Raw genomic sequence first — 57671 nt, forward strand, 5'->3', positions numbered from 1 at the left:
TCCATTTCCAAGGCCCCATTTCTCCTCATAACGAAACCGATCTTGTAGATTCAAGAAAGCTTTTGGGACAGCTTCGTTTTTATAATAAACGATTTTTGTAAAGCTCTGCGATGGCACGTGTAGATTGAGGGTTTTGGCCAGTAATGAAAAACCTATCCTCTACCACATGCTCTTCTTGAGGAGCTGCCGCTTCATAGCTGGCTCCAGCCTTTTCAAGCTCGTCCTCAAGTGAAAACGGTACGGTACCCATCATTCCCGAAGCCTTCTCTTCTTCATTAGAATAGCCTGTCACCTTTTTCCCTTTGATAATTGGAATGTGGTTTACGTCCTCCGCGCCTATAAACGCGGCAGCGCCATGACAAACTGCCCCGATGAGTTTCGAATGATGAGCAAAATGAGCAAGCAATGGCGAGATCTCCTTTGCATTCGGAAAATCTACCATAGCCCCGTGACCCCCGCAAAAAAAGATGCCATCATATTCTTCAGGGTTCACTTCAGAAAGTTTGATCGTGTCATGTATCGGCTCCATCACTCCGTCCCACACGCGGGGGAGCTCATTACTATAACTGTGAGGATCGATCGGGATCCTCCCCCCTTTAAGACTCGCCCCTGTCACTTCAATTCCTGCATGCTGGAATTCGGTGGCTGGTTCGACAAATTCCGAAAGCCATAAGCCTGTTTTTCGATCAGCAATCTGATCTACGTTTGTAGCAACCATAAGTATTTTTGGCATAAAAAATACCTCCCTTCTCTTGTCAGCTTATTCTCTCACAAGAACAGCTTTTTAAAACATAAGGGAGGTATTTGCTATTAATTTGTGCGATATCGATCGTTGTCGTTGTTGCGGCCCAACTGGCTCTTCAATAAAGCAGCCCGGCCTTCTATAAATGGCTGAGTAATGGTCCGGATAGTGCTGGTTGACAACAAATAAACAATTAAGCCTGAAAATACAACATAGAATGCAAAATCCGCTACATTATTGATTTGTACCCAGTCTTGCTGTCTGAACCACTGTACGATAAAACCATGAAGTAAATACACGTACAGCGTTTGTCCGCCTAAGGCAGTGAAGCTGTAATGGGTGTTCGGAATCCATGACATTACGCTTACTGTCATTAAAATACCAAGCAGATATACTCCAAATCGGTAAATTCCACCTAACTCAGGCTCACCTAACGTTTGATAGGATTTAGAACCAAGCAGCCAATCCGAATTGAATTCAGGAGCAAGCGCTATGACAACAGCCAGCGCGGTCATAAAGACTAAACTCGCAACTCGAACGCTCGGCATTCTCCATTTCTTGACCGTATCCTTCGTCAGCCAATAGCCGATTAGGAAAAACGGGAAAAATACAAAGGTACGAGACAAACTGAACGTTTGATCGATACTGTCCGCATACCCGACAACAATTCCAATCCCGACCGCCAGAGCTATTCCTACCATAGGAGGCATTTTTCGGAAGACAATCAAAAGAATATGCCAGCAGAATAAACTGAACAAGAACCATAGAGACCAGTGGGGATAGAACGGGGCATTCAACCATCCATCTTTACCGATGAATAGGAAATAGCCTGTATACACAAACTGGAAAATCAGGTAAGGAAGTATTAATTTTTTAGCTAAATTGATGATATAATCTTTGTTTCCTGCGCCTTTAGCGAAAAAGCCGGCAAGAAAAATAAATGCAGGCATGTGAAACGTATAAATCCACGTATAAACGGTGTACATTTCACGTGACTCATGTGTAGCCGGCTGAACCATGTGGCCGAATACAACGAGAAATATTAAGAATATCTTTGCGTTATCAAAAAGCGCGTCTCGTTTCTTCATATCGTTTCACCTCTAGATTCACTATAATACATTTATACACTCTTTTATTAGAATTAAAACCTATCTATACTTTTTTAACATACTTGGAAGGTTAATGAATTAATTTTCACAGGCTTTTAACCAAACTGTAATTATTTTGATAAGGCTGTAACAATTGATAGAGGCGTAGTATGGTCTGCTTTTACAAAAAAGCTATGTTAAAGACGGTCGTTTATTCAACAATATAGGAGATTCTCGAAATTGCCTCAATAAGCATTTTATCAACATTAAACTTCAGTGCTTTAGTTATAATATTTTAGTATTAAAACTCCCCGCACTTTTAGGTAGTTTCAAGCATCTTCGTCATACAAAAGTCTCGCTGGCTATTATTCAAAAGCCGTTATTTATTATATGAAGCAGCGCATATGATTTTTCCGTTATCCTTACAAAAGCAAGAAGGGCCGGGAAATTGCGAGACTCCTATGGGAGAACAGTACATGGTGAGATCCCGGAGGGCGCTAGCCCGAGGAAGCTCACCGTACACCCATGGAAAGCGAGTGATTTCCCGGACCTTCAAGCTCTATTTTTGTGAAGGAAACAGGCAGAATGTCTCGAAACTGAGTCTTCCACTATAGGAAGCTTGAGTGAATATCAACACAGAACTTTAACATAGAAAAAAAACGAGCTCAGAGGCTCGCTTTTTTCATCATGTCTTATTCAAAATCGATCGCCCATGATCCGTTACGGAATACAGGCTCGAATTCTCCTTCATGAGTTTCTCCATCAATATCAAGCTCTGAAGATCCCATCATGAAATCTTCATGTACAAGGCTGTCATTGACTCCCTGCTGGTCCATCTGTTCCTTCGTCATGGAGGAGCCTCCTTTGACATTCGTCGGATACGCTTTACCTAAAGCCAGGTGACAAGACGCATTCTCATCATAGAGCGTATTGAAGAAAATGTGACCGGATTGAGAGATAGGCGATTCATCAGGTACTAACGCCACTTCACCTAACCGCTTCGCTCCATCATCAGACTCTAACAAGTGCTTCAGCGTCTCTTTTCCTGACTCAGCAGTATAGTCGACCACTATTCCATTCTCAAATGTCAAGGTGAAGTTCTCGATCAAATTCCCGCCGTAGCTCAGAGGTTTCGTACTGCTTACGGTTCCCTGAACTCCGTTTTTATGAGGCATTGTGAACACTTCTTCGGTCGGCATGTTCGGATTGAACTCTACGCCTTTCTCTGACTCCGTTGAGCCGCCATGCCAAATGTGGTCCTTGACAAGGTCAATCGTCAAATCTGTGCCCGGACCTTTATAATGAAGTTTTTTGTATTGCTTTGTATTCAAGTATTCGCGTGCTTTTCTCAGCGTCTCATTATGCTCTTCCCATGCTTTAAGCGGATCGTGCTGATCGACACGAGTAATGGAAAAAATCTGTTCCCATAATTTCTTTTGAGCATTGGACGTTGTGTCGTCAGGAAACACCTTTTCAGCCCAGGAAGCCTGTGGGTAAGCAATGATTGACCACGTCACTTTATCATTCATAATGTAATCCCGATACGTCGTCAATGCTTCTCCACTCGCTTTATTGGCTTTTGCGATACGTTCAGAGTCTATACCCTTCAGCAAGTCAGGATTAGGACCGTAAACGGTCAATAAGGAATACCCGTCCTTCACCATTCCTTCTAACGCATCTACTTTCCATTTTGGAAAATTCTCCAGAATGCTCATAGGAGCGTTTTTCATTTTCATGTAGCTTATCATTTCGTCGCTCCATTCGATATGAACATTCTTCGCTCCTTTTCCATACGCTTTAGCTGTAATGATGCGAACAAGGTCAGCAGCCTCAATCGGAGCGTTGATGATCAACCCTTGTCCTGACTGAATGTTTACTCCTTTCTTCAGTGCTACTTCTGCATACTTTTCTAATTGTTTGCGATGTGTCGTCAATGTAATTACCTCCAGGTCATAGTATCAATTATAGTCTTTCACTTGTTTAAATCGGTCAATCGCCTTATTCCTCATTGTTTTATGATCCACGATCGGTTCAGGATAGTCTTTCCCGATTAGACAACCTGCCTTTTGTTGAATATCTTCCGGCATGGTACCAGGTGCATGAATGTACTTCTTTTCTACATTCTCTAATTCGGGCACCCATTCTTTAATAAACCGGCCGTGAGGGTCAAACCGCTCAGATTGACGAGTAGGATTGAACACCCGGAAATACGGGACGGGATCAGTGCCGGTCGAAGCCGCCCACTGCCAGCCTCCAATATTTGAAGCGGCATCGTAGTCGACCAAACGTTCCTGAAAATACTTTTCACCTAGTCGCCAGTCCATCAGTAGATCCTTTGTCAAAAATGAAGCCACCGCCATACGGAGACGGTTATGCATCCATCCTGTTTCATTCAGCTGGCGCATGGCAGCGTCAATGAGCGGAAAACCCGTTTCACCTTTTTTCCAGCGTTCTAAGTACTCTTCATCTACATTCCAATCGATCCCCTGATACTTCTCAACCATCTCAAGGTTGTGTGCCTCAGGATAAAAGTGATAAATCATATTATAAAAGTCGCGCCAGGCGATCTCCTGGATGTAGGTGTCAATTCCCTTCTGTCCTTTACGACCGTCTGTTTCTTCTCTGATTTTATGGTAAATCGTCCTCGGAGAAATCGCTCCCGTCTTCAAAAAGCGGGACATCAAGCTTGTCCCGTCCACTGCCGGGAAATCACGATGCTCCTCATAATCATAGATAGCCCCGTCCAAAAAGACATGAAGCCTCTCTAAAGCAGCTTTTTCACCTATATCATTTCCTTTATAGTCAAATTGCTTTTTTAAAGACTCCCATTTATTCCCGCCTTTTTTATAATGTTCCCGTTCATCCACTCCATACCGTTTAACTTTTTCCAAGTCAACGGTTTGAAGTTCCGGCTTATCAAGCTGCTGCCATTGTTTAAAATAAGGAGAGAACACTTTATAGAATCCGCCATCCTTTTTAGTAACTTCTCTTGCAGAATGAATGTGGTGATCGATTGAAGAATATACCGGAATCCCTTGTTCGTGAAACCATTCGATCATGTGGTCATCCCTTTGTTTACCAAAACCCACCTCATCATAATTGAAGTATACGCCGCTGATTTCACCAGCGTTGTTAATGAGCTGGCTGAATGCTTCTTCCTCTTTTCCATATAAGAAGTGGATCGGCGCCTTGTAAGCTTCACAATCTTTCACGAGCGCATCAACCGTCTGGAAAAAGTAATCGTGCCGCACCGTAAATTCCTCGATCAATTTAGGGTGGATGTGAAAAATGAAGAGAAGCTCATCCCCTTCCCCACTATCCTGCACAGCACGTGATAATGCCGTTTGGTCATTAAGTCTTAAGTCTCTGCGAAACCATACGATCCGCTTCCCCATACAAAACCCTCATTTCAAAAATCTCACTGCTTTAGATGTACCCTGTTATGTACAGAATTAATCGAATCCGAGCCCCTTATTGAAAAGTCCCCTGAACAGCAGTTCAAGGGACTTCACTCATTATACTTCGAATTGACGATTCAAATTAGCCATCTCTATAGCAGCTGTTGCTGCTTCCCAGCCTTTATTCCCTGCTTTCGTTCCAGCACGCTCAATAGCTTGTTCAATAGTATCTGTCGTGATGACACCAAAAATGACAGGGACTCCGCTTTGAATGGAGGCTTGAGAAACCCCTTTAGCCGCTTCTCCACACACGTAATCGAAGTGTGGAGTGGAGCCGCGAATGACTGCGCCAAGCGTAATAACAGCGTCATATTTTCCCGAATTAGCCATTTTGCCTGCTACCATCGGAATTTCATAAGCCCCCGGTACATACGCTGCTTCTACATCATCTAAATTTACTCCATGACGTTTAAGCGCATCTACCGCACCTTCATATAAACGTCCTGTAATGAAGTCATTGAAACGTCCAACTACAATTCCTACTTTCAAACCACTGCCTACTAAATTTCCTTCTAATACTTTTACCAATTGTCTCTCTCCTTTATTGTTGTTTTACTTGGTTTTGGTGACTCGCTTCACTTCGTTGTATTGCTTATGCGTACGGTCCTAGGCGCCCAGGATGGGGGTCAGGTCGACGTTGGCACAGGACGTGCCGGTTTTAGTCGATCTTCCTTTACCCCAGGCCGCTTCCGCTTTTCTTTCTGTCCAGCTGCAGGGGGCAGGCCTTCGCGTCATAAGCAATCTACCTCCATCAGGACAAAACACCTGATTGCGGCATCTTGCTTATGCGTTTCAGGCCTAATCGCCCCCCTGCGCTTTTCTTTCTAATAATGAAAGAGGTGGCCCATTTTGGATTGTTTGGTTTTAAGGTAGAGTTCGTTTTCTTTTCTGGATGGGGTTTCGATTGGAACTCTTTCTACGACTTCTAGGTCCCAGCCGCTTAATCCTGATATTTTCTTAGGGTTGTTTGTTAACAGCTTGATCTTGGATATTCCGAGTTCCCGTAATATTTGTGCTCCTACTCCGTAGTCACGGAGGTCGGGGCCGAAGCCTAATTTTTCGTTGGCTTCTACTGTATCTAACCCTTCCTCTTGCAGCTTATATGCAAACATTTTATTAACAAGACCGATACCTCGTCCTTCTTGTCTCATGTAAAGCAGAACTCCGCTGCCGTTCTCTGAGATTTGCCTTAATGCGTTATGAAGCTGCGGACCGCAGTCACAACGGTATGATCCGAACACATCTCCCGTTAAACATTCTGAGTGGACACGGACGAGTGTTGGTTCTCCAGGTTTGATGTCCCCTTTGATTAAAGCGATGTGGTCTTTATGATCAATGTCATTTGAATAGGCGACAGCTCGGAAATCTCCGTATTCTGTAGGAAGCTGAATCTCTACTTCACGTTTTACGTGATCTTCATGGCGGTGACGGTATTGGATCAAATCAGCAATTGTAATCATCGGGATATCAAATTCATCGGCCATTTTTCTTAAGTCAGGCACTCTTGCCATCGTGCCGTCATCTTTAATGATTTCACATATGACCCCCGCTGGTTTGGATCCTGCTAAAACGGCCAGGTCGACGGCTGCTTCGGTATGTCCAGCTCTGCGAAGGACGCCTCCATCTTTAGCCACAAGCGGGAAGATGTGTCCAGGTTTTTGAAAATCTTCCTGGCTCGACTCAGGATTCAACAACTCTCGAATTGTTAATGCCCGTTCATCCGCAGATATACCGGTGGTTGTGTTTTTATGATCGATACTTACGGTAAAAGCAGTTTGATTGGGGTCGGTATTCGTTCCTACCATAGGAATGAGTTCCAGCTGTTCAGCGATTTCTCCTGTTACCGGGGCACACACCAGACCACGGCCGTGAGTGATCATGAAATTGATCATCTCCGTCGATGCATGCTCGGCCAGACCTATCAAATCCCCTTCATTCTCACGATCTTCGTCATCACATACAATAACCATTTTACCTTGTTTTAAACGCTCTATAGCTATTTCAATTGAATCAAACATAGTGCTGCTCCTTCCGTTAAGCAAATCCGTTTTCACTTAAAAATTCTTTGGTCATCTGCGATTTTTCGTCCGGCTCATCTTTCCCTAAAAAATGCGCTACGTACTTGCCAATCATATCGCACTCGATATTCACTCGATCTCCCGCTCCTTTATTCCCTAACACAGTGTGTTCCATCGTGTGAGGAATCAGGGAGATGGTTACCTTGTTCTCCTTCACTCCAAAAACGGTCAAGCTCGTTCCATCTACTGCAATCGATCCTTTATAAACGAAATATTTTATAAGTTCATCCGGTAATTCAATTTCATAATAAACCGCATTGGATTCAGGCGTTTTATTGACGATCTGACCGGTTCCATCGATATGTCCGGAAACCAAATGACCACCGAACCTGCCTCCTGCTGCCATGGCTCGCTCTAAATTGACAGGACTCCCTTGCTTCAGCTCGTTAAGGTTCGTAGCTCTAAAGGTTTCCGGCATCACATCAAACTCAACACTTCGATCGGTATAGCTTGTGACTGTCAGACAAACGCCGTTAATGGATATGCTGTCTCCTAAATTCACATCGTCCAATATATCTTTCGCCTGAATGCTGATTTCTAGTGCTTCTGTTTTTGTTTTAATCCCTTTGACAGACCCTATCTCTTCAACGATTCCTGTAAACATATTTACCCCTCCTTTTTAACTGCTATGATTTTCAAGTCGTCACCGATTTTTTCGCTCGATACAAACTCAAACCGGTCTATATTTTTCAAACTGCTGATTCCCTCTCCAGCGACGGATGTGAGGGATTTCTCACCACCAATTACTTTCGGTGCCATATAGGTTATTACTTCATTTACGTGTCCTGATCTTACAAAAGCGTCAGCTACTGTGGCGCCCCCTTCAATTAACAGGGACGTGATTTTTTGTTCCCCTAAATAGTCTACGACCTCTTCTATATCGACCTTTTCTGATTGGAACTGGATGATATCTACATGAGAGAAATTTTGAAAAGGTGTGAGCTGCTCTTCTGTCACCCCAGCCCCTGTAAAAATCCAGGTTGGAGCTGATGGATCTTGAATGAGTTGGGCGGCAGGCGGAGTGCGTAAGTTCGTATCTAACACGATACGTACAGGGTTATCTCCTCCACCTTCCAGTCTGGTCGTCAATTTCGGATTATCCATCATCACCGTATTCACGCCAACGAGAATGGCAGCTGATTGATGGCGGTAGCGGTGTCCATCCAAACGTGCTTCTACTCCTGTAATCCACTGACTTTCACCAGTCGACGTAGCAATTTTTCCATCCATACTGATGGCTGACTTCAAGCGTACGTAAGGCCGTTTCGTCTGGATGAAGTGAAAAAAAGCACGGTTCAGCTGATCCGCTTTTTCTTTGAGAACAGCGGTTTTCACTTCAATGCCCGCTTCTTCCATCATTTGAATGCCGCGTCCGCTCACTTTCGGGTTGGGATCATGAGAAGCAATAATGGCTCGCTTTATGCCAGCGTCAATGACGGCTTGGGCGCACGGAGGCGTCTGTCCGTAATGACTGCACGGCTCAAGTGTCACATAAATCTCAGCACCTTCCGCCTTCTCTCCTGCCATCTTTAGCGCGTGGACTTCTGCATGCGGCTCTCCTGCTTTGACATGGACGCCGAGACCGACCACTTGATTGGCGCGGACGACCACGGCAGCCACCGATGGGTTCGGAGTTGTCTGCCCCACCGTTCCTTCCGCCATGGCAATCGCCATCTGCATATATTTTTCATCGCGGTCCATTTTATCCCTCCTCTTCATTTCCTTTTCCTATACAAAAAAACCCTGAAGAAGATAGACTTCCCCAGGGTTGGTTTTACATGTAAATCAGCATAAAGGTACGCCAAATAAAGGATACAGATTCAGAATTCCCCTGTACCTCAAGACGCGCTTCACTCCTTCTCCCATCCAGACTTTAACTGTCGGCTTTGGAATATACACCAAATCAGGGGGAAACGCATAACTGCTGCTTCCCCGTCGCGGGCTCGGAACACAAGGTTCATTACCGCCGGCTGGGATTTTCACCCGACCCCGAAGGACTTAATATTCTATTGTATTACTCTTAATATATATGAAATGTGAGGAAGTCGCAATCCTTTAGGTTTGCATACATATCGTTCCGCTGAAATTTGAAGTTTGTGTCGAAGCCGATCCTAAAGTCATCTCTCCAAATCATGTATTTGATTAGTCGAAATTATATATTGTATTAAAAATCATTAAGTATTCTCACGTGCATTTAAAGTCTGATTTTTTCTATCATTATTGATAGCTTTATCAAGCTTATCAACATAGAATAACCACATGATGTTCATGATAAAAGAGTAAATAGCAATAACGGATAAAGTGTCAGGTATCGAGGCGGCAACGGGGTTCCCTCTAAAAAATTGTATGGCTGTATATCCCAAAAAATAGAGCAATGGAGTTCCTAAATGAAAGTAGGCGTAGATCAATTTCTTAGGATCCTTCATTTTATTTTTTTCCTCCCTGTTCATTCACGGTATGATAAAATCTGCGGCATTCACTGTAACGTTATTGTTTCACAATAGTTTCACCTCTTAAAGCAATTTTCCAGTTGATTTCTAAGCTTTCGTTGACACTCTTCCTTAGAACTTTTATATGATGTTATATAATTACCATCCACTTTCCTGGTTTTAACGGTACACAGGACAAACATGAAGTTAAAAATCACCTTAAACTTCCTTTTAATTTTCATAAGAAAATGATTGAATAATACAGCAGGTATCTCGAAGGCTTGTTTTCAGGATAACCGGGGTTCCTATATAAACTTAATAATGGAACTTATTCTCACACAAAAATCTAACAAAGCCAGATTAAAAAACATTAAAAACGTCCAATCAACATATGTAAACACGCCATAGTATAGTACTAAAGAAACGAGGATTCAGTTTCTTTAATTATACTAAAAGGAGTGGTTATGAATGTCCTACGGATATGGCGGCGGCTTTGCCTTGCTCGTTGTGTTGTTCATTCTTTTGATCATTATTGGAGCTAGTTATGGTGGCTACGGTTATTAATTAACCCCCTATTAGATCACTGACTGTCCCCGAGGGATTTCCTTCGGGGACAGTTGTCTTTATTTTGAACTGCTTGCTTTTTTAATTGGACAACCCTCCGGCGTACAAATAACCCTCCAGACTAAACTGAAGGGTTATTAATCTAAGCAAAATGCCCACCGATTTTCTTGCTGCGTTCTGGCGTAATCCCTGCATCCGTAAAACTGCTCGCTCTCAAAATCGCGGTCGACCCGTACTTGTCGCGAATCTCATCCATTACAATCCCTACATCCTTTTTCTTCGGCCGATCATCGAATAATGTCAGCTGGGTAGCGATGTCTTCATCTAAATTCGTAAGGGTCACACTCGTTCTCCGTATTTTGCTTTCTCCATCATAAAACGTACGGAACAACCGCATGCATAAATGATACATATCCATTGTTATATTCGTCGGAAGATCCATGGACATCGATCGGCTGAACCCCCCTCCTCCTTCGCTTGAGTAGGAGACCGACAGATGAACAGTCCTTCCTGCTTGTTTGTCTCTTCTTGCGCGCCGACAGGCTTCTTCACATAAATCAAGGATGACCGTCGGCAACTCTTCGCCTGTGTAATCACGAAGAAGGGTGACGCCATGTCCGTAACCTTTCTGTTCGCTTTTAGTAAAATCTCCAAGGACAGGGCTTAAATCAACACCCCATGCGTGCCAGTGCAGCTGTTCACCAATGATTCCATAATGCTTTTTCATATATTTGAGCGGGTATTCGGCAAGCTGGCCGAGCCTTACAATTCCGAGTCTGTTCAAGTTGCGCATCATCCGCGAACCGATGCCCCAAATATCTTCAATCGGAGTAGGCCACAATAACTTCTGTACATCTTCATATCGACACTCAGCTATCCCATTGGCAGCCTTTTTTGCGTGGATATCCATAACGACTTTAGCTAAAAATTTGTTATCTCCGATGCCGATGACACACTCGATGCCGAATTGGTCCCGGATATTATCCTGAATCATCCGGGCGATGTCAGCCGGTGATCCATACAACTTTTCCAGGCCATCAATTGTCACCCACAACTCATCGACGGAATACACGTGAATCGCCTCAGGCGGTACATAGCTCATCATCATTTTGGTAATTTCTACAGACACCTCTAAATAATCACCCATATGTGCTTGAGCAATTACAATATCGGGGTCTTTCGGCAATTCAAAGAAACGGCTGACATTACTTATTCCATGCTTTTTCTTTAAAGCGGGAGATGCAGCCAGCACAATGCTTCCACTTCGATTCGGATCGCCGACCACTGCCAGTAAAGCCTTTGTCGGATCCAGCCCCCGTCTCGTGCATTCTACACTTGCGTAAAAGGAACGCATATCGATACACAGCACATCATGCCGAGGATAACTTGAATAATCCATTATCACCACTCCAAATTACGAACGTTTGTTCTTATTATACCCGGTAACCTCTCTTCTGAAAAGTGACGATTTTATCCAAGTAAGGAAAGACCATAAATTCCGCCGTACTTCCCTCAGTAGCGAAGGATTTTGTACAGATTCATTCCCCGCTAAAGAAAAAAATCTATTGCCAACCCTTATGTAATCATTTATGATATGAATCAACGAAAACGTTTGCACAAGTTAGTAATTTGATACGTAATCCCTTCACCATTAACTTGAAAGGCAAGCGATTTATGAACCTAAAGCGGACGTGGTAAATTAAGAAATCCAAAAAGCAGGGGCTAAACAAATGAGACTGTTAACGTTGAATGTGCACGCATGGCAGGAAGAAAAACAACTAGATAAAATCCTAGGTCTTGCTGAAGTCATCCACGAAAAACGATATGATGTCATTGCTCTTCAAGAGGTAAACCAGCATCAAGACAGTCCTTTGGTTTATAAGGACATCAAGCAGGATAATTACGGGCTTGTACTGCTTGAAAAGCTGAAGCATCTTGGCAGTGATGATTATGAACTTCACTGGGATATCTCCCACATAGGTTACGAAGTGTATGAAGAGGGTATTGCTTTGTTAACGCGTCACCCCGTTGATCAAGTGCATAAGTTTTATATTACGTCATCAAATCGTATCGAATTTTGGAAATCAAGAAAAATTGTCGGAGCTACTTTAACTATCGACGGCTCCTCTCTTTCTTTCTATTCTTGTCATTTAGGGTGGTGGGGCGATGCAGACGAACCTTACGAACGGCAAATCAACCAGTTAGTGCAAACGGTCTCCTCCCCTGCTTTTTTAATGGGAGATTTCAATGCTGCAGACAGCCAGAGGAACGAAGGATATGATTATTTGAAAAGCAAAGGATTTATGGATGCTCATGAAACAGCCCATAAAACTTTTGGTTCATGTACAATAGAAGGAAAGATTGCCGGATGGGACAAAAATTCATCCGATTTGAAGATCGACCATATTTTCACAAACGACCAGGTTGATGTCAGTCAATCTTCCGTCATTTTTAATGGAAAGTATGAGCCTGTCGTGTCGGACCATTATGGTTTAGAAATCGAATGCTATAAAAAGTGAGGTAATGATATTGGAAAAAGTTTGGTGGAAAGAAGCTGTCGGTTACCAGGTATATCCAAGAAGTTTCCAGGATTCTGATGGAGACGGGATTGGAGATTTACAAGGTATGATTGAACGTTTAGATTACTTAAAAGATCTCGGCATCGACTTTATCTGGATCTGTCCTATGTATAAGTCACCTAAAGATGATAACGGCTATGACATTTCAGATTATCAGGATATTTTAGAAGAATTCGGGACAATGGAAGATTTCGATCAGCTGTTAAAAGAAGTTCATAAGCGTGACATGAAACTGATCATAGATCTCGTGCTTAACCATACGAGTGACGAACACCCATGGTTCATCGAATCTCGTTCGTCTAAGGATAACCCTAAACGGGATTGGTACATTTGGCGGGATGGGAAAAACGGCAAAGAACCAAATAACTGGGAAAGTATTTTCGAAGGATCTGCCTGGCAATATGATAAGAAAACGGAGCAGTATTATCTCCACCTTTTTTCTAAAAAGCAGCCCGACTTGAACTGGGAAAATGAAGAGGTTCGCCAGGTCCTTTACGATACTGTCAATTGGTGGCTCGATAAAGGCATTGACGGCTTCCGAATCGACGCCATCAGCCACATTAAAAAACGCGCCGGGTTACCTGATCTTCCAAATCCTAATGACAAACCATATGTTACTTCCTTTCAAATGCATATGAACCAGGAAGGCATCCATGAATTTTTACAAGAGTTCAAGGACGAAACCTACGGCAAATACGATGCTTTAACGATCGGAGAAGCTAACGGTGTAAGTGCGGAAGAAGCGGACCAGTGGGTCGGGGATCAAGGAAAAATGGATATGGTCTTTCAATTTGAGCATCTGGACCTCTGGGATCAAGACGCGGAACAGCAACTCGATGTTGTAGGTTTGAAAAAAGCGCTCACCCGCTGGCAGAAAGCGCTCGAAGGCGACGGCTGGAATGCATTGTTCGTGGAGAACCATGATAAAGCACGCGTTGTTTCCACCTGGGGCGATGATGAAGATTATTGGTATGAGAGCGCCACTTCTTTAGCCACCATGTACTTTCTCATGCAGGGAACTCCTTTCATTTACCAGGGGCAGGAAATCGGCATGACGAACATTGAACTCCCATCCATCGAAGATTATGATGATGTAGCCGCAAAGAACCTTTATACTACAAAAAAAGCTGAAGGGCTGAGTCACGACGAAATCATGTCTATCCTATGGACGACGTCCCGCGATAATAGCCGGACCCCTATGCAGTGGAGTGATGAAGCACAGGCTGGATTCACTACCGGTCAACCGTGGATGAAGATCAATCCGAATTACAAGCAGGTCAATGTCGCTCGCCAGCAAAAAGAGAATGATTCCATTCTGGCCCATTACAAGCGATTAATCCAGTTGAAGAAAGACTATGAACTGTTCACGTATGGTCCTTACGATCTGCTGATGCCTGAGGATTTGCAAATTTATGCTTATACTCGTACGTACGAAGGAAAAACCGCTCTTATCATTACGAATTTAACAGACGTAGAAGCTACTTTTACGAGCGATTACACGCTGAAACAAGATCAGCTTCTATTAGCTAACAAAAAGCTTTCAGACGAAAAAGATACGAAGACCCTTCACCTTGCACCATATGAAGCCCGCGTCTATCTTTTTTAATATAATGAAGCTGGCCCAAAAGTCTAGGAGATTAGACTTTTGGGCCAGCTCTTTTTTCTATACAAGGTCTATAAAACCTTCCTAACTTGGAAGGTCAGTTTCAGTATTTTTATTTGGAAAAATGGGGTCTTGGAAATGGCTCGCTTTCCGCGGGGATGACGGCAAGCCTCCTCGAGCTAAAAGCTCTCCGGGGTCTTGCCAGTCTATCCATTCCCGCAGGAGTCTCCCCATTTCCAAGACCCCATTTCCATAATATCAGGAACGAAAACATTACTTACCAAAGCCAAAGAAAGGCTCTACCATAGCGTTTGATCTCTTTCGCAGAGTGATGAATGGTTCTTGCTTGGTCCCTCTTCATGAAAGTCATAGTTCTTTCAGATCAATTATAAGAACACAAACTGTACTACGTGAATGATGTGTGAGTTTAAATTGTTCCGTCCATTAATTATAAAGGGGTGGTTTTTGGAATGGGCGAGACTCCTGTGGGAAGAGAGTGATTGGTGAGATCCCGGAAGGCGAAGCCTGAGGAAGCTCACCGCACTACCACGGAAAGCGAGTCCATTCCTAAAACCACCTTTCACTCACCACAAGACGGAACAAATCCTCCTTACTGGATACCGGTTTCCGCTTGCAATTCCAGTTCTACGTTACCGGCGATTGCTTTTGAAATCATACAGCTGGACTCCGCTTGTTTCACTAATTTATCGAGACGCTGAAGCTGCTTTTCATCCGCCTCGTTCGTTAGAAAAACTTTCGGCTTATGAATGATTTTTTTGTACGTAAAGACCCCTTCCGTCACATCAACAATCCCTTCTGAGTCCATACTCATCTCAGCCAGCGGCAGACGTGCCCGCTCAATTAACGCACCCAGGCTGATAATGTAGCAAGTCGCTGCGGCTCCTAACAGCATTTCATCAGGGTTCGTGCCGATATCAGGTCCATCCATTTCTTTCGGGATAGATATTTTTGTCTTCAATTTATCTGACTCGATATAGCCGACTTCGTTGCGTCCGCCCGGCCAGTCAGCTTTCAAATGAAAGTGGTGTAACGTCATCATTGATCACTCCTTCATTGCCTATTGTAAAACAGATGGAGATCCGTGTATAAACGATTTGCTTTTCATTTAACGACTTTCTCCATTTTCAAAAAAGTGTACGACGCCCCATTCGTTTTTTGCTGGTACGTATGTACTGGTACAAACCCCGCTCGTTCATAAACGGCAATCGCCCGTTTATTGAAAACAGCGACAGCTAAGGAAATTTTCGAAAACGTCAACTCTTTGGAAAGTGCGTCCAGCCCTTCACGGATAAATGATTCCCCCAGCCCTTTTCCTGTCCACTCAGGATGCATTCCGAGGCCGATGCTGATTGTTTCATCCTCTCCCTTATATACACTGAAAAAGCCCATCAAATCGTCACTTTCATATACACTGTATGTATAAGGACTGCGCGTCTCCTCATGGATGAATTCTTCATAATCTTCAGGATCCGCTTTCATATCATAAAAGCTATACTCTCCTTCGTAGTGCCATTCGGAAATTTCCTCAGCTTCCTTCTGGGTGATCCGCTTCATTTCCATTTTTCCACCTCTGATTTCTAGTCATTCCGATATACAATAAGATGCCGATAACAGGTAGTAAACCGAGCCACGGTGTGACCGATATATTTCTTTTCTGAGCATCCCAATGAAGGGCATAAACACTTAGGCCTGCCAGCACAAAAAAGTCAATGGTCATCACATGAACAAACGAGGACTCCATAAACGCCCTGGAGTATAATCCATAATCTCCAGAGATTACGCCATAAAATATTAAACCTATGACCCCAAGAGCCAAAATCCCGAGTAATACAGGATGCTGCACTGCTGCAATCACTTTTTTCGGAAAACGTAAGGGACGGCTCGGTATACCCGTTACCCACGCGAAATAGGGCATAAGCGCAAATGCTCCGAGTCCAAATGATGCCAGTGCGAAGATCATCGCCGGCCATTTATGTTCATCATTACGTATTAACAATATCGTAAAAGCGATTGGGAACATCCCAAGCATGGAAAAAACCGACAGGAGCAAGGGATCTGGTTCGTCCATCGTAATAAGCTGGCGTAAATATCCTGGATCGTCTGAAGGGGCTAGAAACATCGCATACCCGATAAATGCAACCCACGCCCACATAAGAAAAGCTCCACGCTTACTCATCTTTCTGCCAGTCCTGTTTAAATCTTGTCATCTTCAGTTGCAGCTGTTCAATCATTTCAAGTACACGGTTGTAGTCCCCCATATCCATATGATCCGGGTCCATTGAAGAAACCACCTCATTCAACATTTGAATCCTGTTTTTCACATAACGAAATTGATCCACCTTATTATCAGCAGCTTTTCCCATACAATCCCTCCTCTATTCTTTAAATACCCATATAGTTGACTATAACAAACTATATAATGAAAACGCGCGTACCATTGAAATAGATCAAAAAAAGCCGCGGGATATATCCCACGGCTGACAATTATGCTTTTTTTACTTTTTTCTTTCCTGATAAAAACCAACCAGCAAGGGCTATACCTACGAGCACGGTATAGAAGGTGATTTTCCAAGCCGTCGAATGTGCGAAGTGTTCATCTAAAATCTGGATGCTTGGGTGAGCTAAAGTATAAACTAGAAGCTTGATCCCTACCCATCCTACAATCACAAAGGCTGCAATTTCTAAACCGGGGCGTGATTGCAGCAAGTTAACGAAGACGTTAGCTGCAAAACGCATGATAATGATTCCGATCATTCCCCCTGTTAAAATAACAGCGAACTGACCGCCATCGAGACTTCCTACATTCGGGAGAGGCGTTGCTGGCAATACCACAGCTAGAGCAACGGCAGCTAAAATGGAATCTACAGCAAAAGCTAAATCCGCTAACTCTACTTTGACTACAGTCATCCAAAAACTTGACCCTTCTCCTTCTGGCTCCTTTTCTCCTCCAGATTCCTCATCCTTGCCGTTCTTAGCTCGCCATTTATCAAATAAATGTTTCCCTGAAATGAATAATAAGTACGCGGCCCCTAAAGCTTGAACTTGCCAAACGTCGACTAAGAAGGAAATGACGAATAACGAGGCAAACCTGAGCACAAAGGCCCCTAATAATCCATAAAATAATGCCTTTTTCCGTTGATCTTCAGGTAAGTGCTTCACCATGATCGCCAGCACAAGGGCGTTATCCGCCGCAAGTATCCCTTCTAAACCGACGAGTACGATCAGCACCCAACCGTACTCAATCAATAATTGAGCATCCATCTGCATTCTCTCCTTTTAACAAAAAATGATCTCTGCCGACAGGCAAAGATCATAAAAAAACAGACCTTTACCCTCACATGGGTAAAGGTCTCGCTAACAACGTCCGTTGCCAATAAAGCCGGGGATCCCTCCCGTAATGACGACTTTACTGTACAGCTACTCCCCTTTAGGAAATACCATATTCTTCTTTCATCATAGCATGGGATCGTTATTTGTCAATTCAATTTATAAACCCTTCCCCCCTCATTATGTGGATGGGGAACATCCTCTATACGTAAATTAGCTGTCTTCAGCAAAAAGCTTCGTAATTTCAACAATGACTTCTGTCGCTTTTATCATGTTGTCCAAAGAGATATATTCATATTTCCCGTGGAAATTCTCTCCTCCTGTAAAAAGGTTAGGAGCAGGCAGCCCCATGTAAGACAGTTGAGACCCGTCCGTACCGCCTCTGATCGGATGGACGATAGGCTGAATGTTTAGATTTTCCATCGCCTTATAAGCTGTATCCACAATCTCTTTTACGGGTTCAATTTTTTCACGCATATTATAATATTGGTCTTCCATCTCAAGGATGATGGACTGCTTTCCGTACTTGGACTGGAACAATTCAACGACCGAAGCAAGCTTATCTTTCTTCGCTTCGAACTTGTCTTTGTCATGGTCTCTCACTAAATAATAAAGTGAAGCTTTTTCTACATCTCCTTGAAAAGAAACGAGGTGGTAAAAGCCTTCATAATCTTCCGTATACTCGGGAGCTTCTTCAGCAGGTAATTCAGTGATCAACTCTGCGGCCGCTTTCGAAGCATTAACCATTTTCCCCTTGGCGGTACCAGGGTGGACACTGTTGCCGAAAAACGTAATCTTTGCCTCTGCCGCATTGAAGCTTTCATATTGAAGCTCACCAAGAGGGCCGCCGTCCACTGTATAAGCGAAAGATGCACCGAAGCGCTCCACATCGAATTTATGAGGACCACGACCGATTTCTTCATCAGGTGTGAAGGCGACCCGAATCTTTCCGTGCTTAATTTCAGGGTGTTGAATAAGATAATCCATAGCTGTCATAATCTCCGTGATTCCAGCCTTATTATCTGCCCCAAGCAATGTCGTACCATCTGTAGTAATCAGCGTATGGCCTTTGTATGTAGACAGCTCTTTAAAATCATCAGGCGATAATGTTACTTGTTCATTCAAAGAAATATTACCGCCATCATAGTTTTCTACAATTTTAGGACTCACGCACTTCCCTGTAAAATCAGTCGCCGTATCTAGATGGGCGAGAAATCCGATAACAGGCACCGCTTTCTCCGTATTAGAAGGAAGCGTCGCCATCACATACCCGTAATTATCGACCGCTACTTCCTCCATCCCTATCTCTTTCAATTCACGAACCAGTTGATAAGCTAAATCCCATTGCCCTTCTGTCGAAGGTGTAGATAGGCTGTCCATATCCGATTGAGTATCCAGTTGAACATAGCTTGTAAATCTTCTCAAAAGATCTTCTCTCATGTCATTCCACCCTTTCAAACTATCTTGATTTTCATTATAACGGGTAGCCAGAAGATTATGTTAAAATCAATACCTGTTTCCTACGATGTTACAATTCTTGTAGTATACTAGTATTAGATTTTCAATTTTTTGCATAACCGTATAAACATCAGGGTATCACATATAAATCTACACATTCCGAAAAAGGTGGGCACATATGTTACAGAAACGCTGGTTCCAAGTCATTATCGTTGGTATTCTATTATCTTTACTTATTTTATTGTTACATGAAATTCAGTTCTTTTTTGATCCGTTCCTTACATACGCAGGAGCCATTGCTTTACCTTTTATAGGCGGAGGAATATTGTTCTATATTTCAAGACCTGTTATGCACCTGCTTGAACACTATAAAATTCCCAGGCTTCTATCTATTTTGACTGTATTTATTTTATACATTCTGGCCGGTTTCTTTATCGTTCAATTTATCGCACCCATCGCCCAGGAGCAATTCACTCGACTCGTCGAGAACATTCCTAGAATGGGTGATATGATCGGGGAAACAATTACGTACTGGCAGCAGAACCAGGATATTATTCCGAGTCAATTCAATGATGCATTAAATGGGGTAGTCGACAACTTGCAAAGTTCCCTGGATGCAGCACCTGGGGTGATCATTGATATAATCAGTCAATTTGTAGGCTTCGTTTTTGCACTCGTGCTTATTCCGTTTTTCTTATTTTTCATGCTGAAGGATGGACATAAACTTGTCCCTTTCCTCAAGCAGTTCATGAACAAGCGTGTCGCTGCAAGCTTTGATAAACTCGCTAAATCATTAGACCATACGCTGAATTCTTTTATTATAGGTCAGTTGACCGTAAGTGTTTTTGTCGGGTTGATATTACTAGTAGGCTATCTGATTATAGGCCTCGAATATTCGCTTACATTAGCTTTGTTCGCTATGCTCATGAATGTGATTCCTTTCGTAGGTCCATTCCTGGCAGTTATACCGGCAGTACTCGTTGCCTTGTTCCAAGATCCTATAATGGCATTATACGTGATCATTATCATGATTGTAGCTCAACAGATTGAAGGGAATTTAGTTTCCCCTAATGTCATGGGTAAGGCTCTAAGCATCCACCCATTAACGATCATCACTATCATTTTAGCGGCTGGAAGTTTAGCTGGTTTTCTCGGATTGCTGTTCGCCATCCCGGTATATGCCGTAGTGAAAACGGTGATCAGCCACTTTTATGAAGAATGGCTCTCCAGAAAAGCCGCACACGATTAATTAGCTGATGCCCGCTATATTATATAGCGGGTTTATCTATGCTCGTCCGTTACAGAAAGAGAGGTTCACTTTATGACCCAGAATGCAAACAAACTTTGGACATGGCCGTTCATCTTTTTAATTTTAGCTAACTTGTTTACGTTTATGAGTTTTCAAATGCTCCTTCCAAATTTACCACCTTACATTGAATCGATTGGCGGTAGTGAACTGCAAATCGGGCTGGTCACCACCATGTTTTCGATAGCTGCAATTCTCATCCGTCCCTTTATCGGACATTTACTGATGACACGCAAACGAAAATTCCTTGTGCTGATCGGCGCAGTGTCCTTATTGCTCATTACGCTGCTCTACCCTATTACTCAAGTTGTCGTTTTGCTGCTCATTATACGATTTGGCCACGGTATCGCGTGGGGGTGGTCCACAACCGCTAATGGAACTGCAGCTGTTGATATCGTTCCAAGACGACGTGTAGGAGAAGGCATGGGTTATTTTGGTTTATCTATTACAATAGGGATGATTATGGCTCCCAGTCTCGGTATTTATCTCTACCAAAACTATGACTTTAACCTACTCGTATGGATTTCGGTAGGTCTTGGTCTCATTGCAATCCTTTTATTTTCCCTGACTAGTTTCGTCACTCCAGAAAGTGTGTATCAAAACAGAAAAGACAAGCCTCGATTTTCCTTTTTAGGCTCTCTTGTAGAAAGGAAAAGCGGCTACCCTGCGCTTGTCACCTTTTTGACAACATTCGGCTATGGATCGATTGTCACGTACATCGTAATTTTCGGAGTTGAACAAGGGTTAGACGGTGTGTTTTTATTTTATTTCTTCAATGCCTTACTAGCTACAGTTTCAAGACCGATCACAGGAAAGTACTTTGATAAGCAAGGACCATGGAAGCTGATTATGATCTGCTCTGGCCTTTCCTTCATTGCGATGTGGATTTTAGCACTTGCTGATTCGAATATGGATCTCATACTGGCTGGTTCCTTATTCGGTGCTGGTTACGGATCGATGATGCCTGCTTTCCAGGCCTGGGTCATTTCGAAAACGACCGTAGAACGCAGTGGTATCGCGAATGGAATGTTCTACTCCTCCATAGACCTTGGCATCGGATTGAGCGCCTTAATCTTAGGTTTTATCTATGCCTTTGTAGAAACAGCCACTCTTTTTAAAATGTCCAGCTTCTTATTCATCCTCGTCATTTATCTGACGTGGAGAGATTATCAGAAACAGACGGAGCCATGGACAGCTCCTCAATAAAAATGGAACTGATGTGTTACTTCAAGGCTTTCTTCTTGTTAAAGTTCCGTGTTGATATTCATATAAGCTCCCTATTCTTGAAGACTCAGTTTCGAGACTTTTGTATGAGGATATGGTGGCTTTAGAAAACGGATCGCTTTCCGTGGGCATGTGGTGAGCTTCCTCAGGCTTCGCCTTCCGGGATCTCACCTACCATGTACATCCCACAGGAGTCTCACCGTTTTCTAAAGCCACCATCCGATTGGAAGGTGCTCGAAACTATACCAAGTTTAAAAGTATTAGCAATATATTGGGAATAATAGTAAAAACCTTGTATTCCAAGAGTCTATCCTTTCCTCGGAACTTCTTGCCTTTACTAGGATAAAGGAAACATTTTTGCAGTGCTTCACTTAAAAAATAACTGCTCTAGAGTGATGCAAGAAAATATTTGAAACTACCTTAAATGATCCCACTAATATTAAGTAGTTATTTTTAAAACGATTTCGATAAGCGCATATATAGTAAGGGGCGGCGGGGAATGGGGAGACTCCTGTGGGAAGAGAGTGCTTGGTGAGATCCCGCAGGACAGGACGTCCGAGGAAGCTCACCGCGCTCCCACGGAAAGCGAGTCATTCCCCGCCGCCCTGATCCACTCACCAAATGTCTCGAAACCGAGTCTTCCACTATCCTGCCATATTGTTGAATAACTCACTTATCAATAGCAACAACCACCTTTTACATAGCCTTCTAAAAAAGTAATTACTGAAATTCAACAGATTCTTATATAAAAAAAGCTGCCCCTGAAAGTCTATTTTAGACTTTTGGGACAGCCTTATTTTTATTGAATACATTTACTCTTCCATTTCAGCAATTTCTTCTTCAAGCTTATCAAGAATAGCACCATCTACAGTAGAAACTTCTTCTCTATAATAATCACGCACAGGTTCAGCTTTCTCACGGAAAGCGTCACGCTGCTCTTCAGTAAGTTCGATGATTTCAGTCGGGTTTTCATCATCGTTTTCAATAGTCTCTAACCATTCCTTGTTCTGAGCATCCTGTTCTTCAAATGCCCATTCCTGCATTTCTTGAGTGGTTTCATCAAGCATTTCCTGCATATCTTCAGGCAGCTCATTGTACCAATCTGTATTTACTGTCGTCATAGCAACATAGTTATTATGGTTAGAAATAGTCATATAATCTTGAACCTCGTGGAAGGAAGCATCTCCAATAAAGAAGATTGGGTTCTCTTGTCCTTCAACTGTTCCACGGTCAAGTGAAGTATATAGCTCGGACCAGCTCATTGGAGTAGGATCCGCACCGTAAGCTTCATATGATTCTAAGATAAGCGGAGAATCCTGAGTACGCATTTTGAATCCTTCAAAGTCGGCTGGCTCAGAAATTTCACTGCTGGATGTCCACTGCATCGCACCTTCTGTCCAATAAGAAAGAGGCGTAATGCTGTGTTCTTCGTATTGTTCTCGTAAATCGGTGTTTAGCGCTTCACTTTCATTCAAAATTTGCTGAGTCGTTTCTACACTGTCAGGCAGCAGGAAATGCAACGCGAAAACTTGTCCTTCATTTACCATGTTACCAGTAAACCCTGGTGACATGACCGCCATTTCTACGGTTCCATTCTGCAACTGCTCCACCTGGTCAGTTTCACTTCCAAGTCCTCCGAATTCATAAACATCAATAGTTACTTGACCATCTGACTTCTCGTCCATACGAGCAGCAAATTCCTCTGCATACTCATATTGCACTTGGCCTTCCACTTCTTCTGTAACGAACTTCCAATTATAGCTTTGACCTTCTCCACCGTCTCCGCCGCCGTCGCCACTGCTGTCATCCTGTTGACCACATGCACCTAATATTAAACTGAATGCTGACACCATCGTTAAACCTAACATTTTCTTTTTGTTTAAAATGTTAATGACCTCCCAATATTTTTTATATGTGATCTCTCTCTTTCACCTATAGAAGGATAAGAGAAAGTTCTTCAAAGTAAATCAGTAAAAATGAAATGATCACCATCATAATGATATACGGCGGAGTCCCTTTAATAACTTCCAAATACGGCCGGTTGAAGACTGCACTAGCCGTGAATATATCGACTCCAAAAGGAGGTGTCGCTGATCCCAGGGCTGCCTGGAATGTAATGACTACTCCAAGATGAACAGGGTCCACTCCTGCACTCATAGCCGCCGGATAGAAGATAGGCGTGAGCACGAGAATGACGACGATCGGATCTACGAACATACATCCGATGAAGAAGAAGAGCGTTACCATTAACAATACGAAAATAGCAGTCGGATTCGGACCAAGTACCGTTTCTGTGATCATCTGTGGAATTCTTGCGAATGAGATGACCCATGTAAAGGCCTGTCCACCGGCTACAAGAACAAAAACTGCTGAAGTTACAAGCCCGGTAGACTTTGCGATTTTAGGAAGTTCTTTAATATACACGGAGCGAAAGATGATGACTTCCAATATGAAAGCATAAAGGACAGACACCCCGGCCGCTTCTGTCGGGCTGAACAATCCTGAATAGATTCCTCCGATAATAATGAATGGAAATCCCAGCGGCAGAATCGCCTTTCTCGTGAATGTCAAACGTTCCTTCCACGAAAATTTCTCAGCAAGAGGGATATTCGCTCTTTTTGCATAGATGATGCTGTAAATAGCGAAACTCAAAAATACAATAACTCCGGGAATAATACCGGCAATGAATAAGTCACCTACAGAAGTACCGGATACGAGACCGTACATGATCATTCCGATACTCGGAGGTACAAGTAATGCTACATCACTTGAATTAATGATTAAGGCCATGGCTGTTGAATCCTTATAGCCTATTTTAAGTAAGCGTTCGCGCATTGGCTTACCAATGGCTACGACCGTGGCTTGAGTTGAACCTGAGATGGCACCAAACAACGTACAAGCCGCTGCTGTGGTTACGGCATAACCGCCACGTATATGTCCTATGAATGATCCTATAAAATCTAAGAGTCTTCGAGATGTTTTTCCTGCCGTCATAATATCAGCAGCAAATATGAAAAGCGGTACAGCCAGTAATACATAAGCTTCGATACCAGTTGAAAATTGCTTCATCAAAATCATTGGGTCCATTGTTGGAAAATACAAGAATACTATGATGATAGGGGCCACCATAAGGGGTATCATCATTGGAAAATTCAACACCAAAAGGACTACCATGATCGTTAATAGGGTTGCGACCATATCGTTATCCTTTCTACAAATGTTTTAGTATAGAGTGGTTTTATAAATGAGCAGCTTCGTCGACATTCGTTTTTTCTTCATCGTTATAATCCTTAGCGTCTGTTCCTAAGTAAACATCATCCCGCTTAACGATATTGATCCACATATTCCTTAAGAATTGAATGCCTCCAAGGAAAAATCCTAAAGGAATTGCAATATAGATAATATACGCCGGCATTTGAAGCGCCGATGTTACAGTACCAGAATCTCGAACATTTAATACGTACAATAATGAATAGTAAGCAAGTACGAAAAGTACAACTGCACTCATGAGCGGAATCAGCGTTGACGCGATTTTCCTAACCTTGAACGGAGCTAAATCGTAGAAAGCCGACATACTGATGTGACGCCCTTTTCTTGCCGCATAGCTAATGCCCATGAATGTAGCAACTACTACCGCAATCTGGCTCACTTCGTTGGCAAAAGACCATGAGTAACTAAAGAAAGCCCGACTCAAAGCATTGCCTACAACCATTAGTGCAATAATAATAACGGCATATCCCAGAATGAATTCTTCGATTTTAAGGACAACTTTGTCTAGCAGCCTGAAAAATTTCAAATGAGTTTGTCCTCCTCTGATGAGCATATTGTAAGAATTTTAGCCCAGTTACTATAAATTTTAGCGAACAACATAGAAACGTACAAATGGGTTTATACACTATAATCTGTGCTATTAAATTATATTTAGCAGTGAGAGGTAATAAACTCCTCTATCGATATATAAAGGCAGGGTTTACTTACGAAAGATTCAAAATACTCGATATTTGATGTTTTTCTCTAAATAAAGTAAGAAATACTACCTACGAAAGCGTTCTCTTGTAAAGAAATTGATAAATTAAGGATTTCCCTACCTTCTCATAGGCTATTTTTTATAGATCGATTTCAATGTTTCATTCGATAAGTCCGTGTACAGTGTACAAAACTGGCTGCATTTTATGAAAAGCTTTTCTGTCTGAAAGCTAACTGCTTCGCTCGCCTAACCTTTTCTTTTCTGAGCATCAGGTGTGACTACTATCTTCGACATGCCGAGACTTTATATGTGGCTTGGAAGCAAACTTCCAAAAGTGCGGAGGTGTACGCAAGAGCTCGTTGCTTTAAGGAGGATCCGTCTTGTATAGATAGCATTATAGATTGGTTTTGGGGGCTCATTACTCCGAAGATTATTTTCAGCTTTATTTCCATGAGCAGCGATTATATGAGCTCTGGAACTTTCTTATAATTTAATGCTGGACTATATTTTCATATTCCTTACCCCTTTCTTTCCATAAACAAACCATTTGCCTCCTAGTCTGTCACAATATATCTACCTGATCACATCCAATTGTTAAACCAGGTTGTTTCCACTACAATAGATGGCAAGGAGTGATGAAATGACTAAACAGGAAATCCAAGATGAAATCGCAGCCTTGAAGTCTGATTACGTTCGTATCCAGGGGGATCTTGATAAATTAGAAGCATCAGGAGCAAACGTTCAAAATGCGGAAAGACAGCTAGGCCAAATGGAAGAACAACTAAAAGATTTGAAAAAGCAGTTAGCAGAGGCTGAATAATTGAACAGAGAGCAGACATCAAGTTTACGCCCACAGCATGCAGAATAAAATCGTTCACTTTCAGCGCAAACCTTCTCAGGCTGTCGCTGTGCAAATAAGATTCAGCCTTACTAGCTCTCCCTACTGACCTTTGAAACATAAGAAAAAATCAGACCGTCGAGAAAGTTCTCGACGGTCTGATTTTTTGATTTATTTACAGCGATTCGTTCCGCTGCTTATTCAATTTTTCTTGGATTTTTACATGTTCTTTACTCGGCGGAGTCAATGAGACGATCACATCTCCATTTTCCACCTTCACACTATTGCTATGACTGAAAAATTCAATCTTATTCGTCGGTTTTTTTACAAAGACGAGCATGGCGTGCTCATCAATTTTCTGTAAATAATCCTTGTACGTGTACTGTCTGGTAATGTTGGTTTTTCTAAAAACATATCCACTCTCGACTCTAGTGTTCAACTCTTCCCAAGTAGCCGCTTCATTCATGAAAATGCGGCCGCCGATTGTGTGGACAAGGTCTTCTAACTTATCGCCTTCCTGCTTATTCAAACTCAGTTGGAACAAGTTATTACGTCCGAATTCAGGAACAAACGTCGTACATACGAGAGCGTTATAAGAATCGTATTCGGTGGCAGAGATCAAATATTCATATGGAGTCATTTCCAAATGATACTCCGTCTGTTCTGACAAGATCTCCCCATGATAAGTTTTCAATCCCTGGGCACGCGCTCCAGACAGACGCATCCAGGATGAATCACTGACGAGCACCGGAATGTTCATACTGTTCAACGTTTTTGCAAGCTCCGTAGTAAATGCGTTTCCTCCCGCGATTAATACGCCGGGAGGTCCTTCCATAGAAAGCCCCAGTTTTTTAGAAACCCAGCCTATTGAAAATCCATGGGCGACTACAGTCGTAAAGACGAGTGCAAAGGTGAGCGACTTCAAAATGGAAGCATCTTCAAACCCTTCATCTAATAGTACACTGGAAAAATAGCTGGCTACGGTCAGAGCGACAATTCCTCGGGGCGCTATCCAACTGACTAAAATCTTCTCCTGTTTAGTCAAATCGGTCCCCCATGTCGATGCGATAATAGACAATGGCCTAACGATGAATAACATCAGTAAAACAAAGCCAATGATTTCAATATTGAAGATCTCCATTAACGTTTCCCGATTAAGAGAAGCCGTCAGCATAACGAAAATAGTCGATATCAATAGTAAAGAAATATTCTCTTTGAAGTGCCTCATATCTGATATGGAAGATATGTGCATATTAGCTAACGTCATCCCCATTGCCGTTACCGACAGAAGCCCCGTCTCATGAGTGATTTCATCGGCAATGGTGAAACATGCAAGGACAGTAGCTAAAACTACAGGTGATTTTAAAAACTCAGGTACATAACCTGTTTCAAACATCCACCCTACGCCTTTACCGAGCCCATAGCCTAAAATGACGGCAAAAATGGATGCTAAAAAGAAGGTAATAAGTGCAGTAATCGATCCCTCAGCACCCATTAAAAATACGATGAATTCAAAAGCGAACACAGCAAGCAACGCTCCAATAGGATCAACTATGATCCCTTCCCACTTCAAGATCTTAGCGGGACGCGGTTTCAGCTTCGCCTGTCTTAATAAAGGCAGTATCACTGTTGGGCCTGTCACGATAAACAGCCCGCCGATCACAAATGCCACAGCCCACGAAAGGCCAGCTACATAGTGAGCCGCAAATGAGCCGAAGATCCAGCTGATGAAAGCACCTACTGTGACGATGCGGAATACCGGGCGGCCAAGACCCCTGACCTCTTTAAAATCTAAATTCAAACTTCCTTCGAATAATATAATAGCGACTGCTAAAGATATAATAGGGTCATATAATGGCCCAAAATCCTGTTCAGGCTCAATCAAACCGAAAATAGGACCGACCATCAGACCAGCGATGGACATGATGACGATAGCAGGTAAACGAAAACGCCATGCGATCCATTGTGCGCCTACACCGAGCAGGCCAACGAGCATGAGCTGAAATAATAAAGAATCAAGCATATCTATGTCTCCTTAAACTACTGTAAATTCATATTCACCAGGAAGCATCCATTCAGAAGGATCCTTCCACTAAAACTTTTTTATCATATAGACATATTCTATAGACCGTTGCTCCAGATGTAAATAAAGTTGATTGGATTGTATTTTATTATTTCACTTTTTCATGATTTTGTTGAAATCTTAATAAATAAATCAGGGAATTTTACTCCCTTTCCAAAGCCTCGCTCAAATTGATTTACTACTAAATTATATAGTAAATTATCATTTTGACGATTACGTGAGACAGATGAAATATTTTCTATTTGAAATTTTAAGAAAAATACGTTGACATAATTTTTTGACATTGATAAGATTACGCCTGTGATAAAATTCGAAAGCCGTAAAACGGATGGCTCCTTCTATGAAAGAGGGGCTTTTTTTACGCTATTTATACAACACACCTTAGAGGAGATTAATGTATGCAGAAAAGAAATATACTATTCGTAGGCTTCATGCTGTTCGCTTTGTTTTTTGGGGCAGGTAATTTGATTTATCCCGTTTCCTTAGGAATGGAAGCAGGTACGTCCTATCTTCCTGCTATTATCGGATTTGTTTTAACGGGCGTTGGTCTGCCAATTATCACGGTAGCCGCTATTTCCCTTGTGAGAAACGGTGCTGTAGAACTAGCCGGACGAGTCCATCCCCTGTTCGGAATCGTTTTTACTTCGATTATCTATTTAGCCATCGGGCCTTTCTTCGGTATTCCCCGCGCTGCCAACGTAGGCTTCGAAACAGGGATATCTCCTTGGATAGGCGGTGTCAGTTCTTTAGGACTGATTGTATTCACTATAATATTCTTTGCTTTAGTGTTCATTACCAGCTTAAATCCATCGAAATTGGTTGATCGAGTCGGCCAATGGTTGACCCCTGCTCTCTTCCTTGCCATTTTAGGTCTTGTCATCGGGAGTTTCTTCTTATTGAACGGCGACATTCAGCCTGCTCAAGAAAAATATAGCAGCCAGCCATTTTCAGCCGGTTTTATTGAAGGGTATTTAACGATGGACGCCATCGCTTCATTAGCTTTTGGTATTATTGTAGTCAGCTCCTTCCGCGATCGTGGAATAACGGATCCGAGAGAGCTTACGTACCGAACTGTCCAGGCGGGCAGCGTGACAGCTGTCGGACTTACCGCCGTTTATGTATCTATAGGCTGGATTGGTGCAAAAATGGCTACTGAAGGTGAGTATGCCAACGGAAGTGCTGTCCTGTCAGGCGCTGCAGATCTTATGTACGGAAATATCGGCACCCTGCTGCTTGGAGTCATTGTTCTACTTGCCTGTTTCACGACCTGTGTCGGACTGACTGTAGCATGCGGACAATTTTTCTCTAAACGGTTCACATCATTATCTTATAAAAAAGTGATCACCTTCATTACAATTCTCAGTTTTTCGATTTCCAACTTGGGACTTAATGAAATTATCGCTTACTCTGTACCGGTGCTCGTATTCTTATACCCTATTGCAATCGTATTAGTCATATTGACGTTTATCGGAAGTGCATTTGATCACTCACCTTACGTATATAGAGGGGCTGTCTTACTCACTTCGCTTGTTAGTCTTTATGACGGACTTGTAGAGTTCGGTTTCTCCATGAGCTTCGTTGAGCCATTGATCAGTTCCATGCCATTGTACCAATTCAGCTTAAGCTGGGTAGCGCCCGCACTGATCGGGGGAATTGCAGGTTGGTTAATCAGTTATATGAAAACACCTAAAACTGCTCACGATTTTTCAAGCTAATGATAGAAAAACTTAGTCATCCCAAAAGCCTGTTAAATGAGCACAAACCCCTAAGAAAATAAGCTTGTTGAGTTACTCATGAAAATCGTTCTTATCCTTTTTTTGTTAAGCTTAGCCGCTTACATTATAACGAATGGAGCGGTTTTTTGTATGGAGCTATGTCATGAGAAGTCAGGATTGTTAAACTCGATTCTGATGATCTTGAGTGGATCGGAGCGGCCGGGAATGGCTCGTTGTCCATGGTAGCGGTAGGCCTCCTCGGATTCTGAGTATTTAAAGTAAGCGAGCAATTGTGTAAAGACCAATCAACCTAGAGATATAACGGTGTCCATAAAAAAAGACTGTCCTTAAAAGTCTGTTTCTTAGACTTTAGGGACAGCCCCGTTCTCATTTGCCTCTCATTGCTCTAATAAAGTAACGCTCACTTTAACGTCAGAGCGTTGATTGCCGCCGCGATACACACCTTGTAAAGGGCTCACGTCAGCATAATCTCTTCCCGTACCTATTCGAATGTGGTTTTCTAAAGCTTCCACATTGTTCGTCGGGTCAAGTCCTACCCAGCCAATACCGGGCACCATGACTTCTATCCAGGCGTGTGTCGCACCATCACCAATCAGCGCTGAATCTTCTCCTACATACAAATACCCGCTAACATAACGGGCAGGGACCCCTTTCGCTCTTAAGGCACCCAGCATAATGTGGGCGTAATCCTGGCAGACCCCAGCCTTTAACGGCCATGATTCAAAGGCTTTCGTACCTACCTGAGTCGCCAAGCCATCATATATAATAGAGCGATGCAGATACCCCATCAAGTTAATAGAAAACTGGATCGGATCGTCCGCCTCTCCTATCTCCTCAACGATCTCATCTACTTGTTCCTTAAACAGAAACGTGTAGGCTGTGTCATTTAAGTAAGGAAGGTAATGTTCACGGAAAAGCTCTGAATGAAAAATATTACGCATTCCATCTGTATACTGCAGTAGGTGAAGAAACGGGCTTTTTTGTATACTTACAGTCGAAATGGTTTTTACTGTAAGTTCTTTATGCTTATGAGCAATAAAAAACGTCTCTACATGATTACCCCAAATATCGGTATGCTCTTTTATTAAAGAGGCGGGAGTGATTTCCGTCCGGTAAGACAATAACCGCTGACACTCATCGGTACGCGGCTTCAATCGGACGGTATTCATACTTTGATCCACATCGTTATCATAGTAGAAAGAATTTGTATGCTCAATCTGGTACTTCATAATACTTCTCTCCTTCTTACCCTTTCAATGGTTGGCGTGAACAGGCTCAACTAAATAATAGGTTTCAGAGAACGTGCGGCTTACCTGATAGCACGAGTTTTGGAAGTGGTCTAAAAATTCCATTAGTTCTTCCATTGTCATTTCTGAAATATCAGTCTGCCTGATTTCATTCTGAATACCTGTCAAGAGTTCAAAGAGATCCTCAGAGTAATGAGAAATCTTGCCTGATTCCAGTTTATGTGTCGCCCTCATGATATGATCCACACAATATTGAATAGATCTCGGGAATTGCTCATTCTCGATAAGGAAGGTAAGGACATCTTTTGGATCCATTGTTGGCGGGTGTTCCTTTATATAAGAATCGTATCCATTTACGATTTGCAATGCAGTCAGCCAATAATAATAATTCTCTGTATCCGAGCTGTCTCTTAACGTTTTTTCACAGACCACATTCAAAATCCTCGCTGTTTTTTCCGCACGTTCAATCCACTTCCCAATCTTTATGAACGCGTAAGGAATCCCTCGAGTCATCGTAGACTCGATAATGCCCTGGGCCGTCATGGACATTTGGATGATATCTTTAAGATAGGCTTGAGTAGATTGAGTTGTCATTGCCTGATCCTGCTGTGTTTTTTCGTCCAAGTAGAACCTGTTGATAAGCTGCCATAGTTCGTCCGGAATACTATCGCGAGTAGCTTTCGCATTCTCACGAGCATATATCATACTGTTTTGCAGAGAATTATAATTCATTGGGCTCAACGTGATATATTGTATCACGGTTTCACGATCCATCCTCGCATAACGCTCGTAATAGTCTTCTTTAGAAGCACAGATATCCAAAATTTCTTCCCAGTCCCGGTCCATAACCTGTTGATCGGATGCCTCCAGCATATGGATAAGCTGTGTACTCATGATTCTGGCATTGTTCTCCGAACGCTCGATATTCCGGGCCATCCAGTATAAGGAATCTGCTACTCGACTAAGCATGATTCATCCCTCCTCCAGCTAATACCCATGTATCCTTTCCGCCGCCGCCCTGGGAAGAGTTTACTACGAGCGAGCCTTTCTTCAGGGCTACTCGTGACAAGCCTCCAGGCAGCACATGAGAAGTCGCACCATTCATGACAAACACCCTTAAATCTACGTGACACGGATAAAACTCATCATTCTGGAATGCTGGCGCCCTTGATAGTTTAATTGTAGGTTGAGCGATGTACTGACTAGGTGTTTCAATGATCTTTCTGCGGAAGGCGCTTCTTTCCTCTTCCGTAGAATGCGGACCGATCAGCATATCATATCCCCCCGAAGCTCCTACGTTTTTTACGACAAGGTCTTCCAGATTTTCCAGAACATATTCCAGCTGCTCTGGATCTCTTAAGAAATATGTTTCTACATTTTTGATAATCGGATCTTCATCTAAGTAATAACGGATCATATCAGGCACATAAGCATACATGGCTTTATCGTCAGCCACACCGTTCCCGATTCCGTTTAAAATAGCTACGTTGCCCTTACGATATGCTCTAAGCAGTCCGGTGACTCCCAATGCTGAATCCGGTCTGAACGCTTCTGGATCCAAAAAGTCATCATCAATTCTCCGATATATGATATCCACTCTTTTCAGTCCGCGGATGGTCTTCATATAAACGACATCGTCCTTGACGATCAAGTCTCGTCCTTCCACTAGTTCGATCCCCATTTGCTGGGCAAGAAATACATGGTCATAGTAAGCGGAGTTGTACATCCCCGGAGTGAGAAGAACAGCGCAGGGTTCGGCCAAGGTGTTCTTAGGTGCATGGCTGATCAGCGCACCGTGAAGCTCTTTGAATTGATGCTCAAGTGTTCGAATGGAATGCTTAAAAAACAGTTCCGGGTAAACTTGACGCATAACATAACGATTTTGAAATACGTAAGACATGCCTGAAGGATTCCGCAAGTTATCTTCTAACACGCGGTATTCTCCATGCTCATCTCTTATCAAATCGATTCCCGCTAGAAATATGTGGTTTCTTAAAGGGATTTCGAGACCCGTCACCTGTTTTTCATAGTAATTTGGATTATCCCGGATCAAGTCTTCAGGTACGATTCCATCTTTCACAATCTCCTGCCCATTATAAATATCATCCAAAAAGTAATTGAGTGCCTTCATGCGCTGCTTCATGCCTCTCTCGATTTTAGCCCATTGCTCTTCAGGGATAATGATCGGAACGAAATCGAAAGGCATGGTACGTTCAGTACCGCCAGCATCATTATAGACTGTAAACGTTATTCCCTGTCGCAGGAAACTCAATTGAGCGGTTTCATGCTTTTCCCGAAGTTCCTCATCTGATAATTGCCTAATTAAGTCGTAAAAAGATTCGTAATGATTCTTAGGCTGTCCATCATCATTCATCATTTCGTCATAAAATGACCCAACCTGATATTTATTTAACATACGTGCGCCTCCCCCTCGTGAGTGTATGTAGAAAACTATACCCTATTCAAGGGAGGAATAGTCGAAAAATTTAAAAATTTATTCACCGTATTATGGAAAAATACATAAAAAAACCCTGAGCGGTGGAATGCTCAGGGTTGCTCATCACTTCATTTTAAGGTTTAATATTAATAACGATTTTCCCGGTTGCATGATGTGTTTCACTAAGTTCATGAGCCTCTCTTAGGCCTTTTTCACTTAAATCGAATTCATGGCCTACTTTAGATACCATTTCTCCCTTAACCATCAAGTTGGCTAATTGAGCCAGCTTCTCTCCATCCGGCTCCAACCATACAAATCCAGCCTTCACTTCATGTTTATCCGCCACTTTTTCATCCGGCGGCTGGACAATTGAGGCTAAACGCCCGCCTTTCTTAAGAATACCGAAGCTTTTCTCCTGAATTTCTCCGCCGAGAGTATCAATAACAATATCGAACTCACTTAAAACATCAGCGAAATCTTCCTCTTGATAATTGATAAAACGATCTACACCAAGTTGTGTTACCCACTGCTCGTTTTTTCCGCTGGCTGTAGCAGCCACATACGCGCCAAATGATTTAGCGATCTGAATAGCGTAATGGCCGACTCCGCCAGATCCAGCGTGTACAAGCACCTTGTCTCCTTCTTTTATTTCAGCAAAATCAACTAGACATTGTCTTGCTGTCAAACCAGCAAGTGGCACAGCAGCTGCTTCTTTGTAGGAAATGGATTCTGGCAGATGGGATAATACATGCTCGTCTACAGCCGCATATTCAGCATAGGTACCGAAGCGAGACAGCTCAGGACGTGCAAACACGCGATCCCCTTCTTTAAATTTCTGCACATTGGACCCTGCTTTCTTAACGACTCCTGCCGCATCCCATCCAAGCGTTATTGGAAAATCAAAATCGAGCATCTCTTTCAAGTATCCTTGTCGAAGCTTCCAGTCTATCGGGTTAATCGATGTAGCATGCAGCTCGACTAAAACTTGATTTTCTTCTATCTCAGGGATAGATACCTCTTTTTCAACTAATTGTTCTTTATTACCGTATTGTTCTATGACTATTGCTTTGATAGTAAACACTCCTCATTAGAAATCTCTTCATATTTTTCCCCTATCCAATCATTTAAAACATGATAAGATAGGGAAAGCATTTGTAAAGGATGGTCCAAACATGATAGAACAAGCTCAAAATCTGCTTCAAGAATATTATGGATTCGCTTCTTTTCGTCCTGGACAACAAGAAGCCATCCAACACGTTCTTGACCAAAAAAATACGTTAGCCGTCATGCCGACTGGCGGCGGTAAATCATTATGTTATCAAATCCCAGGTCTCACTTTAGAGGGGACAGCTATTATTATTTCACCCCTCATTTCCTTAATGAAGGATCAGGTAGATGCACTCACTTCTTATGGTATTGCGGCTACTTATATAAACAGCTCTCTGACTTTCGAGGAACAAAGAGAGCGAATAAACGATATGGAACAGGGGCGCTATAAGTTCGTTTATGTAGCTCCTGAAAGATTTGATTCTGGATCTTTTCTTAAAACGTTAAGACACATTAATCTTTCACTCATCGCCTTTGATGAAGCTCATTGTATCTCTCAATGGGGGCACGACTTCCGCCCCAGCTACCGTTCTATTGTACAAACGCTTGACCAAATTCCTAACCTCCCTGTGGTAATGGGGTTGACTGCTACTGCTACTCAAGAGGTTATCCGCGATATTAAACAATTGATTCATGTAGCAGACGACTCTGTGGTCAATACCGGATTTTCGCGTGAGAACCTTTCTTTCCGCCTTATAAAAGGTCGTGACAAGCGTGAATTCCTCGTTGAATACTTAAAACAACGTCCTCAGGAAGCAGGTATCATTTACACCGCTACGAGAAAGGATGCCGATCAGCTTCAGAACTTTTTTGAGAAAAAGGGATATTCAATCGGCAAATATCATGCAGGAATGAGTGAACAGCAGCGAAAAAATGTTCAAAGCGACTTTGTACAGGATGAAATTACAACGATTGTAGCAACTAACGCTTTCGGAATGGGAATTGATAAATCTAACGTCCGTTACGTCATCCACTATTCTATGCCGATGAACCTGGAATCCTACTATCAAGAAGCTGGGCGTGCCGGTCGTGATGGTGAGCCAGGTGATTGTGTCTTGTTGTTTTCAGGGCAGGATATCCACCTTCAGCGATTCCTGATTGATCAATCGATGATGGATGAAGAGAAAAAGAAGGATGAGTTCGGCAAACTGCAGTCTATGGTGAATTATTGTCATACTCATATGTGCTTACAGCAGTACATACTCGACTACTTTGACAATCCTTTTCAAACCGAGCCTTGTGGAAAATGTTCAAACTGTCTGCATGAGGGTGAAGAACAGGACTTGACGAAGGAAGCTCAAATGGTACTTTCCTGTGTAAAACGGATGGGGGAACGTTTCGGTGCCGGATTGACCGCTAAAGTTCTGCGGGGGTCAAATGATCAGAAGGTGAAGCAGTTCAAGTTTCATAACCTTTCCACGTACGGTATTCTATCCCACTATACGGAACGGGACCTTACACAGTTCATCAACTTTTTAACGGCGGAAGGATTGTTGAGCCCGGGCCAGGGACGTTATCCTGCGCTTCAGCTGACAGAGCAGTCTGTCGGTGTGTTAAAAGGTGAACGTCCTGTCAAAATGCTCGTAGAAACAACGACTGCCGCCGCAGAAGTAGACTATGATGTAGAAAAATTCGAAGAGCTGCGCAGAATGAGAAAATCTATTGCTGATGAAGCCGGCCTGCCTCCATACGTTATTTTCTCTGATGCGACCTTAAAGGAGTTCACGATTTATCTGCCTGCCAATCGGGAAGAAATGTTGAGAATAAAAGGCGTAGGTGAACAAAAATTCGAACAATACGGACCAAGCTTTTTAGAAATACTGGCTCCTTGGGCGGAAGATGTGAAAGATCGTCCCTCTCCCCCATCACAGCCTAAGTTCATTAAGAAAAAACCTCGTAGTTCTTCTGCAGGTCCAAGCCATGAAGAATCATTCGACATGTGGAAGAACAAGAATATGACCATTGAAGAAGTTGCAAAAGCCCGCGATTACAGTATTCAAACTATTGAAAATCATATTTTCCGCTCCATGAAAGAAGGGGCAGACATTGAGTGGGGTGAATGGTTTTCCGATGAACAGGAAGAAACCGTGCTCATGGCCCACAGCCAACTCGAAGACAAGAAGCTGAAGCTTTTAAAAGATTCCCTTCCTGAAGATTATTCTTACCGCATGATCAAAGCAGTTCTTGTTAAACACGGATATATGTAATTTTTAAGCTATCTTAAACGTCGTTGATGTTTTTTCATAAGACAGTTATTTAATGATATGGCAGGGTTGTGGAAGACTTGCTTCGTGATACCCGGGGTTCTTTGCCGTATTAAGAATCAGGGGTGGCCGTGAAGCTACTAGCTTTCCTGTGCGGGAACTGGCGAGACTCCTCGGGCTAAAGCCCTGTGAGATCTCTGCTGTTCCGTCGCCGTGGTATGTAGAAAGTGGTTTTAGGAATGGACTCGCTTTCCGTGGGAGTGCAGTGAGCTTCCTCAGGCTGCCGCCTTCCGGGATCTCACCAATCACTCTCTTCCCACAGGAGTCTCGCCCATTCCTAAAACCACCTAACTTATGTTGAGGGACGGAACTAAGAAATGAGAAGAAAATGCTCTCTTGAACCTACATTCGTAAAAAGTAAATTAGTTAGGGAAATGAACAAGCGCAAACACCGCCGGAATACTATATAGCTCCAGCTTGTTGCTTAAAGGAGTAAAACAGCTTTTCAACCTTTCATTTTAAAGAAAAGTTATATTACTCAAGGAATTGAGGGGCTTTTTCCATAATAAATATTTAGAGTTATGAATCCACAATAGTAAGCTTTTATTAGGGGATCTTTCTGAATTTGATGATAGTTTAGAGTGGCTTCCAATTGTATGGTGGGTTTAGAAAACGGTGAGACTCCTGTGGGATGTACATGGTAGGTGAGATCCCGGAAGGCGAAGCCTGAGGAAGCTCACCACATGCCCACGGAAAGCGATCCGTTTTCTAAAGCCACCATATCCTCACCCAAAATTCTAGAAACTGACTCTTCAAGAAAAGGGAGCTTATGTGAATATCAGCTCGGAAATTAAAGAGAACCAGTTCATAAAATACCGTCAAACAGCCGAGGATCCTTCCGACCCTCGGCTGTTATTTTTGTTTGAAAAGTTATATATAGTGAATACCTTTGCCTCTTGAAGCATATTTATTTCTTATAAGGGGTGATGATAATGAATAGTTTTCCGCTTTTATATTTATCTTGTATCCTTGCAGGGTTTGCACTACTCAGAATTCCTTTCGAAGGATTTTTTGAACCCGTAGAACCGTTAGCACTTGTCGTAGGTGTTCTTACGATTCTGTTATTTTCATGTGTCATAATCTTTTTCGGAGTAAAAGCCTTAATAAGTAACAGAACGGCAATTTGAGCTCAGGCACTTGTCTGAGCTTTTCTTTTAGATTCGAAAGACGCACATTTCAGCGTCCCCCTATTAGACTCGCCCCTGCCCCAGTTTCCACATCGACTTTCACTTACTAAAAGGACAAGCACGCTAGGAGGAACAGGAATTGTTTTTACTCTTGATCAGACAAATTATTCTTGGTTTATCAATTGCTGCCCCTCTTGGACCAATTAATATTGAGATCATCAGAAGAGGAATTTATCAAGGATTATGGCCCTCATTACTCGTCGGAGCAGGAGGTATGACAGCTGATCTGGCCTTGATGTATCTCATGTATCAGGGTCTCTCTGAATACATGACGCTCACCTGGGTTCAGCTTTCATTATTGATATTCGGTTCTCTCGTTTTAACTTATACTGGCATCCAAAGCTTCCTAAGTAAGGAAGAGACGCTGACTGACGCTCGTTTAGAAGGTGACCACCGTCAGACAAGCTTGATTCGTCCTTACCTCACCGGTTTATCTATTGCAGCTTTTAACCCTATGAATATATTGTTCTGGCTGGGAGTTTACGGATCTGTACTCAGTGATTCTTTTCACGGGGACGACCTGGTGAAAGCCTTTTACATAAACAGTGCTGTCTTTATCGGAATCGGCTTATGGAATTTGAATCTGGCACTGACCGTCCATTTTAGTAAAGTACTGTTGAACCCGGTTATACTGAGAATGATTTCTTTGGGTTCCAGCCTGTTTTTAACTGGACTTGGGGTTTATTTCGCCATTAAAGCGATTTTCAAAATCACCTCATTGTTTTGAATTCGCCTATTCTTTTCATTTGTGCAAAAGACAAGGCACCTTTGATTTTTGCACAAATGAATAAGCTGGCTCGCACCTCCTTTTTTACTTTTCGACTCACCACGCGATATACTTATGAAAGGAGGCGATAGAAATGAAACATGAACGCGAGGATGCTAAAAGGCTCGACGAGCAGGATGAACTCCTCTCTTTTAAAAATGAATTTTATACAACTCCCCATACATATTACATGGATGGTAACTCGCTTGGGTTACTATCTAAACGTTCAGAACAGACTTTACTTACATCTCTTGAAGATTGGAAGCAGCACGGAATCGAGGGGTGGACGGAAGGAGAGCAACCCTGGTATTACATGTCAGAGAAGCTTGGGGAAATGACCGCTCCTTTAATCGGTGCACAAGCTCACGAGGTCATTAATACTGGATCGATCACGACCAACCTCCACCAGCTGCTGGCCACCTTTTATAAACCGGAAGGACGACGGACGAAAATTATTGCCGACACTCTCAACTTCCCTTCTGACATTTATGCTCTTAAAAGCCAGATTGAGCTACAGGGGTTGGATGCAAACGAGCATTTGATCCAAATAAAAAGCAGTAATGGGTATACTCTGTCCGAAGATGATATCATTTCCGCCATGGACGAAGAGACGGCCCTCCTGCTGCTGCCTTCTGTGCTTTACCGAAGCGGCCAGCTGCTTGATATTGAAAAAATAACGTTAAACGCTCATAAGCGCGGGATCATAGTAGGTTTTGATTTAGCCCATTCAATAGGCGCCCTTCCCCACCAGCTACATGACTGGGGTGTCGACTTTGCTGTATGGTGTACGTATAAGTATTTAAACAGCGGACCTGGAGGAACAGGCGGTCTCTACGTGCATGAAAAGCATTTAGGCCAGAAGCCTGGATTAGCAGGATGGTTCAGTTCCAGTAAGGATAAACAATTTGATATGGAGCATGACCTGACGCCTGCTGAAACAGCGGGCGCCTATCAGATCGGCACACCTCATATTCTCAGCTCTGCTCCTTTACTCGGATCACTCGAGATTTTCAAAGAGGCTGGAATCGAATCTATCCGCAAAAAATCTTTACAGCTTACTCAGCTGCTGATGGACTTGGTACAATCAGAGCTCCACGAATATGGTTTCAGAATTACTAATCCTTTAGAAGATCACAGAAGAGGCGGCCATGTAAGCCTTGTCCACTCTGAAGCTGCGAGTATATGCAAAGCCCTGAAACAAGAGGGTGTCGTCCCTGACTTCCGATCCCCTGACGTCATTCGCCTTGCTCCGGCAGCCTTGTATGTGTCGTTTGAAGATGTATACGACGTGGTAATGATTCTAAAGGAGATTATGAAGGACAAGAAGCATAAGAACTTTTCCAATCAACGCGGCACTATTGCGTAAGGAGGCAGATTATGAAAGTAATTGATATATCCATGCCATTGAATTCATCTACGCCCCCGTGGCCTGGTGATCAACCGTTTGAATATAAAGTGACATGGTCAATGGAAGAAACCGGGTCAGTGAACGTGGGGCAATTTCAATCCAGCAACCATCTCGGGACTCATGTAGATGCCCCGTTCCATTACGACAGCGATGGAGCGAAAATAGCTGACCTTCCCCTTGAACGGTTCATCGGATCAGCACTGATTGTGAATATGGAAGGCAAATCCACGATTTCTGCTAAGGACCTTGAACCTTTTCAATTTGAAGGGGTAACAAAAGTTTTATTCCGATCGATGAGCTGGAGCGATCGCTCCGTATTTCCGGAAGAGTATACGGTTATTGATAAAGACGTTGCTCCTTTTCTAAAAGATAAAGGGATTGATATGATCGGAGTGGACACTCCATCCGTAGATCAAGAAACGAGCAAAGATCTCCCTGCACATCATTCTTTATACGAGCAGGATATTTTGATATTAGAAGGGCTCGTGCTTGAGCATGCAGCTCCTGGAATTTATGAATTAATGGCCTTCCCTTTAAAAATGGATGAAGCAGACGGCAGTCCAGTTCGTGCTGTTTTACGACAAAAATAAAAGTGAGGTGTTCTGGCTGATTGCCAGAACACCTCACTTTTTATTTACTTCTTCATAATATTTTGTTGAATGGCCATTTGTTTAGCTACTCTAGGAGCAAGCCATACGACTGGCAGCAATATCAAGGATACCGGAACCGCTGTAACGACAATGAAGTTCTGTAACTGCGTAATCCCGCTGTCTCCCGTGATCAGTAAGATTGCCGCGATCGCACCCATAATGACGGCCCAGAAGATACGCAGCCATCTCTTAGGATTCCCTTCGCCCATGACCGCCATGGCAATGGAATAAGACATTGAATCACTTGTCGTGACTACGAATAATATCGTCAATATCAAGAACAATGGAGATATAACGGAAGCGAGAGGGAATTGCTCTGTGATTGCAAACATCGCCGCATGATTCCCTGCCGCGTTTAAAGCATCCGATACAGAACCAGGGTTCTGCATTTCAAAGAAAATCCCGGAACCACCGAGAATCGTAAACCAGAACGTAGAAATGACAGGAGCAAAAATAGAAACTGCAACAATGATTTCTCTAATGGTACGCCCTCTAGAAATCCTGCTGACCAAAATAGCCATCATCGGGCCATATCCTATAAACCAGCCCCAGAAGAAGACCGTCCAAAGCGAAAGCCAATCTTGATCTCCTCTGAACGTACTCATTGGAACAAACTGATCGACATAATGTCCGAATGCTGGAAGGAAATGGTTGATGATAAATCCTCCAGGTCCAAAAATAAGAATGAAGGCCATCAATCCGATCGCAATTCGGACATTGAGACTGCTTAGGAATTGGATGCCTTTATATAGTCCAGTAACTGCTGAAATAGTAGAAATCAATACGACCGAAAATATGATCGTAAATTGAGTGCTTAAATTATCAGGTATTCCGAAAATCGTCTGCAGCCCATAACTTGCTTGTAATCCGAGGAACCCGATCGGCCCGATCGTTCCTGCGGCAACGGCAATAATGGAAAAAGCATCGACTAACGTACCAAGCCAATGGTTACGCAGCTTTTCCCCGAAAATCGGATAAAGCAGAGTCCGCGGCTTCATCGGCATGCCTTTTTCATAATGGCCGTACATCATAACAACTGCACTGATGGTTCCCAAAATGGCCCAGGCTAAAAATCCCCAGTGCATAAAGCTTTGAGCTAAAGCAGGATTGACCGCTGCTTCTGTTCCCGCTTCAATTCCTAATTCAGATAAATAAGGAGGTACAGTCAGGAAGTGGTACATAGGCTCGGCTGCTGCCCAAAATACGCCTCCGCCGGCCAAAAGTGTCGCCATAATAATGGACAGCCATTTACCTAAACTAAGCTCTGGCTTATCCAAGTGCCCCATTTTAATCTTCCCATATTTAGAAAAAGCGAGCCAAATCCCTACAAAGAACGTAGCAAGCATCAATAGCTGCCAGAATGCTCCAAAGTATGTTGCAGACCAGCCAAATGTTGTATTCACAAATGTTTCTATCAAGTTAATATCTACGAGCGCAATAAGGACAAAAAGCACCAAAGCTCCTCCACTTATTGCAAAAACGGGCCAATCCACCCGACTCTGATGTTGTTTATTCATAATAATCTCCTTTTTGACAGTTGATTTTTCACACGAATTACTAAGTTATCATCTATGTGATAGGTATGTAAAGTTAAACCCTCAGCTGAATGTGTAGAAGGAAGCAAAAGTTGAATAGTTTTAACATTCCCGCCTTTCGCACATTTTATTAAACACTAAAAAGACCATAGTTTAAAACTATAGTCTTCCTCATTATTTATTTTTTCCTGCTATGTCATCACGATCTCTGTGACGCTCCTGACAATCTTTACACATGCCTATCTTCGCATCCTTCTTAGAGGTTAAAACCACACCGCAGCTGCTGCATTTCCCTAGATCATTCGGGTTCGATTGAAAGCCTGGAAGTTCACTATCTGGACCTTTCATACTATCTCCTCCTCCACTTATCTATCTAATTACTTATACCCTCATTTTTCACGCTCAACCCTGTTTAGAAACTAATTTTGCAGCCATGAGACCCGATAAAGTTACACCTAATGTTCCAGCGCCGGGAAACGTAGTATCCCCGCATTGATAAATATTTTTCACTCCTGTTCTGACGGAATAACTGTTCAACCAGCTGAATCTGCCGGTTGGGGCGTAACCTCCTACTTTACCGCTGTTCCGCCTCAGCCATTTTTGAAAAGTGACAGGAGTTCCTGGAAGAACTATATCAAGCCCGTCTGAAAATCCTTTGAAATAGTGATCGACAATATTGATCAACCGGTCATGCATCAATTGCTTTCTGGAATCATAATGTTCTTTGTCCCACCATTTCGCCAGATCAGTATGAGTAGACAGAGTCAGTGAACGCATGCCCGGAGGGGCCATTCCGCTGTCTTCTCCGCTCGATAAAGATAGTAAAAACTGGCCGCCATCGTGCAGGCCTTCAGGGTTTCCGGGATCGATGAATTGATGGTAAAGGCTCGACGTATCGGAAAATACCTCTTCCTTTACCCCAGCGTGAATGATGAAAGCCCCCCACGCTTCCCTCGATTCTTCTTTTTCCTTTTTTATATAAGAGCGCTCGGCTAACTTTGCTGACAATGTATCGTGTAAATTGTGAGCAGAATTGTTGAGAATGACTTGCTTACTCTTATACACTTTCTCCCGCTTCGTTTTCAATCTGAAGCTGCCTTCCTCTTCAGTGATCCCATAAATCGGGTGTCTCATGAAAACAGTACCGCCCTGCTGTTTGATAAATTCAGCGAGCTGCTCGGCAATAGTGGCTAACCCTCCATGAACAGCATAAGCCCCTTTATGGAAGGTTTGCAGCGCAGCATACCCTAAAAATGCCGGACAACGATCGACGCTCGTCTGCACACTGTCCATTAATTCTCCGTTAAGAAAAGTAACGAATAAAGAATGGTCCGCCAGACCGAATTTCTTAAGTCTCTGCTGAATGGTTTGCGTTAAGTAAGGAATCAGCCTGCTGGAATCGATATTGACTGCTGGCAGCATACCCAGCCAATCGCTCATCGTCCGCGGCGGGAAGATCGGCAGCTCTAATACGAGCTTATCCACTATTGCCCCTACACGAAAGACCTCATCATAAAATGCCTTCACCTGTTCTTTCACATCAGGGAAATGCCTGTCAATCTCTAGATACCATTCGTGTCGCTCGCGATAATAATGAATCGTACGATCCGGTAAATGAATATCCATAATTGGATTGAGCAATGTCATCGGCGGTTTTTCGATCCCTAAAGAGTCATAAAGAGAGTCAAATACACCGCCTTCTTCAAACCCCATTCCTAAAGTGGCTCCAGATTGAAAGCGATAGCCTTGCCGTTCGTATTTTCCAGCACTCCCTCCAAGCTCATTGGATGCTTCAAACACTGCGACATTGTAACCCTGCTGGCTTAACTTAGCTCCGGCAGCGAGTCCGCCGAATCCTGCCCCTACTATAGCTGTATCATATATTTCCATGAGTCTCCCCCATTTCTCTACTGTTGATATTCCCTTTTCCGCTCCATGTTAAAGGTGTGGGTCGGTTTGATCGAAAAAGTTCTTTCAATGGAGGTATTATAGTCCTTTATGGTTGAAACACAAAAAAATTGTCAAAAAATGCACGCGAATGGAGTGAAAACTTCAAAATCCAGCCTCTCGTGCACAAAAAAAGCGCTGAGCATCTCAGCGCTTTTGCATATTACGATTCAAAATTTAAAGACCAGCTTCCATTTCGCATGACCGGCTCTTTCATACCATCCTCAAGAACTCCATCGATATCAAGTTCCCCAGAGCCCATCATGAAGTCTACATGACTTAAGCTGTGGTTTACTCCATTTTCATCCAATTCTTTATCACTCATCGTCGAACCGCCTTCCACGTTATTCGGATAAGCTTTTCCTAAAGCTAAGTGGCACGAAGCATTCTCATCATATAACGTGTTATAGAAAATCAAACCGGACTGAGAAATAGGAGACTCGTGCGGCACTAAAGCAAGCTCCCCTAAATGCTTGGATCCCTCGTCCGTGTCCAGGAGGTGCTTCAATGTCTCTTCTCCCTCTTCTGCTTTATAATCTACGACTTTTCCATCTTTGAACGTTAACGTGAAGTTGTCGATTACATTCCCGCCATAGTTGAGCGGTTTTGTGCTGGAGACGTGGCCATTCACTCCATATTTATGAGGAGCTGTAAAAACCTCTTCTGTCGGCATATTCGGATTGAAAGGAATGTTGTCTTTTTCCGTTTTCGCCGAGCCGCCTTTCCACACATGGCCTTTAGGAAGCTCTACCTCAAGTTCCGTGCCTGGAGCTGAGTAAACCAGCTTCTGATATTGCTTTTTATTCAAAAACTCACGCGCCTGGCGCAGCGTCCGGTTATGTTCATCCCACGCGGCTACTGGATCTTCTTTATCGACGCGGACAATACTGAAAATTTGTTCCCAAAGCTTATCAACGGCGTTCTCTTGCGATTCACCCGGGTAAATCTTTTGAGCCCATGCTGGAATCGGGATACTGATGATCGACCACTGAATGCGGTCATTCATTGTATAATTTCTGAAATTCGTCATTGCTTCAGCTCGAGCTTTGTTAGCTGCGGCAACTTTTCCTGCGTCAATCCCCTTCAGCAAGTCTGGATCCGTCGAACGAATTGATAAAATCGCAGCCCCTTCTGCCCCAAAATAATCGAACATATCCTGCTGCCAGCTAGGCACTTCTTTTAATACTTCTACATCCGCATGTTCGTATCGCAACCGGGTAAGCTCATCGTCCGCCCAGACTATGTAGACATCTTTCGCTCCCATTTCATAAGCTTTTCTAGCGACCACCCGTGTAAAAGGGGCGCCTTCTACGGACGAATTAATCATCAGCCGCTGATCATTTTGCAGGTTGACTCCCGTTTTCAAAGCAAGTTCCGCATACTTCTCTAATTTATTCTGACTAGGAAAATTCATGTGAAAAACCTCTCTTCTTTAATTGATTAAGTGCATGTATCCGCTCTCAATTATTTCATAACTCTGCATCGATTACAAAAAAGAAACCCGGGCATATTCACCCGGGTCCCATGTGAAATCATTGTTCCACTTCTTCCACAATCAACGTCAGCTCTTCCCAACGTTCCATTTTCTGTTCAAGCTGTTGTTCCAGCGTTTCTTTATCTTTTGATAATTCTTCTACTTTACTATAATTTGCGGCTTCGGCAGCCATTTGTGTATCTATTTCTTCTATTTTTTCTTCAAGTTCACCAATTTCATCTTCAATCGTCGCCCACTCTTGCTTTTCACGATAGGAGAGTTTTCGCTTGCGATTAGACCTGCGCGTCGTTTCCTGTTCTGAAGGAGCTGTGTTTTTTGCAACTTTCTCCTGCTTTTCCTGCTGCTGTTTCTCAAGAAAATCAGAATAATTCCCGAAAAAGCGCTGAATCTTCCCTCCACCTTTAAAGGCGAGCAGCTTATCGACGACCCGATCCAAAAAGTACCGGTCGTGGGAAACGGTGACCACTACTCCAGGAAACTGATCCAAGTAATCTTCTAATACACTTAACGTCTCAGTATCCAGGTCATTCGTCGGCTCATCCAAGAACAGCACGTTCGGCTCTTTCATGAGAACACGCAGCAAGTATAATCGACGACGTTCTCCCCCTGATAAACGTGAGATGTACGTCCATTGCTGTGCTCTTGGAAATAAGAAACGTTCCAGCATCTGCTCGGCTGTTATTTCATCTCCATCAGCAGTCGAGATGACCTCCGCCACTTCTTTGATGTATTCGATGACTTTTAGAGAACCGTCAATTTCTTCATGATCCTGAGTGTAGTACCCTATTTTCACAGTCGAACCTACAGCAACCTCTCCAGATTGAGGAGAGATCCGCTCCGCCATGATATTAAGCAGCGTCGTCTTTCCTGAACCATTCGGTCCTATGATTCCTATTCTTTCTTCAGGGACCATCAAATAATTGAAATCATCAATGATCTGCTGGCTGCCAAAGGAATGGGAAATTCCTGTTAATTCGATTACTTGTTTACCAAGACGGGTAGAACCAATCGCCATATCAACGTCTTGTTTCTTAGTATCAAAGTCCTCTTCCTGCATAGCTTCGACGCGCTGCTTTCTTGCTTTCTGCTTCGTCGTCCTTGCTTTAGCGCCTCTTTTCAGCCAGGCCAGCTCCCGCCTTAGAGCATTCTGGTGTTTCTCTTCAGCCTGACGTTCCCATTCTTCTCTTTCCGCTTTTTTTTCAAGGAAGGTTTCATAGTTTCCAACGTACGTATATAACGTCCCGCGATCCAATTCAAATATAAAGTTCGTCACTCGATTCAAAAAGTAGCGGTCGTGAGTGACGACAATCAACGAACCTTTGTATTGAGCCAGGTAGCCTTCAAGCCACTCTATCGTTTCATTATCGAGATGGTTGGTCGGCTCATCCAGAAGCAGCAGATCCGCAGGCTGAATGAGAGATTTCGCGATAGCTACCCGCTTTTTCTGGCCGCCTGATAATTCACTGACCTTTTTATCAAAAGATTCAATACCGAGTTTGGTCAAAATCGTTTTTGCAGCTGTATTGGCTTCCCATGCATCTTTCTCATCCATTTGCTGCTGCAGCTTCATCATCCGTTCTTGCACAGCCGTATCCTCAGGCTGGGCTTCAAGCTCCTGCAATATTTGCTCATATTCACGGATGACGGTCATAACCTCTGAGTCACCGTAATAGATTTGTTGGAGCACGGTTAAATCACCATCGAGCTGCGGTTCCTGAGGCAGATATTCAATCGTAAAATCCTTCGCATGCTGCTTATTGCCAGTGTCCGCCGTTTCCAAATCAGCTATAATTTTCAATAGAGATGATTTACCTGTTCCATTTACGCCGATCAGCCCGATTCTCTGTGCCGTAGAAATTGTGAATGAAAGGTTATCAAATAACGTTTTATCTCCATAGCTCTTGCTCATATTTTCAACAGACAAAATACTCATCGTGCCCACCTCTTATTATCAATCTAATCCTACTGTATCATATGTGAGGCTTTCGCCCCTATCATCACGTTCAAAATAAAAACTACGCTGCCCTCTGCGGGAGCGTAGTTTCTATACCGATCAGCGAGATTGTGCCTGTTTCTCGTTCGATTGATCACGTCTCCAGTAATCCATTCCTTCCACTCCCGGCAAGTGATCCTGGTAAAAGACCGGATCTTTACCTTGCTTACGTTGTATCGTGTAATCCTTCAAGGCAGCATACGCCACTTTTGCCAGCCTAAAGATGGCATATAGATTAATGAGAGCCATGATCCCCATAGATAGATCAGCTAGAGACCAGACGAGGGCGAATTCCGCAACGGCACCGAACATGACCATCGCTAACACAGCTAAACGATATATGAAAAGATTACCTGAACTTTTCTTAATAAATTGGAGATTCGTTTCACCATAATAATAGTTTCCTACAATCGAACTGAAGGCGAACAGGAAAATCGCTACTGCAATAAAGATCGCAGCCCATGCACCTAACTCCGTCTCAAAAGCCAATTGGGTAATTTGAATACCTTCAAGATTGCTATCCATATATTCACCTGAGAACAAGATGATGATTGCTGTGGCACTACAAATCATCAAGGTGTCCGTAAACACACCTAACGTTTGGATCAAGCCTTGTTTTACAGGGTGGGTAACTTCAGAAGTCGCTGCTGCGTTCGGCGCACTACCCATACCTGCTTCGTTAGAGAACAAGCCACGCTGAATCCCGATCAGGATCATGCCGCCGAAGGTACCGCCAGCAAATTCCCTGAAACCGAAAGCGCCTTGAAAGATCATAGCGAACATTTCTGGAACTTGAGCGATATTACCGAAAAATACATAGAGCGCTAGAATAATATAGAAAATAGCCATAATCGGTACGACAAACTGTGTGACTTGGGCAATTCTTCTCAGACCTCCAAAGATGACGAGTGCGACGATGACGGTCAACAGTAGACCAAGACCCCATTTTCCAACGTTAAATGACTCTTCAAAGGCTAAACGGATCGTATTGGACTGGACAGAACTGAAGACAAGTCCGTACGTAAATGTTATGGCAATAGCGAAAGCGATTCCCAGCTTACGATTCTTTAAACCTTTCTCCATATAATACGCCGGTCCTCCGCGGTATTGATACTTTTCGGGGGTTTTATAGATCTGTGCAAGTGTACTCTCGATAAAGCTTGAGGCACCGCCTAACACGGCCACCATCCACATCCAGAAAACTGCGCCTGGACCTCCGATAGAAATGGCAGCTGCAACACCAGCCAGATTCCCTGTCCCTACCCGCGAAGCCGTACTAATGGCAAAGGCCTGGAAAGGAGACGTCCCTTTTTTTCCTTTAGCAGAAATCGCCCGCTTATCGAATAAAACTCGGAACATTTCAGGAATATAAGTGAATTGAGCGAATTTAAGGCGGATACTAAAGAACAAACCTAAACCTAACAGCACAAAAATTAGTATGTATTCCCAAATAATGGTGTTTAAAAACCCTATGACACTCTCCATAACGTGCACCTCCAAATTAGTAATTATTTTACAATTGCTAGTCATTTCCCCATTCGTCTTTCAGTTAAACAGTATAAAAAAACTCAACTAATAATTTATCAATAAATTCATAGCTTGGGAATTCATTTGAAGGTTTTCATACAAAACATCTAAGATAGCTCCTGTTCTTAGAAGCTCTGATCAAGTCCCACCTCACACTTTTGAGCATTCAATTCTATTACAACGCAATTAGCTTCTATCAAAGGCAAATAATAAAAGCTATGCTACACGTCGTTTTTGATTTCTCATAAAAGATTATCCAGCACTATGGCGGGATAGTGGAAGACTTGAAATCAAGATTATTGGATTTATTACTGGGTTCGTTGCCGTATGAAGAGTCAGGTGTAGCTGGGAAGCTACTCGCTTTCCTGTGGGGGAACTGGCGAGCTTCCTCGGGCTTGCAGCCCTGTGGGATCTCGCCTACCTCCTTCTCCCACCCCTTTAACTCTCACTATGTCTGGAAACTGAGTCTTCAATATAAAGGAGCTTATATGATTTATTAACTTGGAAATTTAACAGAGTCGACAAAAAAAGCCATCGGGAGCTAAAAGTTCCCAATGGCCCTATTTTACAACATTCTCAGACGAAGATCTGCATCCAAATACAGGAAACTGGTGATTAAGTATCCCACTACTCGAAGAACAGGCTCTCATTTTGCTTCTGGAATTAAATTTTCTTATCTTTTCTCCAAGGAAGGTCAGTTCCAAACATTTCCGCTAATTCTTTGGATTCTTTCCTTCTGGCTTTTCGGTACTCATGACGTTTAGCTGCCCCTTCGTGAAGCCACTTTTCTTCTTCAGATTCCGGATAGACCGGAGGAACGGGTGCTGGCTGATTATCTTCATCAACAGCTACCATCGATAAAAAGGCAGTTGTACAAAGCTTACGCTCTCCTGTCAGCAGATTTTCCGTTACGGCTTTAACAAACACTTCCATAGAAGTGTTGTGTGTCCACGTGACAAAAGCTTCAAGGCAGATTGTATCTCCTTCAAGCACAGGATGTAAAAAGTCGACAGAGTCTGTAGAAGCGGTGACGACCGGCTTTCTGCAGTGACGTACTGAAGCAATAGCAGCCACATCATCTATATAAGCCATAAGTCTGCCTCCGAACAGGGTACCGTGGCTATTGGTGTCTGGGGGTAATACGTGTGAATTTTTAACGGTCAATGAATCTATACATGCTTTAGCGTCCATTGTGTCTCCTCGCTTTCATATGGAATCGTTCTCTGGTTAGTATATCATTAATTTTGCTGCTGCATCCTTTGCGGCAAACTTATTTCAAAAGTTGCCCCTTGAGAAGATGCATTATTCCTGGCTTCTATAGTGCCGCCGCTTCGCTCGATAATGGCCCTTGATATTGCCAGACCCAGTCCTGTTTCCCCTTCTTTTCCTTTTATAAAACGTTGGAATAGCTGGGATAACAATTCTTCCGGGATGCCTGAGCCATCATCAATGACTTGAATGGAAATAGTGCCATTATCTGTTTCCGTAATAATATCCACTCTGTTCTCTGCATGCCGCACTGCATTTCCCACTATGTTAATGAGAGCTTGCAGAACTCGTTCCCTGTCCACAAAGCTATAAAAGGATTCATCAGAATAAAGATTCAGTTCCACACCTTTTTCATTAGCGAGTGGAAAGAGCCTGTCTTTTGCTTGATTCGCAAGCTCCACCAAGTTGACGTTCTCAGGGTGATACACGTCTTCACTACTGTCTAATTTAGCGAGAAGAATCATTTCGTTGACGATTTTCTTGAGGCGTTCTGTTTCACTGACCATCACTTCCAAACCGCGATCGGCATCAGCCCCTGTAAAAATTCCGTCTTTGATCCCTTCAGCATAGCCTTGAATCGACATCAAAGGAGTTTTCAATTCGTGGGAGGCATTTTGAAAAAATAGCTTTTGAGTATTAATGTAGCGTTCCAGCTCTTCCGCCATGTGACGAACGCTCCGTTCCACTTCCTTGATCTCCCCGCTTGATTTGACAGGCTGGACCTGGTCGAACTGGCGTTTCTCGATTTTATTGACTTCTTTTTGCAAGCGGCTTAAAGGCGTGACTAAGCGATTGGTCATAAAGTAACTGACAGCAAGCGCCAATAACAGACCGACAACGAATACGAACACCATCCGCTGGGCGAACTGGTTTTGGACGATCTGCAAATCATCCAGCGGGGTGGCCATGACCAGAATCCTCTGCGAGCTGTTCGGGGCGAACCCTATATTGTATACGACGTAACTTTCTCCCTGACTGTCCCATACTTCCTCGTTGATCAATTCATCTTCGAATCTCTCCATCCAGTCGAGGGCGGTCTCTGTTGGAAGAGTGCTGAATAGGACTTCCTCTTGTCTTAAATCAAATAACAATAAAGGGTAATCCTGGTCCTGTACGAGGCGTGTCAATTGAGGGACACGTACAGATGCGTCCTCTTCCGTCGTAATTTGTGACAGCAGCTTCGCTCTTTCCTCCAACTGCCCTCGTTCATCCTGAATCAACATGTCCATTAGTAAGGAGTATATAAAAAATGCGGTCAGCGTCATGACAAATAATATGACCGCAGCAAATGCCGCGTTCAACTGGTACTGTAATTTCATGAGTTATCACGGTGGGCTCTAAGACGGTAGCCGTGACCCCAAACGGTTTCAAGCGGCAGGTCTTTCATTTTTTTCCGCAGTCTTTTCACGAGATCGTCCACCGCCCGGTCACTGCCGAAGTAATCTTCGCCCCACACTTTAATAAGCAGCTCCTCCCTGCTGTACGCACGATTTTCCTTTCGGGCAAGAATTTTTAAAAGGTCATACTCTTTTGTAGTCACTTCCACTTCTTCTCCTTTGAAATAAGCACTGCGTTCTGTCTCATTCAAAGAAAGGTGTCCAGCCTCGATAATCATATCGGACGTTTCTTCCTCTTCCGGTTTCATGACGGTCCACCTTTTTAGCTGCCTTTTAACACGAGCCACTAATTCTCTTGGACTGAAAGGCTTCGTTAAATAATCATCCCCTCCAAGCTCAAGTCCCAGAATCTTGTCGACTTCATCGTCTTTTGCAGAAATGATGATAATTGGTACTTCAGACGTTTGGCGGATTCTTTTGCAAAATTCATATCCATCCATTCCAGGCAGCATAATATCAAGCACCCAAAGATCAGGAGGAGACTGCTCAAAGAACTCCCAGGCTCTCTCCGCACTATTGAGAGCTTCTACGTGATATCCCTCTTTATCTAAGTATGCTTTTACGATGTCGCGAATGTTCGGATCATCTTCCACAACACCTATTGACCGTTTCATAGATTCTTCCTCCTCTTTATTAAGGATTCTATATCTATTCTCGCATATTTTACAAGCTCCCATGTACATTACATACTTTTTCCACAATTACTCCGAAGTCATTCCATATCTCATGAGTAGAATATGAATTGTACAGAGGAAATCCATTGAACAACAAGCGTATGATCAGTTGTTATGAAAGGGGTCAGAAATCGATTATGAATGAAGAATACAAAGCTAGAAAAAGTCGTAAACGATCGGGATTTGCTTATGGTGTTCTCGGTGCTATCGCCGCTGCGTTTTTGATCACTGCTGTTTTTCAATGGAAGGGTATTACGATTAACGTAGAAACGAATGAACCCTCTGCACAGGCTGATGAGCTCAACATCGGTCAGGATGATCAGAATGAAGTGACGCAGGCAATCAACGAAACATCAGAAGCAGTCGTAGGAATTAGTAATAGCCAGAATGGAATACAGGGCAGCCAAGAAGCCGGCACTGGATCTGGGGTCATTTATAAAAAAGACGGCGACCAGGCTTTTGTGGCAACAAACCATCACGTGATTGAAAACGCCTCCTCCCTCGAAGTGATTTTACATGATGGTACAAAAGTGGACGCCGAATTGAAGGGCAGCGACCCGCTTTCAGATCTAGCCGTTTTACAAATAGATGGTGAACATGTGGACAAGGTTGCGAAGCTAGGATCAGCTCAAGACATTGAAGTTGGTCAAACAGCCATAGCTATCGGTAACCCGCTCGGCATGGAATTCGCCGGATCAGCGACACAAGGGATTATAAGCGGCCTGAATCGTAACATACCAGTGGATATCAACGGGGACCAGCAGCCAGACTGGGAAACTGAAGTTATTCAAACCGATGCGGCCATCAATCCTGGCAACAGTGGGGGTGCGCTGGTCAATCTGCAAGGAGAAGTCATAGGAATCAATTCTATGAAAATAGCTCAAGCAGAAGTAGAAGGCATTGGTTTTTCCATTCCAATGGATATTGCTAAACCGATCATTGACGATTTAGAAACATCAGGAGAAGTGCAGAGACCTTACATGGGGATTCAACTGCAAGACGTCAGCCAGATCCCTCGTTCAGTTCTTGAAGGGGAACTGAACCTGCCAAGCGATGCAACGAAGGGTGTACTCGTCGGCAGCGTGGAAGATGCCTCTCCTGCCGCTGACGCCGGCTTACAAAAGTATGATGTAATTACTAAAATTGACGACGAAGACGTTGACTCACTTATGAGCCTTCGCCAGTATCTATACAGCGATGTAGAAGCTGGTGATGATATAAACGTTACAGGTTACCGTGATGGTGAACCTATGGAAGCTTCGCTCAAGCTTTCCTCCCAATAATTTAAATATAACCTCTCTTTCTGACGTGTTCTTAAAGCCTCGGCTTTAAGAGCACTTTTTTGCCTGACGTTCCGTTATAATCACGACATTAGCAGTAATTTCTCCACCTATTCAAAAAAAAGACCCAAATCATATGTGATTTGGGTCTTGCAATGGTGCAGCATTTTATTTTCAACTCGTAATCCTCTTAAACGACTGTTTTACAAAATCGGAGAAAGCAGTCGAGCGATTGCTTCTTTGAATCGAATCCAAAGGGAGCGCTTTTTATATAATTTGAACGTCAATTGTGAAGAGTCTATGATGTCCTCGTGAAACCGATCGGCTAATTCACGAGCGACATCCGGGTGGTATAGAAAAGCATTCACTTCGAAATTCAATCTGAAACTCCGCACATCGATATTCGCTGTCCCAACTGAAGCAATATTTCCATCAACTACAATTGTTTTGGCGTGCAGAAAGCCTTTTTGATAGATGTAGGCCGTTGCTCCCGCTTTAAGCATATCCCCTATGTTTGAAAAAGTAGCCCAATACACAAAGGGATGGTCGGGCATTTTGGGTATCATGATCCGTACGTCTACTCCTGATAATACAGCGATTCTCAGTGCATCCAGAAGACTGTCATCAGGAATAAAGTAAGGAGTTTGGATATAAACATACTCTTTGGCTGAAAGAATCATTTTTATGTAGCCATGTTTAATTTGCTCCCATTCCGAATCAGGTCCGCTTGATACGATCTGCATCGCGACATCACCTTCGGCTTCCGCTTGATAATATCGTTCATTATAATAGATGTCATCGCGGGAAGCTTGGTTCCAATCGAGAATGAAACGGGTCTGCATGTTATGAACGGCTCCACCCCTCACTCTCAAATGTGTATCTCTCCAGTACCCAAATCGTTTGTTGTACCCCAAGTATTCGTCGCCTATGTTGAATCCGCCGGTATATCCAATTTTCCCATCGATAATAGCTAGTTTTCTATGATTCCGATAATTGATTTTCATGTTCAATTTGGGAATAAGAGGTGGAAAAAATGATTCGACCATGCCGCCCGCTTCTTCAATCTTTTTAATGAATTTCCGGCTCAGCGTCCTTGATCCCATATCATCATATAGAAGCTTAACTTCCACATTTTCCTTCGCCTTCCTTATCAGTACTTCCGCCAGCCGCTGACCAAGCTGGTCATCCCGTACGATATAGTAAAGGAGGTGGACATGATCCGTTGCTCCTTCGATATCCTCTAGTAAAGCGTGGAATTTTTTCTGGCCATCCGTGAAGACTTCCACTTCATTATCCTGAGTCAGCAATGCGTCGTTATTTTTCAAATGCATATATATCAAATCTTCATAAGGCACGATGTCTTTGTGCTGAACTTTAAGGGTGCGGTCTTTAATCTCACTCAATTGATTTTGTACAGCTGTCAATAAACCGAGACGGCTCTTTTTATCCCATATGAAAATCTCCTTATTACTTAAACGCCTTCCGAAGATTAAATAAAGGAAGAATCCGGCTACCGGGATAAATAGTAACACCATAAGCCACGCCCAGGTGGAGCTTGCGTCCCTGCGTTCAAGGAAAATGATAGCTAGTGCCAGCAGAACGTTCAGAATGATAATGGTACTGAAAATGTATGGTATTATGTCCAACTTGACACACCTTCCTTTTCTTAACAACTACTCTTCACTATAGCATATTTATCCTTTCTTCATAAATCAAAAAGAGGGTTTCAAAGAGAATGCTATTTTCTCAGAGCTCGAGAAAGCAGCTTTCTGTTCTACTGAGTTGAAAGGAAAGCACAGACCACCGCATTCGCACCACTCTGGTGTATAGGTTCCCCCAACCTACAGCACAGTTGACTGAAAAATGGAGACTATTAAGGCAAAAGGAACAGGGTAAGAATTGATATATAGACTGTAAAAAATTTTAAAAACAAATTGGCAGGATAGTGGAAGACTTGATTTCAAGATAGCCGGGGGTCGTTGCCCAATTAAGAGTCAGTGGTGGTTGGGAAGCTACTCGCTTTCCTGTGGGGGAACTGGCGAGCTTCTTCGGGCTAAAGCCCTGTGGAATATCTGCTGTTCCGTCATCGTGATGAGTGGAAGGTGGTTTTAGGAATGGGCTCGCTTTCCGTGGGATTGCAGTGAGCTTCCTCAGGCTGTCGCCTTCCGGTATCTCACCAATCACTCTTTTCCCACAGGAGTCCCACCCATTCCTAAAACCACCTAACTTATATTAAGAGACGGAACTAAGACATGAGAAGAAAAAACTCTCTTGTACCAACGTTCCCCAACCAACCTATTCATTATGAAGTGACTGCCGCGATTTCAACTTACTTGCGTATTCAAGCTTGGACGCTTAGCGGTTAGCAGGACTTTCTTCATTTCTGTTCGATAAGTCAACATCGCAAAGCCCATCACTCTTTGTGTTTCTTATGACTACTCAGGCAGCTAAGTCCAGTCCATACGCCACTGAACGAAGCACTTCGGCTATTACAAAAGGAGTCTTATCGTCAGTGCTCGCCCCGGAAAGCGATCCGTTTCCCGGAGCCCCTAAATTCTCATTTTGTCTCGAAACTGAGTCTTCCACTAAAGGGAGCGTTAATTGAAAAACTTAAATTAAGCATGTTAAAAGGCTCGGTCAAAAAACGACCGAGCCTTTAGGTATCCAAAACCTTCCACAAATTATGAAGTAATTTATGATTCTAACAATATTCCTTTGGCGGCTAATTCATTCACAGCCCCTTGCAGCGATTCTTCTTCTCTTGCGGCAATCGTATGTGTATGGATGCCTGATGTCAAATCTGAGAGGAAAGTAGCACCGGTCGTTTCTATACGTTCCAGGAACCTCTCCACATCCTTACGTGTAGAGAGACCAAGGCTCGCAGTAATATCTCCATACACTGGATGTTCTACGATGACGTCCATTACATGCACTCCATGATCCACAAGAATATTCAACTCTTCTCTAACCTGGTCTTTGCCGTGTTG

49 protein-coding genes and 1 riboswitch (1 of these 50 cut by a window edge) are annotated in these 57671 nt (G+C 43.1%); of the genes, 13 read left to right on the top strand and 36 right to left on the bottom strand.

Annotated features, from left to right (window positions below):
* Window positions 1-79 precede the first annotated feature (79 nt).
* The 10 genes from O2Q26_RS12295 to O2Q26_RS12340 form a co-directional block, all read right to left on the bottom strand.
* Complete coding sequence (locus O2Q26_RS12295) at window positions 80-733, bottom strand: type 1 glutamine amidotransferase domain-containing protein (RefSeq protein WP_289216179.1); 654 nt, start codon at window positions 731-733, stop codon at window positions 80-82.
* A 77-nt stretch (window positions 734-810) separates the two neighbouring features.
* A complete protein-coding gene (locus O2Q26_RS12300; RefSeq protein ID WP_289216180.1) occupies window positions 811-1830 on the bottom strand; it encodes an acyltransferase family protein in 1020 nt (339 codons plus the stop codon).
* 692 nt (window positions 1831-2522) lie between these two features.
* Window positions 2523-3764, bottom strand: a complete 1242-nt coding sequence (locus O2Q26_RS12305; protein WP_289216181.1) for an aminopeptidase — start codon at window positions 3762-3764, stop codon at window positions 2523-2525.
* 24 nt (window positions 3765-3788) lie between these two features.
* Entirely contained in the window at window positions 3789-5225 is a 1437-nt protein-coding gene (locus O2Q26_RS12310) for a cryptochrome/photolyase family protein (protein WP_289216182.1), read from the bottom strand.
* A gap of 120 nt (window positions 5226-5345) precedes the next feature.
* A complete protein-coding gene (ribH, locus tag O2Q26_RS12315; RefSeq protein WP_253936993.1) occupies window positions 5346-5816 on the bottom strand; it encodes a 6,7-dimethyl-8-ribityllumazine synthase in 471 nt (156 codons plus the stop codon).
* 78 nt (window positions 5817-5894) lie between these two features.
* Window positions 5895-6023 carry a hypothetical protein gene (locus tag O2Q26_RS12320; RefSeq protein ID WP_289216183.1) on the bottom strand — a complete coding sequence of 43 codons (129 nt, stop codon included), beginning with the start codon at window positions 6021-6023 and terminating at the stop codon, window positions 5895-5897.
* A gap of 89 nt (window positions 6024-6112) precedes the next feature.
* Window positions 6113-7306 (bottom strand): bifunctional 3,4-dihydroxy-2-butanone-4-phosphate synthase/GTP cyclohydrolase II, encoded by a 1194-nt coding sequence (locus O2Q26_RS12325; RefSeq protein WP_289216184.1) that lies wholly within the window; start codon window positions 7304-7306, stop codon window positions 6113-6115.
* A 16-nt stretch (window positions 7307-7322) separates the two neighbouring features.
* Window positions 7323-7970, bottom strand: a complete 648-nt coding sequence (gene ribE, locus O2Q26_RS12330; protein ID WP_289216185.1) for a riboflavin synthase — start codon at window positions 7968-7970, stop codon at window positions 7323-7325.
* Between the two features lie 2 nt (window positions 7971-7972).
* Window positions 7973-9067 (bottom strand): bifunctional diaminohydroxyphosphoribosylaminopyrimidine deaminase/5-amino-6-(5-phosphoribosylamino)uracil reductase RibD, encoded by a 1095-nt coding sequence (gene ribD / locus O2Q26_RS12335; protein ID WP_289216186.1) that lies wholly within the window; start codon window positions 9065-9067, stop codon window positions 7973-7975.
* Between the two features lie 149 nt (window positions 9068-9216).
* A riboswitch (FMN riboswitch) is annotated at window positions 9217-9367 on the bottom strand.
* A 173-nt stretch (window positions 9368-9540) separates the two neighbouring features.
* Window positions 9541-9792: a hypothetical protein gene (locus O2Q26_RS12340; protein ID WP_289216187.1), complete on the bottom strand. Its 252-nt coding sequence runs from the start codon at window positions 9790-9792 to the stop codon at window positions 9541-9543.
* 471 nt (window positions 9793-10263) lie between these two features.
* On the opposite strand from O2Q26_RS12340, the gene O2Q26_RS12345 reads away from it, so the two are divergent.
* Window positions 10264-10359, top strand: coding sequence for a YjcZ family sporulation protein (locus tag O2Q26_RS12345; RefSeq protein WP_125556768.1), 96 nt, complete (start codon window positions 10264-10266; stop codon window positions 10357-10359).
* A 142-nt stretch (window positions 10360-10501) separates the two neighbouring features.
* Here O2Q26_RS12345 and O2Q26_RS12350 read toward each other — a convergent pair whose 3' ends face one another.
* Window positions 10502-11758, bottom strand: coding sequence for a DNA polymerase IV (locus O2Q26_RS12350; protein ID WP_289216188.1), 1257 nt, complete (start codon window positions 11756-11758; stop codon window positions 10502-10504).
* 331 nt (window positions 11759-12089) lie between these two features.
* On the opposite strand from O2Q26_RS12350, the gene O2Q26_RS12355 reads away from it, so the two are divergent.
* Window positions 12090-12878 (top strand): endonuclease/exonuclease/phosphatase family protein, encoded by a 789-nt coding sequence (locus tag O2Q26_RS12355; RefSeq protein ID WP_289216189.1) that lies wholly within the window; start codon window positions 12090-12092, stop codon window positions 12876-12878.
* 10 nt (window positions 12879-12888) lie between these two features.
* Window positions 12889-14544: a glycoside hydrolase family 13 protein gene (locus tag O2Q26_RS12360; RefSeq protein ID WP_289216190.1), complete on the top strand. Its 1656-nt coding sequence runs from the start codon at window positions 12889-12891 to the stop codon at window positions 14542-14544.
* Window positions 14545-15151: 607 nt separating this feature from the next.
* Here the strand turns inward: O2Q26_RS12360 and O2Q26_RS12365 are convergent.
* From O2Q26_RS12365 to pepT, 6 genes are all read right to left on the bottom strand, one after another.
* A complete protein-coding gene (locus tag O2Q26_RS12365; RefSeq protein ID WP_289216273.1) occupies window positions 15152-15598 on the bottom strand; it encodes an OsmC family protein in 447 nt (148 codons plus the stop codon).
* Between the two features lie 65 nt (window positions 15599-15663).
* On the bottom strand, window positions 15664-16122 hold the full coding sequence (locus O2Q26_RS12370; protein WP_289216191.1) for a GNAT family N-acetyltransferase: 459 nt from the start codon (window positions 16120-16122) through the stop codon (window positions 15664-15666).
* Window positions 16088-16738 carry a hypothetical protein gene (locus O2Q26_RS12375; protein ID WP_289216192.1) on the bottom strand — a complete coding sequence of 217 codons (651 nt, stop codon included), beginning with the start codon at window positions 16736-16738 and terminating at the stop codon, window positions 16088-16090. The genes O2Q26_RS12370 and O2Q26_RS12375 overlap by 35 nt, the downstream gene beginning before the upstream one ends.
* Window positions 16731-16925: an SE1561 family protein gene (locus tag O2Q26_RS12380; RefSeq protein WP_289216193.1), complete on the bottom strand. Its 195-nt coding sequence runs from the start codon at window positions 16923-16925 to the stop codon at window positions 16731-16733. Before O2Q26_RS12380 ends, O2Q26_RS12375 begins: the two co-directional genes overlap by 8 nt.
* 121 nt (window positions 16926-17046) lie before the next feature.
* Window positions 17047-17823 (bottom strand): TerC family protein, encoded by a 777-nt coding sequence (locus O2Q26_RS12385; RefSeq protein ID WP_253937004.1) that lies wholly within the window; start codon window positions 17821-17823, stop codon window positions 17047-17049.
* A gap of 279 nt (window positions 17824-18102) precedes the next feature.
* Window positions 18103-19329, bottom strand: a complete 1227-nt coding sequence (gene pepT / locus O2Q26_RS12390; protein ID WP_289216194.1) for a peptidase T — start codon at window positions 19327-19329, stop codon at window positions 18103-18105.
* 196 nt (window positions 19330-19525) lie between these two features.
* On the opposite strand from pepT, the gene O2Q26_RS12395 reads away from it, so the two are divergent.
* Both O2Q26_RS12395 and O2Q26_RS12400 read left to right on the top strand, forming a co-directional pair.
* The gene (locus O2Q26_RS12395; RefSeq protein WP_289216195.1) at window positions 19526-20596 is read left to right on the top strand and encodes an AI-2E family transporter; all 1071 of its coding nucleotides are present in this window, start codon (window positions 19526-19528) and stop codon (window positions 20594-20596) included.
* Window positions 20597-20668: 72 nt separating this feature from the next.
* Complete coding sequence (locus O2Q26_RS12400; protein WP_289216196.1) at window positions 20669-21859, top strand: MFS transporter; 1191 nt, start codon at window positions 20669-20671, stop codon at window positions 21857-21859.
* 830 nt (window positions 21860-22689) lie between these two features.
* Here O2Q26_RS12400 and O2Q26_RS12405 read toward each other — a convergent pair.
* The 3 genes from O2Q26_RS12405 to O2Q26_RS12415 all read right to left on the bottom strand — a co-directional run bounded on the left by O2Q26_RS12405 (window position 22690) and on the right by O2Q26_RS12415 (window position 25673).
* A complete protein-coding gene (locus O2Q26_RS12405; protein WP_289216274.1) occupies window positions 22690-23730 on the bottom strand; it encodes a DctP family TRAP transporter solute-binding subunit in 1041 nt (346 codons plus the stop codon).
* 79 nt (window positions 23731-23809) lie between these two features.
* A complete protein-coding gene (locus O2Q26_RS12410; protein WP_289216197.1) occupies window positions 23810-25075 on the bottom strand; it encodes a TRAP transporter large permease in 1266 nt (421 codons plus the stop codon).
* 40 nt (window positions 25076-25115) lie between these two features.
* Window positions 25116-25673, bottom strand: coding sequence for a TRAP transporter small permease (locus O2Q26_RS12415; RefSeq protein ID WP_289216198.1), 558 nt, complete (start codon window positions 25671-25673; stop codon window positions 25116-25118).
* A gap of 811 nt (window positions 25674-26484) precedes the next feature.
* Between O2Q26_RS12415 and O2Q26_RS12420 the strand changes: the two genes are divergently transcribed.
* The gene (locus O2Q26_RS12420) at window positions 26485-26664 is read left to right on the top strand and encodes an SE1832 family protein (RefSeq protein ID WP_289216199.1); all 180 of its coding nucleotides are present in this window, start codon (window positions 26485-26487) and stop codon (window positions 26662-26664) included.
* 193 nt (window positions 26665-26857) lie between these two features.
* Here O2Q26_RS12420 and O2Q26_RS12425 read toward each other — a convergent pair whose 3' ends face one another.
* Window positions 26858-28705: a cation:proton antiporter gene (locus O2Q26_RS12425; protein ID WP_289216200.1), complete on the bottom strand. Its 1848-nt coding sequence runs from the start codon at window positions 28703-28705 to the stop codon at window positions 26858-26860.
* Between the two features lie 458 nt (window positions 28706-29163).
* Between O2Q26_RS12425 and brnQ the strand changes: the two genes are divergently transcribed.
* Entirely contained in the window at window positions 29164-30480 is a 1317-nt protein-coding gene (gene brnQ, locus O2Q26_RS12430; protein ID WP_289216201.1) for a branched-chain amino acid transport system II carrier protein, read from the top strand.
* Between the two features lie 398 nt (window positions 30481-30878).
* On the opposite strand, the gene O2Q26_RS12435 is transcribed toward brnQ, so the two are convergent.
* The 4 genes from O2Q26_RS12435 to O2Q26_RS12450 all read right to left on the bottom strand — a co-directional run bounded on the left by O2Q26_RS12435 (window position 30879) and on the right by O2Q26_RS12450 (window position 35257).
* Window positions 30879-31730 (bottom strand): transglutaminase family protein, encoded by an 852-nt coding sequence (locus O2Q26_RS12435; RefSeq protein WP_289216202.1) that lies wholly within the window; start codon window positions 31728-31730, stop codon window positions 30879-30881.
* A 24-nt stretch (window positions 31731-31754) separates the two neighbouring features.
* Window positions 31755-32717, bottom strand: a complete 963-nt coding sequence (locus tag O2Q26_RS12440; RefSeq protein WP_289216203.1) for an alpha-E domain-containing protein — start codon at window positions 32715-32717, stop codon at window positions 31755-31757.
* Window positions 32710-34164 carry a circularly permuted type 2 ATP-grasp protein gene (locus O2Q26_RS12445; RefSeq protein WP_289216204.1) on the bottom strand — a complete coding sequence of 485 codons (1455 nt, stop codon included), beginning with the start codon at window positions 34162-34164 and terminating at the stop codon, window positions 32710-32712. Before O2Q26_RS12445 ends, O2Q26_RS12440 begins: the two co-directional genes overlap by 8 nt.
* A 154-nt stretch (window positions 34165-34318) precedes the next feature.
* The gene (locus O2Q26_RS12450) at window positions 34319-35257 is read right to left on the bottom strand and encodes an NADP-dependent oxidoreductase (protein ID WP_289216275.1); all 939 of its coding nucleotides are present in this window, start codon (window positions 35255-35257) and stop codon (window positions 34319-34321) included.
* A 100-nt stretch (window positions 35258-35357) separates the two neighbouring features.
* Here O2Q26_RS12450 and recQ point away from each other — a divergent pair, with 100 nt between their 5' ends.
* From recQ to kynB, 5 genes are all read left to right on the top strand, one after another.
* Window positions 35358-37499 carry a DNA helicase RecQ gene (recQ, locus tag O2Q26_RS12455; protein ID WP_289216205.1) on the top strand — a complete coding sequence of 714 codons (2142 nt, stop codon included), beginning with the start codon at window positions 35358-35360 and terminating at the stop codon, window positions 37497-37499.
* Window positions 37500-38488: 989 nt separating this feature from the next.
* Complete coding sequence (locus O2Q26_RS12460; protein ID WP_289216206.1) at window positions 38489-38683, top strand: hypothetical protein; 195 nt, start codon at window positions 38489-38491, stop codon at window positions 38681-38683.
* Between the two features lie 139 nt (window positions 38684-38822).
* Window positions 38823-39470: a LysE family translocator gene (locus tag O2Q26_RS12465; protein WP_289216207.1), complete on the top strand. Its 648-nt coding sequence runs from the start codon at window positions 38823-38825 to the stop codon at window positions 39468-39470.
* 133 nt (window positions 39471-39603) lie between these two features.
* The gene (gene kynU, locus O2Q26_RS12470; protein ID WP_289216208.1) at window positions 39604-40875 is read left to right on the top strand and encodes a kynureninase; all 1272 of its coding nucleotides are present in this window, start codon (window positions 39604-39606) and stop codon (window positions 40873-40875) included.
* 11 nt (window positions 40876-40886) lie between these two features.
* On the top strand, window positions 40887-41507 hold the full coding sequence (gene kynB, locus O2Q26_RS12475; protein WP_289216209.1) for an arylformamidase: 621 nt from the start codon (window positions 40887-40889) through the stop codon (window positions 41505-41507).
* Between the two features lie 44 nt (window positions 41508-41551).
* Here kynB and O2Q26_RS12480 read toward each other — a convergent pair whose 3' ends face one another.
* The 9 genes from O2Q26_RS12480 to O2Q26_RS12520 form a co-directional block, all read right to left on the bottom strand.
* Window positions 41552-43084, bottom strand: coding sequence for a BCCT family transporter (locus O2Q26_RS12480; protein WP_289216210.1), 1533 nt, complete (start codon window positions 43082-43084; stop codon window positions 41552-41554).
* 192 nt (window positions 43085-43276) lie between these two features.
* Complete coding sequence (locus O2Q26_RS12485) at window positions 43277-43450, bottom strand: hypothetical protein (RefSeq protein WP_289216211.1); 174 nt, start codon at window positions 43448-43450, stop codon at window positions 43277-43279.
* Window positions 43451-43504: 54 nt separating this feature from the next.
* Window positions 43505-44992 (bottom strand): phytoene desaturase family protein, encoded by a 1488-nt coding sequence (locus tag O2Q26_RS12490; protein ID WP_289216212.1) that lies wholly within the window; start codon window positions 44990-44992, stop codon window positions 43505-43507.
* A gap of 220 nt (window positions 44993-45212) precedes the next feature.
* Window positions 45213-46463, bottom strand: a complete 1251-nt coding sequence (locus tag O2Q26_RS12495) for an aminopeptidase (protein ID WP_289216213.1) — start codon at window positions 46461-46463, stop codon at window positions 45213-45215.
* Between the two features lie 118 nt (window positions 46464-46581).
* Window positions 46582-48477, bottom strand: coding sequence for an ABC-F family ATP-binding cassette domain-containing protein (locus O2Q26_RS12500; RefSeq protein ID WP_289216214.1), 1896 nt, complete (start codon window positions 48475-48477; stop codon window positions 46582-46584).
* Window positions 48478-48597: 120 nt separating this feature from the next.
* Window positions 48598-50031 (bottom strand): alanine/glycine:cation symporter family protein, encoded by a 1434-nt coding sequence (locus O2Q26_RS12505; protein WP_390216188.1) that lies wholly within the window; start codon window positions 50029-50031, stop codon window positions 48598-48600.
* Window positions 50032-50727: 696 nt separating this feature from the next.
* Window positions 50728-51255: an acyl-CoA thioesterase gene (locus O2Q26_RS12510; protein ID WP_289216216.1), complete on the bottom strand. Its 528-nt coding sequence runs from the start codon at window positions 51253-51255 to the stop codon at window positions 50728-50730.
* A 47-nt stretch (window positions 51256-51302) separates the two neighbouring features.
* Entirely contained in the window at window positions 51303-52652 is a 1350-nt protein-coding gene (locus O2Q26_RS12515) for a sensor histidine kinase (RefSeq protein WP_289216217.1), read from the bottom strand.
* Complete coding sequence (locus tag O2Q26_RS12520) at window positions 52649-53344, bottom strand: response regulator transcription factor (protein ID WP_289216218.1); 696 nt, start codon at window positions 53342-53344, stop codon at window positions 52649-52651. The genes O2Q26_RS12515 and O2Q26_RS12520 overlap by 4 nt, the downstream gene beginning before the upstream one ends.
* 197 nt (window positions 53345-53541) lie before the next feature.
* Here O2Q26_RS12520 and O2Q26_RS12525 point away from each other — a divergent pair, with 197 nt between their 5' ends.
* Window positions 53542-54687: a S1C family serine protease gene (locus O2Q26_RS12525; protein ID WP_289216219.1), complete on the top strand. Its 1146-nt coding sequence runs from the start codon at window positions 53542-53544 to the stop codon at window positions 54685-54687.
* Window positions 54688-54887: 200 nt separating this feature from the next.
* Here O2Q26_RS12525 and cls read toward each other — a convergent pair whose 3' ends face one another.
* Window positions 54888-56330, bottom strand: a complete 1443-nt coding sequence (cls, locus tag O2Q26_RS12530; RefSeq protein WP_289216220.1) for a cardiolipin synthase — start codon at window positions 56328-56330, stop codon at window positions 54888-54890.
* A gap of 1047 nt (window positions 56331-57377) precedes the next feature.
* On the bottom strand, window positions 57378-57671 hold the 3' portion of the coding sequence (locus tag O2Q26_RS12535; protein WP_289216221.1) for a transcription repressor NadR. The gene runs 243 nt beyond the window's last position; only the last 294 of its 537 coding nucleotides appear in the window; its start codon lies off the right edge, out of view — the gene reads right to left on this strand; it ends in the stop codon at window positions 57378-57380.

The organism is Halobacillus campisalis, assembly GCF_030345335.1.
Lineage (GTDB): Bacteria > Bacillota > Bacilli > Bacillales > Halobacillaceae > Halobacillus_A > Halobacillus_A campisalis.

Excerpts from the sequence above, each read along its gene's own strand:
- kynB (WP_289216209.1), top strand. The coding sequence starts at position 40,887 with ATGAAAGTAATTGATATATCCATGCCATTGAATTCATCTACGCCCCCG.
- O2Q26_RS12500 (WP_289216214.1), bottom strand. The coding sequence starts at position 48,477 with ATGAGTATTTTGTCTGTTGAAAATATGAGCAAGAGCTATGGAGATAAA.
- O2Q26_RS12370 (WP_289216191.1), bottom strand. The coding sequence starts at position 16,122 with ATGGAAATGAAGCGGATCACCCAGAAGGAAGCTGAGGAAATTTCCGAA.
- O2Q26_RS12435 (WP_289216202.1), bottom strand. The coding sequence starts at position 31,730 with ATGAAGTACCAGATTGAGCATACAAATTCTTTCTACTATGATAACGAT.
- O2Q26_RS12420 (WP_289216199.1), top strand. The coding sequence starts at position 26,485 with ATGACTAAACAGGAAATCCAAGATGAAATCGCAGCCTTGAAGTCTGAT.
- O2Q26_RS12385 (WP_253937004.1), bottom strand. The coding sequence starts at position 17,823 with ATGGATGCTCAATTATTGATTGAGTACGGTTGGGTGCTGATCGTACTC.
- O2Q26_RS12425 (WP_289216200.1), bottom strand. The coding sequence starts at position 28,705 with ATGCTTGATTCTTTATTATTTCAGCTCATGCTCGTTGGCCTGCTCGGT.
- O2Q26_RS12440 (WP_289216203.1), bottom strand. The coding sequence starts at position 32,717 with ATGCTTAGTCGAGTAGCAGATTCCTTATACTGGATGGCCCGGAATATC.
- O2Q26_RS12320 (WP_289216183.1), bottom strand. The coding sequence starts at position 6,023 with ATGACGCGAAGGCCTGCCCCCTGCAGCTGGACAGAAAGAAAAGCGGAA.
- O2Q26_RS12495 (WP_289216213.1), bottom strand. The coding sequence starts at position 46,463 with ATGAATTTTCCTAGTCAGAATAAATTAGAGAAGTATGCGGAACTTGCT.
- O2Q26_RS12350 (WP_289216188.1), bottom strand. The coding sequence starts at position 11,758 with ATGGATTATTCAAGTTATCCTCGGCATGATGTGCTGTGTATCGATATG.
- O2Q26_RS12490 (WP_289216212.1), bottom strand. The coding sequence starts at position 44,992 with ATGGAAATATATGATACAGCTATAGTAGGGGCAGGATTCGGCGGACTC.
- O2Q26_RS12365 (WP_289216273.1), bottom strand. The coding sequence starts at position 15,598 with ATGACGTTACACCACTTTCATTTGAAAGCTGACTGGCCGGGCGGACGC.
- O2Q26_RS12310 (WP_289216182.1), bottom strand. The coding sequence starts at position 5,225 with ATGGGGAAGCGGATCGTATGGTTTCGCAGAGACTTAAGACTTAATGAC.
- ribE (WP_289216185.1), bottom strand. The coding sequence starts at position 7,970 with ATGTTTACAGGAATCGTTGAAGAGATAGGGTCTGTCAAAGGGATTAAA.
- O2Q26_RS12525 (WP_289216219.1), top strand. The coding sequence starts at position 53,542 with ATGAATGAAGAATACAAAGCTAGAAAAAGTCGTAAACGATCGGGATTT.
- O2Q26_RS12515 (WP_289216217.1), bottom strand. The coding sequence starts at position 52,652 with ATGAAATTACAGTACCAGTTGAACGCGGCATTTGCTGCGGTCATATTA.
- O2Q26_RS12460 (WP_289216206.1), top strand. The coding sequence starts at position 38,489 with ATGAATAGTTTTCCGCTTTTATATTTATCTTGTATCCTTGCAGGGTTT.
- brnQ (WP_289216201.1), top strand. The coding sequence starts at position 29,164 with ATGCAGAAAAGAAATATACTATTCGTAGGCTTCATGCTGTTCGCTTTG.
- O2Q26_RS12510 (WP_289216216.1), bottom strand. The coding sequence starts at position 51,255 with ATGGACGCTAAAGCATGTATAGATTCATTGACCGTTAAAAATTCACAC.
- O2Q26_RS12295 (WP_289216179.1), bottom strand. The coding sequence starts at position 733 with ATGCCAAAAATACTTATGGTTGCTACAAACGTAGATCAGATTGCTGAT.
- O2Q26_RS12445 (WP_289216204.1), bottom strand. The coding sequence starts at position 34,164 with ATGTTAAATAAATATCAGGTTGGGTCATTTTATGACGAAATGATGAAT.
- kynU (WP_289216208.1), top strand. The coding sequence starts at position 39,604 with ATGAAACATGAACGCGAGGATGCTAAAAGGCTCGACGAGCAGGATGAA.
- O2Q26_RS12355 (WP_289216189.1), top strand. The coding sequence starts at position 12,090 with ATGAGACTGTTAACGTTGAATGTGCACGCATGGCAGGAAGAAAAACAA.
- pepT (WP_289216194.1), bottom strand. The coding sequence starts at position 19,329 with ATGAGAGAAGATCTTTTGAGAAGATTTACAAGCTATGTTCAACTGGAT.
- ribD (WP_289216186.1), bottom strand. The coding sequence starts at position 9,067 with ATGGACCGCGATGAAAAATATATGCAGATGGCGATTGCCATGGCGGAA.
- O2Q26_RS12325 (WP_289216184.1), bottom strand. The coding sequence starts at position 7,306 with ATGTTTGATTCAATTGAAATAGCTATAGAGCGTTTAAAACAAGGTAAA.
- O2Q26_RS12340 (WP_289216187.1), bottom strand. The coding sequence starts at position 9,792 with ATGAAGGATCCTAAGAAATTGATCTACGCCTACTTTCATTTAGGAACT.
- recQ (WP_289216205.1), top strand. The coding sequence starts at position 35,358 with ATGATAGAACAAGCTCAAAATCTGCTTCAAGAATATTATGGATTCGCT.
- O2Q26_RS12485 (WP_289216211.1), bottom strand. The coding sequence starts at position 43,450 with ATGAAAGGTCCAGATAGTGAACTTCCAGGCTTTCAATCGAACCCGAAT.
- O2Q26_RS12300 (WP_289216180.1), bottom strand. The coding sequence starts at position 1,830 with ATGAAGAAACGAGACGCGCTTTTTGATAACGCAAAGATATTCTTAATA.
- O2Q26_RS12400 (WP_289216196.1), top strand. The coding sequence starts at position 20,669 with ATGACCCAGAATGCAAACAAACTTTGGACATGGCCGTTCATCTTTTTA.
- O2Q26_RS12405 (WP_289216274.1), bottom strand. The coding sequence starts at position 23,730 with ATGGTGTCAGCATTCAGTTTAATATTAGGTGCATGTGGTCAACAGGAT.
- O2Q26_RS12380 (WP_289216193.1), bottom strand. The coding sequence starts at position 16,925 with ATGGGAAAAGCTGCTGATAATAAGGTGGATCAATTTCGTTATGTGAAA.
- O2Q26_RS12345 (WP_125556768.1), top strand. The coding sequence starts at position 10,264 with ATGTCCTACGGATATGGCGGCGGCTTTGCCTTGCTCGTTGTGTTGTTC.
- O2Q26_RS12410 (WP_289216197.1), bottom strand. The coding sequence starts at position 25,075 with ATGGTCGCAACCCTATTAACGATCATGGTAGTCCTTTTGGTGTTGAAT.
- O2Q26_RS12395 (WP_289216195.1), top strand. The coding sequence starts at position 19,526 with ATGTTACAGAAACGCTGGTTCCAAGTCATTATCGTTGGTATTCTATTA.
- O2Q26_RS12520 (WP_289216218.1), bottom strand. The coding sequence starts at position 53,344 with ATGAAACGGTCAATAGGTGTTGTGGAAGATGATCCGAACATTCGCGAC.
- O2Q26_RS12480 (WP_289216210.1), bottom strand. The coding sequence starts at position 43,084 with ATGAATAAACAACATCAGAGTCGGGTGGATTGGCCCGTTTTTGCAATA.
- O2Q26_RS12375 (WP_289216192.1), bottom strand. The coding sequence starts at position 16,738 with ATGAGTAAGCGTGGAGCTTTTCTTATGTGGGCGTGGGTTGCATTTATC.